This is a genomic window from Pseudomonas sp. GGS8, from assembly GCF_024168645.1.
GTDB lineage: Bacteria > Pseudomonadota > Gammaproteobacteria > Pseudomonadales > Pseudomonadaceae > Aquipseudomonas.
In genome coordinates, this window is sequence record NZ_JALJWF010000001.1 from 4,568,661 (window position 1) to 4,626,331 (window position 57,671).

At 60.0% G+C, this 57,671-nt stretch carries 43 protein-coding genes (1 of these 43 only partly in view); 23 read left to right on the forward strand and 20 right to left on the reverse strand.

Annotated elements, in window-relative coordinates; all coding sequences use genetic code 11:
* Window positions 1-161 carry the beginning of a LysR substrate-binding domain-containing protein gene (locus J3D54_RS20620; protein WP_138867784.1) on the reverse strand. 700 nt of this gene lie to the left of the window's left edge, so only the first 161 of its 861 coding nucleotides appear in the window; its start codon is at window positions 159-161; its stop codon lies off the left edge, out of view.
* A 251-nt stretch (window positions 162-412) separates the two neighbouring features.
* Between J3D54_RS20620 and J3D54_RS20625 the strand changes: the two genes are divergently transcribed.
* From J3D54_RS20625 to metC, 6 genes are all read left to right on the forward strand, one after another.
* Window positions 413-1,255, forward strand: a complete 843-nt coding sequence (locus J3D54_RS20625) for a transporter substrate-binding domain-containing protein (RefSeq protein WP_253422185.1) — start codon at window positions 413-415, stop codon at window positions 1,253-1,255.
* Between the two features lie 65 nt (window positions 1,256-1,320).
* Window positions 1,321-2,043: an amino acid ABC transporter permease gene (locus J3D54_RS20630; RefSeq protein ID WP_253422186.1), complete on the forward strand. Its 723-nt coding sequence runs from the start codon at window positions 1,321-1,323 to the stop codon at window positions 2,041-2,043.
* Complete coding sequence (locus J3D54_RS20635; RefSeq protein WP_253422188.1) at window positions 2,033-2,821, forward strand: amino acid ABC transporter permease; 789 nt, start codon at window positions 2,033-2,035, stop codon at window positions 2,819-2,821. The genes J3D54_RS20630 and J3D54_RS20635 overlap by 11 nt, the downstream gene beginning before the upstream one ends.
* Entirely contained in the window at window positions 2,808-3,644 is an 837-nt protein-coding gene (locus J3D54_RS20640; protein ID WP_253422190.1) for an amino acid ABC transporter ATP-binding protein, read from the forward strand. The genes J3D54_RS20635 and J3D54_RS20640 overlap by 14 nt, the downstream gene beginning before the upstream one ends.
* Before the next feature lie 17 nt (window positions 3,645-3,661).
* Entirely contained in the window at window positions 3,662-4,258 is a 597-nt protein-coding gene (locus tag J3D54_RS20645; RefSeq protein ID WP_253422192.1) for a cysteine dioxygenase, read from the forward strand.
* Complete coding sequence (metC, locus tag J3D54_RS20650) at window positions 4,255-7,014, forward strand: cystathionine beta-lyase (RefSeq protein ID WP_253422194.1); 2,760 nt, start codon at window positions 4,255-4,257, stop codon at window positions 7,012-7,014. The genes J3D54_RS20645 and metC overlap by 4 nt, the downstream gene beginning before the upstream one ends.
* On the opposite strand, the gene J3D54_RS20655 is transcribed toward metC, so the two are convergent.
* Window positions 7,011-8,207 carry an MFS transporter gene (locus J3D54_RS20655; protein WP_253422196.1) on the reverse strand — a complete coding sequence of 399 codons (1,197 nt, stop codon included), beginning with the start codon at window positions 8,205-8,207 and terminating at the stop codon, window positions 7,011-7,013. The two genes, metC and J3D54_RS20655, sit on opposite strands and share 4 nt — an antisense overlap.
* 170 nt (window positions 8,208-8,377) lie before the next feature.
* On the opposite strand from J3D54_RS20655, the gene J3D54_RS20660 reads away from it, so the two are divergent.
* The 5 genes from J3D54_RS20660 (at window position 8,378) to J3D54_RS20680 (ending at window position 14,811) form a co-directional block, all read left to right on the forward strand.
* Window positions 8,378-8,719, forward strand: a complete 342-nt coding sequence (locus J3D54_RS20660; protein WP_253422198.1) for a hypothetical protein — start codon at window positions 8,378-8,380, stop codon at window positions 8,717-8,719.
* A 95-nt stretch (window positions 8,720-8,814) separates the two neighbouring features.
* Complete coding sequence (locus J3D54_RS20665; RefSeq protein ID WP_253422200.1) at window positions 8,815-10,071, forward strand: TolC family protein; 1,257 nt, start codon at window positions 8,815-8,817, stop codon at window positions 10,069-10,071.
* Window positions 10,068-11,297: an efflux RND transporter periplasmic adaptor subunit gene (locus tag J3D54_RS20670; protein ID WP_253422202.1), complete on the forward strand. Its 1,230-nt coding sequence runs from the start codon at window positions 10,068-10,070 to the stop codon at window positions 11,295-11,297. Before J3D54_RS20665 ends, J3D54_RS20670 begins: the two co-directional genes overlap by 4 nt.
* Window positions 11,294-14,452 carry an efflux RND transporter permease subunit gene (locus tag J3D54_RS20675; RefSeq protein ID WP_253422204.1) on the forward strand — a complete coding sequence of 1,053 codons (3,159 nt, stop codon included), beginning with the start codon at window positions 11,294-11,296 and terminating at the stop codon, window positions 14,450-14,452. Before J3D54_RS20670 ends, J3D54_RS20675 begins: the two co-directional genes overlap by 4 nt.
* Complete coding sequence (locus J3D54_RS20680) at window positions 14,449-14,811, forward strand: copper-binding protein (protein WP_253422206.1); 363 nt, start codon at window positions 14,449-14,451, stop codon at window positions 14,809-14,811. The genes J3D54_RS20675 and J3D54_RS20680 overlap by 4 nt, the downstream gene beginning before the upstream one ends.
* Before the next feature lie 52 nt (window positions 14,812-14,863).
* Here the strand turns inward: J3D54_RS20680 and J3D54_RS20685 are convergent, their stop codons facing one another.
* Both J3D54_RS20685 and J3D54_RS20690 read right to left on the reverse strand, forming a co-directional pair.
* The gene (locus J3D54_RS20685) at window positions 14,864-15,562 is read right to left on the reverse strand and encodes a dienelactone hydrolase family protein (RefSeq protein ID WP_253422208.1); all 699 of its coding nucleotides are present in this window, start codon (window positions 15,560-15,562) and stop codon (window positions 14,864-14,866) included.
* Window positions 15,563-15,610: 48 nt separating this feature from the next.
* Window positions 15,611-16,126: a DoxX family protein gene (locus J3D54_RS20690; protein WP_253422210.1), complete on the reverse strand. Its 516-nt coding sequence runs from the start codon at window positions 16,124-16,126 to the stop codon at window positions 15,611-15,613.
* Window positions 16,127-16,356: 230 nt separating this feature from the next.
* Here J3D54_RS20690 and glsB point away from each other — a divergent pair, with 230 nt between their 5' ends.
* From glsB to J3D54_RS20710, 4 genes are all read left to right on the forward strand, one after another.
* Window positions 16,357-17,265 (forward strand): glutaminase B, encoded by a 909-nt coding sequence (glsB, locus tag J3D54_RS20695; RefSeq protein ID WP_253422212.1) that lies wholly within the window; start codon window positions 16,357-16,359, stop codon window positions 17,263-17,265.
* A 91-nt stretch (window positions 17,266-17,356) separates the two neighbouring features.
* Entirely contained in the window at window positions 17,357-18,472 is a 1,116-nt protein-coding gene (locus tag J3D54_RS20700) for a DUF3616 domain-containing protein (protein WP_253422214.1), read from the forward strand.
* 91 nt (window positions 18,473-18,563) lie between these two features.
* Window positions 18,564-20,066: an aldehyde dehydrogenase family protein gene (locus J3D54_RS20705; RefSeq protein WP_253422216.1), complete on the forward strand. Its 1,503-nt coding sequence runs from the start codon at window positions 18,564-18,566 to the stop codon at window positions 20,064-20,066.
* A gap of 246 nt (window positions 20,067-20,312) precedes the next feature.
* A complete protein-coding gene (locus tag J3D54_RS20710; RefSeq protein ID WP_253422219.1) occupies window positions 20,313-20,663 on the forward strand; it encodes a BON domain-containing protein in 351 nt (116 codons plus the stop codon).
* Window positions 20,664-20,781: 118 nt separating this feature from the next.
* Here the strand turns inward: J3D54_RS20710 and J3D54_RS20715 are convergent, their stop codons facing one another.
* Window positions 20,782-21,441 (reverse strand): carbonic anhydrase, encoded by a 660-nt coding sequence (locus tag J3D54_RS20715; protein WP_253422221.1) that lies wholly within the window; start codon window positions 21,439-21,441, stop codon window positions 20,782-20,784.
* A gap of 66 nt (window positions 21,442-21,507) precedes the next feature.
* The gene (gene cynS / locus J3D54_RS20720; RefSeq protein WP_253422223.1) at window positions 21,508-21,975 is read right to left on the reverse strand and encodes a cyanase; all 468 of its coding nucleotides are present in this window, start codon (window positions 21,973-21,975) and stop codon (window positions 21,508-21,510) included.
* A gap of 118 nt (window positions 21,976-22,093) precedes the next feature.
* Between cynS and cynR the strand changes: the two genes are divergently transcribed.
* A complete protein-coding gene (gene cynR / locus J3D54_RS20725; protein ID WP_253422225.1) occupies window positions 22,094-22,978 on the forward strand; it encodes a transcriptional regulator CynR in 885 nt (294 codons plus the stop codon).
* A 1-nt stretch (window position 22,979) separates the two neighbouring features.
* Here the strand turns inward: cynR and J3D54_RS20730 are convergent, their stop codons facing one another.
* From J3D54_RS20730 to J3D54_RS20745, 4 genes are all read right to left on the reverse strand, one after another.
* The gene (locus tag J3D54_RS20730) at window positions 22,980-23,282 is read right to left on the reverse strand and encodes a hypothetical protein (RefSeq protein WP_253422226.1); all 303 of its coding nucleotides are present in this window, start codon (window positions 23,280-23,282) and stop codon (window positions 22,980-22,982) included.
* 152 nt (window positions 23,283-23,434) lie between these two features.
* On the reverse strand, window positions 23,435-23,764 hold the full coding sequence (locus J3D54_RS20735; RefSeq protein WP_253422229.1) for a hypothetical protein: 330 nt from the start codon (window positions 23,762-23,764) through the stop codon (window positions 23,435-23,437).
* A gap of 537 nt (window positions 23,765-24,301) precedes the next feature.
* Window positions 24,302-24,841 (reverse strand): GNAT family N-acetyltransferase, encoded by a 540-nt coding sequence (locus tag J3D54_RS20740; RefSeq protein WP_253422231.1) that lies wholly within the window; start codon window positions 24,839-24,841, stop codon window positions 24,302-24,304.
* Window positions 24,842-24,903: 62 nt separating this feature from the next.
* A complete protein-coding gene (locus J3D54_RS20745) occupies window positions 24,904-26,853 on the reverse strand; it encodes a DNA topoisomerase III (RefSeq protein ID WP_253422233.1) in 1,950 nt (649 codons plus the stop codon).
* A 288-nt stretch (window positions 26,854-27,141) separates the two neighbouring features.
* On the opposite strand from J3D54_RS20745, the gene J3D54_RS20750 reads away from it, so the two are divergent.
* A complete protein-coding gene (locus J3D54_RS20750) occupies window positions 27,142-27,504 on the forward strand; it encodes a DUF427 domain-containing protein (RefSeq protein ID WP_253422235.1) in 363 nt (120 codons plus the stop codon).
* Between the two features lie 66 nt (window positions 27,505-27,570).
* On the opposite strand, the gene J3D54_RS20755 is transcribed toward J3D54_RS20750, so the two are convergent.
* Window positions 27,571-29,193, reverse strand: coding sequence for an MFS transporter (locus J3D54_RS20755; RefSeq protein ID WP_253422239.1), 1,623 nt, complete (start codon window positions 29,191-29,193; stop codon window positions 27,571-27,573).
* An 82-nt stretch (window positions 29,194-29,275) separates the two neighbouring features.
* Window positions 29,276-30,907, reverse strand: coding sequence for a GMC family oxidoreductase (locus J3D54_RS20760; protein WP_253422241.1), 1,632 nt, complete (start codon window positions 30,905-30,907; stop codon window positions 29,276-29,278).
* A gap of 133 nt (window positions 30,908-31,040) precedes the next feature.
* On the opposite strand from J3D54_RS20760, the gene J3D54_RS20765 reads away from it, so the two are divergent.
* Window positions 31,041-31,925 (forward strand): LysR family transcriptional regulator, encoded by an 885-nt coding sequence (locus J3D54_RS20765; protein ID WP_253422244.1) that lies wholly within the window; start codon window positions 31,041-31,043, stop codon window positions 31,923-31,925.
* Window positions 31,926-31,931: 6 nt separating this feature from the next.
* Here J3D54_RS20765 and J3D54_RS20770 read toward each other — a convergent pair whose 3' ends face one another.
* From J3D54_RS20770 to J3D54_RS20785, 4 genes are all read right to left on the reverse strand, one after another.
* Complete coding sequence (locus J3D54_RS20770; RefSeq protein ID WP_253422246.1) at window positions 31,932-33,662, reverse strand: hydrogenase maturation protein; 1,731 nt, start codon at window positions 33,660-33,662, stop codon at window positions 31,932-31,934.
* Between the two features lie 281 nt (window positions 33,663-33,943).
* The gene (locus J3D54_RS20775) at window positions 33,944-35,791 is read right to left on the reverse strand and encodes an amidohydrolase (RefSeq protein WP_253426686.1); all 1,848 of its coding nucleotides are present in this window, start codon (window positions 35,789-35,791) and stop codon (window positions 33,944-33,946) included.
* A 306-nt stretch (window positions 35,792-36,097) separates the two neighbouring features.
* Window positions 36,098-36,415, reverse strand: a complete 318-nt coding sequence (locus J3D54_RS20780; protein ID WP_253422248.1) for an SCP2 sterol-binding domain-containing protein — start codon at window positions 36,413-36,415, stop codon at window positions 36,098-36,100.
* A gap of 64 nt (window positions 36,416-36,479) precedes the next feature.
* Window positions 36,480-37,190, reverse strand: coding sequence for a histidine phosphatase family protein (locus tag J3D54_RS20785; RefSeq protein ID WP_253422250.1), 711 nt, complete (start codon window positions 37,188-37,190; stop codon window positions 36,480-36,482).
* Window positions 37,191-37,392: 202 nt separating this feature from the next.
* Here J3D54_RS20785 and sohB point away from each other — a divergent pair, with 202 nt between their 5' ends.
* From sohB to J3D54_RS20800, 3 genes are all read left to right on the forward strand, one after another.
* The gene (sohB, locus tag J3D54_RS20790) at window positions 37,393-38,415 is read left to right on the forward strand and encodes a protease SohB (RefSeq protein WP_253422252.1); all 1,023 of its coding nucleotides are present in this window, start codon (window positions 37,393-37,395) and stop codon (window positions 38,413-38,415) included.
* 131 nt (window positions 38,416-38,546) lie between these two features.
* A complete protein-coding gene (locus tag J3D54_RS20795) occupies window positions 38,547-43,418 on the forward strand; it encodes a DUF6543 domain-containing protein (RefSeq protein ID WP_253422254.1) in 4,872 nt (1,623 codons plus the stop codon).
* Window positions 43,415-47,284 (forward strand): DUF6543 domain-containing protein, encoded by a 3,870-nt coding sequence (locus J3D54_RS20800; RefSeq protein ID WP_253422256.1) that lies wholly within the window; start codon window positions 43,415-43,417, stop codon window positions 47,282-47,284. The genes J3D54_RS20795 and J3D54_RS20800 overlap by 4 nt, the downstream gene beginning before the upstream one ends.
* A gap of 42 nt (window positions 47,285-47,326) precedes the next feature.
* Here J3D54_RS20800 and J3D54_RS20805 read toward each other — a convergent pair whose 3' ends face one another.
* Both J3D54_RS20805 and J3D54_RS20810 read right to left on the reverse strand, forming a co-directional pair.
* Window positions 47,327-47,821: a DUF934 domain-containing protein gene (locus J3D54_RS20805; RefSeq protein ID WP_007941763.1), complete on the reverse strand. Its 495-nt coding sequence runs from the start codon at window positions 47,819-47,821 to the stop codon at window positions 47,327-47,329.
* On the reverse strand, window positions 47,805-49,463 hold the full coding sequence (locus tag J3D54_RS20810; RefSeq protein WP_253422258.1) for a nitrite/sulfite reductase: 1,659 nt from the start codon (window positions 49,461-49,463) through the stop codon (window positions 47,805-47,807). The genes J3D54_RS20805 and J3D54_RS20810 overlap by 17 nt, the downstream gene beginning before the upstream one ends.
* A gap of 522 nt (window positions 49,464-49,985) precedes the next feature.
* Between J3D54_RS20810 and J3D54_RS20815 the strand changes: the two genes are divergently transcribed.
* Window positions 49,986-51,071, forward strand: a complete 1,086-nt coding sequence (locus J3D54_RS20815) for an ABC transporter substrate-binding protein (RefSeq protein ID WP_253422260.1) — start codon at window positions 49,986-49,988, stop codon at window positions 51,069-51,071.
* Window positions 51,072-51,076: 5 nt separating this feature from the next.
* Here the strand turns inward: J3D54_RS20815 and J3D54_RS20820 are convergent, their stop codons facing one another.
* Both J3D54_RS20820 and metH read right to left on the reverse strand, forming a co-directional pair.
* The gene (locus J3D54_RS20820; RefSeq protein WP_018927642.1) at window positions 51,077-51,307 is read right to left on the reverse strand and encodes a DUF2970 domain-containing protein; all 231 of its coding nucleotides are present in this window, start codon (window positions 51,305-51,307) and stop codon (window positions 51,077-51,079) included.
* A gap of 186 nt (window positions 51,308-51,493) precedes the next feature.
* Entirely contained in the window at window positions 51,494-55,204 is a 3,711-nt protein-coding gene (gene metH, locus J3D54_RS20825) for a methionine synthase (RefSeq protein ID WP_253422263.1), read from the reverse strand.
* Between the two features lie 155 nt (window positions 55,205-55,359).
* On the opposite strand from metH, the gene J3D54_RS20830 reads away from it, so the two are divergent.
* On the forward strand, window positions 55,360-57,645 hold the full coding sequence (locus J3D54_RS20830) for a fatty acid cis/trans isomerase (protein ID WP_253422265.1): 2,286 nt from the start codon (window positions 55,360-55,362) through the stop codon (window positions 57,643-57,645).
* The last annotated feature ends 26 nt before the right edge of the window (window positions 57,646-57,671 follow it).

Consider the following 57,671-nt stretch of genomic DNA (forward strand, 5'->3'; position numbering starts at 1 on the left):
AACAGATTCACCCCCACTTGTTGTTCCAGACGTTGCATGTGCTGGGTGACCGACGATTGTGTGCGGGCCAGTTGCGCGCCGGCCTCGGCAAAACTGTGGTGATCGACCACGGCAATGAAGGTACGCAGTAATTCGAGATCGAGGGTAGGTGAAGTCGGCATGGCCATTTCCGGGGCGGTTTTTATATCAAGGCTGTAAACATAAACATTACATTTGTTTATGTTTTTTTGGCGATATTTTAGTGTTTAGGTCGAGAGTGTCAGTAAATGCGGGCGTCGTGAAGGTTGTTACTTAGAGCAAACACAGCAAGTTATAACGATATTAGATATTTGAATTTCCGTTACGCCAACGCTGTACCTAGGATGCCCTCACATCAGGTCGGGGTACTCCGATCAACCATTAGGGGAAGTCCATGCTGCTCAAGCGCAAGCCTGTTAAACAATTGTTGCCCGTGATGCTGGGCGGCCTGATCTCATTGGCCGCCAGTTCCGGGGCTCAAGCTGATGCCACCCTGGACAAGATCCAGCAACGCCATGTGCTGACGGTGGGGGTCGTACTGTCCGGCGGCCCCTTCGGCAGTATCGATCCGGGTACTCAGAAACCTCGGGGCTTGAACGTCGACCTCGCTCAGGAACTGGGTCGGCAGTTGGGCGCCGAGGTGCAGTTGGTGCCGGTATTGCCCGCCAACCGCGTGCAGTTTTTGCAGCAGGGCAAAGTGGATTTGTTGATCGCCAACATGGAATGGACCGCCGAGCGCGGTGAGATCCTCGGTTTTGTGCCGACGCCGTTCTACCGTGTCGGCGGTACCGCAGCGCTGCTCAAGGACAGCAAGATCACCCGCTGGGAAGACCTCAAGGGCCAGCCCGTCTGCACCTCCCAGGGCAGCAGTTACATCAAGCCGCTCACCGAGTTGGGCGCGGAGATCAAGGCGTTCAAGAGCTCGTCGGAATCCTTGCTCGCGCTGCGTGGCAACAACTGCGTCGCGGCGGTGCATGACGCCACGCTGATCAACCCGCTGATCGCCGACAACGCCGAATGGCAGGGCTATCGCGCGCTGAGTCCGGAACTCAACCCGGCCCCTTCGGTGATCTGGACCCGACCTGGCGAACGCGATACCCAGGCCCGACTCGACCCCATCGTCAAGGAACTGCACCGCAGTGGCTGGCTGATCGACGCCCAGACCCGCAACCGTATAACGCCCGCGTCACCGGCCCTGGTGGAGTTGCAGAAACAGTTCCAGGCCAACGGCGCCTGAGCGGTTCACCTTATCGTTTTCAACAGGCAGTCGAAGAACTCGGCGGTCGTTCAAGGAATCACCGGATGGAACTGTTCGTCCACTGGGCCGCCGGATTCGGCCTGAACTACGGCTTTCTGCTGGACGCTTATCAGCGCGGAACCCTGGAGCAGGGCGCGCTGACCACGGTGCTGCTGTGCCTGCTCACCATCGTCGGCAGCCTGCTGGCGGGCGTCGGTTTGGCGGCGATGTTGACCTCGGGCAAACCCTGGCTGGCAAAACCTGCGCGGGTGTTTGTCGAAGTCACCCGCAACACGCCGACGCTGGTGCAGCTGTATTGCGCATTTCTGGTGCTGAACATGCTGCTGACCCAGGCCGTCGGCGCGGCCAACCCGCTGACGCCGTTCGCCTGGGTGGTGATCGTGATTTCACTGCACAAAGGCGCGTTTCATGCCGAAGCCTTGCGCGCCGGGATCGAAGCCGTGCCGGCGGTGACGATGGAGGCGGCCAGTTCGTTGGCGTTCAGCAGCCGCCAGTTGTTGTGGAATGTGCAACTGCCGCTGGCCTTGCGCTTCGCCTTGCCGTCGCTGATCAACAACCTGATCGACCTGGTAAAAATGACCGCTATCGCCTCGGCCATTGCCGTCGGCGACATCACCTACGCGGCGATCATGATCTGGACCCAGAGCGATAACGTGCTGGAGCTGATGATTCTGATCCTGACGTTTTTTGGCCTGCTGAGTTTTACCGTCAATTGTGTGGGGCGCCTGCTCGAAGCGCGCCTGAGGATGCCCGGCTATGGCCATTGAATCGTCCGTCACTGCGCCGCTGACCTGGCCGCGTCGGCATGTCGGCAAGTTGTTGCTTTTGGCGGGGGCCGTGCTCTGGCTGGTGTATTTCGCGCCGCACAGCCCGGTACTCAAGGCATTGCTGCAATGGTCGCCGGCCTTGGTCGTCGGGTTTGGCCAGAACATTCTGATCAGTCTGGTGGCGATCGGGCTGGGCTCGTTGCTTGGGTTGTTGGTCGGTGCCCTGGCGTTGTCGCCGTTGTGGCTGCTGCGCTTGCTGGCGCGGATCTGGGTGCAGATTTTTCGCAACGCGCCGTGGCTGGTGCTGATCTATTTCACCACCTATGTGTTCCCGTTCGAGATCCACATCGGCAGCACTTATGTCTCGTTCCCGGACTGGGTCAAGGTCACGATTGGCCTGGCGTTGCCGGCGAGCGCCAACGTGGCGGAGATCTTCCGGGGGGCGGTTGCCTCGATCCCCAGTACCCAGTGGGAAGCGGCGCGATCCCTGGCCTTCACGCGCGGGCAGATTTTTCGCTCGATCATCCTGCCGCAGTGCTTCAAGCGCATGTTGCCGCCGTGGATGAACCTCTACGCGGTGATCACCATGGGCACCGCACTGGCGTCTTTGGTGGGCGTGCATGACGTGATCGACACCGCGCAAATCGCCAGCAACACGGTGAACCTCACCGGCTTCACCGTGGTGATTTACCTGAGCCTGCTGGTGCTGTTCTTTGCTTACTGCTACCCGATTTCCCGATTCACTCAACGCCTGGAGCGACGTTATGTCTTCTACTGAAACCGTCGCCGAGCCCTTGGTCAGCCTGCGCGACCTGCACCTGTCATTTGGCAGCAACCCGGTGCTCAAGGGCATAGACCTCGACGTGCATCGCGGCCAGGCCGTGTCGATCATAGGCCCCTCCGGCTCCGGCAAGTCGACGATCCTGCGCTGCATCACCGGCCTGTTGCAGCCCCAGCACGGGAGCATCCGCGTCGGCGCCACGGAGGTTCACACCCTGGCCCAGGAAAGCCAGCGTATCGAATTGCGCAAGCGTGTGGGGTTTGTGTTCCAGCAGTACAACCTGTTCCCGCATTTGTCGGTGCTGGAGAACCTGGTGATCGCCCCGCGCAAAGTGCTGGGGCGCAATCGCGCCGAAGCCGAGAAAGACGCCCGCGCCTTGCTGGCCAAGGTGCGCATGGAGCACAAGGCCGATGCTTATCCGGGGCAACTCTCCGGCGGTCAGCAACAGCGGGTGGCAATTGCCCGAGCGTTGGCGATGCGCCCGGAACTGATTCTGTTCGATGAGGTGACTTCTGCCCTCGACCCGGAAACCGTTGGCGAGGTGCTGACGGTGATTCGCGAGCTGACTGAAGAGGGCATGACCTGCGTGCTGGTGACCCACGAAATGCGCTTCGCCGAAGAGATCAGCGACATCGTCTACTTCACCGAAAACGGCGTGATCGTCGAACACGGCAGCGCCGAGCAGATTTTCCAGCACCCCACCAGCGAGCGGACCCAGGAGTTTCTGCGTCACGCCCTGGGCGATCCGGGACGCCGTCCCCGTGTCGCCAACGATCCGTATCTGTTGAGTAGCCTGAGCCGCTACAGCCTGTCCGTCTAATACCGAGGAGCCTGTTCATGAGTACCGATAACCGTGCCGCCGTCATCGAGGATTTCCTCAAGAAAGTCCGTGTCATCCATCAGCGGGGCGTCGACCGCGCCGCGTTGACGGAGATCGTCGCCTTGCTCGAAACCCTGGCCGAGCGCCGTGATCTGTTCAATTTCGACGCGTTCCCGGCGCCCGTGCCGGGGCAGGGCAGCACCGCGTTCCGCTACCGCCTCAACGACGATGGCGACACGCCGACGCTGTACCTCAACTCATTGCTGCCGGGTAAAAGTACGATCCCGCACAACCACGAAACCTGGGCGATCATCAGCGCCATCGAAGGCCAGGAAATCAACTACGTCTACGCCCGTGATGACGAGGGCCGCGAGCCTGGGTTCACCACGTTGCACCTGGAAAAGGAAGTGATCGTGCAACCCGGCACGTCGATCTCGTTTCTCGGTGAAGACCTGCATGGCATCCGTGTCGAAGGTGAGCAGCCGACCCTGCATTTCCACCTGTACGGCTTGCCGCTGGAATCGCTCAATGGCCGTTATGGGGTTGAGGCCGACGGGCGCATTCTCAATTACAACGCCTCGCAAATGGCGCCGTCGATCAAGGCCTACACATGAATCGGACCGTAACCCCAGGGCAACTGCAGCAATGGCTGTTCGACGGGCAGGAAATTGCCCTGTTTGACGTGCGTGAGCATGGCCAATATGGCGAAGCCCACCTGTTTCACGGGGTGAACCTGCCCTACAGTCGTCTGGAGCTGGAGGTCCGACGCCTGGCGCCGAACCCTCAGGTGCGGCTGGTGATTTATGACCAGAACGGCGGGGACGTCGCGGCGCGTTCTGCTCGGCGTTTGCAGGCGCTGGGGTACAGCCGCGTGCACATTCTCGACGGCGGTGCCGATGCCTGGCAGGCGGCAGGCCTGCAACTGTTCGCGGGTGTGCATGTGCCGTCCAAAGCGTTTGGCGAGTTGGTGGAAGAGGCCAGTGATACGCCGCATGTCACCGCCAGGCAGTTGGCTGAATGGCAAGCCCGGGGCGAACCGCTGGTGGTGCTGGACGGTCGGCCGTTCGACGAATACCGCAAGATGACCATCCCCGGTTCTGTCTGCTGCCCGAATGGCGAACTGGGCTATCGCCTACAGGATCTGGTGCCGGACGACAGCACGCCGATCGTGATCAATTGCGCCGGTCGAACCCGCAGCATTATCGGCGCCCAGACCCTGATCAATCTGGGGTTGAAGAACCCGGTCTACGCCTTGGAAAACGGTACGCAGGGCTGGTACCTGGAAGATTTTCAGCTGGAACATGGCAGCACCCGCCGCTATGCCGATGAGGTGTCATCGAAGACCTTGCCGCAACAACGCCTCGCCGCGGCACAACTGGCCGCACGGGCCGGGGTAAAAACCGTTACGGCGGCGCAGGTCGATCAGTGGGCCGGGGAGGCCGCACGCAGTTTGTTTCTGTGCGATGTGCGCACCGCCGAGGAATTTGTCGCCGGCAGTTTGCCCGGTGCGCAACACACGCCGGGCGGGCAGTTGATCCAGTCTACCGACCTGTATATCGGCGTGCGTCAGGCGCGGTTGGTGCTGATCGACAGCGATGGCATACGGGCGCCGATCGTTGCCAGTTGGCTTCGGCAGTTGGGGCATGAAGCTTATGTGCTGGAAGGTGGGGTGAGTAGCGGTCTGGCATTGCCCGCGCTTGAGGTATCCGTTCACGAAACATTGCCCGTGATCACCGCGCAGGCCCTGGCCGATGCGTTGAAGGACAGCGCGGTGGCATTGATTGACCTGCGCCCGAGCATCACCTTCCGCAAAGGCCATATCGCCGGCTCGCGCTGGTCGATCCGTTCGTTGCTGGCAAGTGAAGTGGCCGGTGAACAGCGACCTCTGGTGTTGCTGGCCGATGACCCGCAGCTGGCAGCGTTCGCGGCGCTGGAATTGCCCGATGTTCAGCGTGCGCAAACCCGGGTGTTGGACGGTGGTGTCGACGCCTGGCGTACCGCGGGGTTTGCCGTGCAGGAGGATGCCAACACGCCGCCCGATCAGCAGTGCATCGATTTTCTGTTCTTTACCCATGATCGCCACGCCGGCAACAAAGACGCGGCGCGTCAGTACCTGGCTTGGGAAATCGGCCTGTTGGCGCAAATGAGCGCAGACGAAATCGCCAGCCTGAAACCGCTGCGTGCGCCATCTCAAGCGACTCGTGATGCGCGGGTGCGTACCCGTCTGGTGCAGGCGGCGCGTACCGAAAAGGGCAGTGGCAGTCGAGGTGTCAACGTGCCCGTCACTCGTTTGAGCACGGTGCTGTTCGACAACCTGGCGCAGATGCGCGATGCCCGTGCTCGCCGTGACCGGGAGCGGGTGCTGAGCTATGGCGCCCGGGGCAATCCGACCGCTTTTGCCTTGGAAGACCTGGTGACGGAGCTGGAGGGCGGTTACCGCACCCGACTGTTCGGCACCGGACTGGCGGCGGTCGCGCAGACGTTCCTGGCCTACCTGCGGCCCGGCGATCATGTGCTGATCACCGACGCGGTGTATGCGCCCGTGCGGCGTCTGGCTCGGGAGCTGCTTGGGCCGTTCGGCATCCAGGTCAGCTACTTCGCGCCTGACGGCAGCGGCCTGCAAGCGCAACTGCAAGCCAACACCAAAATGGTCTACACCGAAGTGCCCGGTTCACTGCTGTATGAACTCTGCGACCTGCCGGCCATCGCCGCACTGTGCAAGCCACGGGGCATCCTGTTGGCCGTCGATAACACCTGGGGCTCGGGCTACTTGTACCGGCCGCTGACCCTGGGCGCGGACATCTCGATCATGGCGTTGACCAAGTACCTGTGTGGCCACAGCGATGTGGTCATGGGCAGCGTCTGTACCCGGCAAGACGTCTGGCAGCCGCTTGCATCCATGAGTGACACCTTTGGCATCGCCGTCAGCCCTGACGACGCCTATCTGGTGCTGCGTGGCACCCGAACCCTGGCGCCACGCCTGGAGGTGCACGAACGCCAGGCCCTGGAAATCGCTCATTGGCTACAAGCGCAACCGCAGGTGAAACGGGTGTTCCATCCGGCGTTGCCCGATCATCCCCATCACGCATTGTGGCGGCGGGACTTCACGGGCAGCAACGGTTTGCTGTCCTTCGAACTGCGCGATGCCGACGCTACGTACGTAGAGCGCTTCATCGATGCGTTGCAGGTGTTTGGTCTGGGCGCGTCCTGGGGCGGCTATGAAAGCCTGATCACTGTCGCCGACACCCAGGACCGCAACAGTGCGGCAGATCGCGCATTGAACCCTGTACTGCGCTTGCACATTGGCCTGGAAGATGTCGACGCGTTGATCGAAGATTTGCAACGCGGGTTCGCCGCGATCGCGGACTAGGGCTTGCGCAGCACAAGCAACAACAGCGCCGCGGCCGCCAGCACCGCCCCGGCGATGAAAGTGCTGGCGGAGCCCGAGGTTTCCCATAGCGCGCCAGCCAGTACGCTGGCGATCAACAGGCACACGCCGCTGATCAGATTGAACAGGCCGAACGCCGTGCCCCTGAGATGTTCGGGCGCGGTGTCGGCGATCAGCGTCGCGAGAATGCCCTGGCTGAAGCCCATGTGCAGGCCCCACAGGGCAACACCTGCCAGCATGGTCATGATTGAATCCGCTTGCGCCAGCAGCAGGTCCGCCAGGATCAGCAACCCCATGCCGACACACAGCAACTTGGTGCGACTGATACGGTCGGACAGCCAGCCCGCCGGGTAGGCGGACACCGCATACAACAGCGACATGACCACCATCACCATCACCATCGGCACCCAGGTGGCCGTCAAGCCTGTTTGCTGCGCTTTCAAGACCAGAAAGGCCTCGCTGAAACGGGCCAGCGTAAACAGCCCGCCGACGATTACCACCCACCAATAGCCGCGGGAAAACTCCCGTAGCACCTTCCAGTGGATGGGCGAGCGAAAGGCGCGTTCCGCAGCGACATCGGTCGGCTCGTTGACTCCACCGACAATCAGCGCCACCGATATCACCGCCGGGATCACCGCAAACCACAACACCAGATGAATCTGTCCGAGCCAGAGCATCAGTACGATCGCCAGAACCGGACCCAGAATCGCCCCCACGGTGTCCATCGATTGGCGCAAGCCAAAGCAGGCGCCACGGATTTCAGCCGGTGCGACATCGGCGACCAGCGCATCGCGCGGCGCGCCACGAATGCCTTTGCCGATGCGGTCCAGAAAGCGCGCGGTAAATACCACATCGACCGATTGCGCGAGGGGAAACAACGGTTTTGAAAGCGCCGCCAAACCGTAGCCCATCAACAACAGGCCTTTGCGCCGGCCAATAAAGTCGCTGATGGCGCCGGAGAATATCTTGACCAGCATCGCGGTCGCCTCGGCGATGCCCTCGATCACCCCGACGGTCAAGGCGCTGGCGCCTAGGGTGGTGACGAGAAACACCGGCAGCAGGCTATGCACCAGTTCGGAAGACAGGTCCATGAACAGGCTGACAAACCCCAGGGCCCAGACTGTTCGCGGAATGCGCAGTGGCGTGGATTGGGCGTTGGCGAGGTTTTTGTTCACATCAAGTCCTCATCTGAACACCGGGCGCTAGTCGGTCGGCCCATTCTGCGTGTGTTTGATTGTGGGCCAAAAGTCTGTCGATGTATCGCGAGGCTGTGCTTGCACCGTGCGATATGTTTTTCACCCAGCTGTCATTGTAAGCAACGATTCCTCTGGCTAGACTCCGGTCCATGAAACGTTATTTGCGGTGTTGTCTCATTTTCCTGATGTGCTTCGCGCTTCCGCTGAGTGGAATGGCGGGCATTCAGGCGCCTACAGAACCTTGCCCGATGAAAACCGCGGGCATGGCGATGATGGGCGACATGGACAAAGACTGCTGCCAAGACATGAGCACCCCCTCCGAGCACGGCAAAGCCTGTAAGCCCGGTCAGGAGTGCAAGACCGGTGGCATGCTGCAAGTCAGCATCGCCAAACCTCCAGTCACCTTGTTCAACCCCGTAGTAGCCACGTTTTTTGTAGACGCACTGCCTGTCCAGACCCCGTCCGGGGTATGGCGACCCCCTCGCACCTGATTCCTGCTCCACGCTGAGCCCCATTCCGTCTTCGCGGGATGGCGTTGCTGTGCGCCTTTGAAAGCGCGCAGTGGATCATCACAGGAATTGTGAACATGAACTCCATGTGCATTCGCACAGGGTGGCCGCTAGCGGCTGCCCTGGCGGCAAGCGTACTGGCTTTGCCGTGCGCTGCCGCCCCATTGACTCTCGACGAAGCCCTACGGCTGGCTGACGACAACGCACCGTCCCTTACAGCCCAGGCCGAAAAACTCCAGGCGGCCAGAAGCGCCGCGATTCCTGCCGGCGAGTTGCCCGACCCCAAGCTGGTGCTGGGGGTGCAGAACTTTCCGGTGGGCGGTCCCGATCGCGGGACGCTGGATCACGATTTCATGACCATGCAAACGGTCGGTGTGATGCAGGAAATGCCCAATGGTGACAAGCGTCGGGCGCGCACTGAAGTTGCCGAGGCCGCGGTTGAACTGGCCGCTGCGCAAGGGCGTGTCGAACGCCTGAATGTGCGGCAGGCCACGGCGCTGGCCTGGATCGGCAGCTATTCGGTGGAGCTGAAACAGACTCTGTTCCAGGCGTTTTACCGCGAGAATCGGTTGTTGGCCGACACCGTTCGTGCGCAGATCGCCAGCGGTCGGGCTCAGCCTGCCGATGCGGTGACACCGAAGCAGGAAGCGGCGCAACTGGAAGAGCAACAAGACCAATTACTGCTGCAACGCGCGCAAGCCCGCGCGGCACTCAAGCGCTGGATTGGTTCTGCCGCCAGCGAACAACCGGTCGGAAACTGGCCGCAATGGCCCATCGATACGTCGGGCTACGTCCACAAGCTTGAGCATCACCCCTCATTAGCGGCGTTTGCGCCAATGACCCGTGAGGCGCAGGCCAAAGTCCGTGAAGCCGAGGCTGACAAACGGTCCGACTGGAGTTGGGAAGTCGATTATCAGCGGCGCGGCCGGGAATTTGGCGACATGGTCAGCGTGCAATTCACCTTCGATCTGCCGCTGTTCCCCGACACCCGGCAGAACCCGAAGATCGCGGCGAAGCGTGCTGAGCTGAATCAACTGGAGGCCGAACGCGAAGCGCTGACCCGCGAGCACACCCAGCAACTGGAAGAACAACTGGCCGACTATCAACGGCTCGACCGTGCTGTGCGGCGTTATCAGGAGAGTCTGTTGCCGCTGGCCAAAGAAAAGGTCGAGTTGATCATGGCCAGTTACCGGGCGGGTAAAAGTGACTTGTCGGCCGTCGTCGCCGCCCGGCGTGAATTGATCGACGCTCGCCTGAAACAGATCGATGTCAACGAACAGAAAGCGCTGACCAGTGCTCGGCTGTATTTCGCTTATGGGGAGGCGGGTCAATGAGCATTCAGCGTTTCAAAGGTGTTCTGTGGGTCGGTGGTGCACTGGCGCTGGGCGGTGTCTGCGGTTACTGGCTTGCCCATAAAGCTGAGCCCGTCGTTCAAGGCACCATGACCCAGGACGAGCGCAAGGTCTTGTATTGGTACGACCCGATGTACCCGCAGCAAAAGTTCGACAAGCCCGGCAAGTCGCCTTTCATGGACATGGAACTGGTGCCGCGCTACGCCGACGCTGCCCAGGATGCAGCCACCGTACAGATCGACGCGAGCGTGACGCAGAACCTGGGCGTTCGTCTGGCTACCGTGACCCGTGGCGTCCAGGCTTCCAGCCTCGAAGCGGCGGGCGTGCTGACCTACAACGAACGGGATGTCGCGGTGATCCAGGCACGCACGCCGGGTTTTGTCGAACGGGTCTATGCCCGTGCGCCGGGCGATGTACTCAAGGCCGGCGCGCCATTGGCGGACATTTTGGTGCCTGAATGGGCCGCGGCCCAAGAAGAGTTCCTAGCACTCAAAAACGTGGGCGATGCCGGCCTGCTGGCGGCGGCCCGTCAACGCCTGCGTCTGACCGGAATGCCGGCGGCGTTGATCGCTCAGGTTGAGCGCAGCGGCAAGGTACAGGCAAACCAGACCATCACCACCCCCACTGCCGGCGTGTTGCAGGAGTTGAACGTACGTGCCGGCATGACCCTGGCCGTCGGCGAGACGCTGGCCCGGGTCAACGGCCTTGATCGTGTGTGGCTGGCGGTGGCCGTGCCGGAGTCGGCAGCCGGGGGAGTCCAGGTCGGTCAGACGGTAGAGGCCAGGCTGGCGACGTTCCCGGACGCAATCCTTCACGGTACGGTCAGTGCGATCTTGCCGCAAACCAGTCCGGACAGCCGAACCGTCAGCGTGCGGGTTGAATTGCCCAATCCTGACGGCCGCTTGCGCCCCGGCCTCACGGTGCAGGTGCGATTGAATCGGTCGACTGAGCAAAGCGTGCTGTGGGTGCCGAGCGAGGCATTGATTCGCACCGGTCGGCGCGTGTTGGTGATGCTTGCCGAAGACGGCGGGCGCTATCGCCCGGTAGAGGTGCGGGCAGGCCAGGAAAACGATGGGCAAACAGCGGTTCTGAGCGGTCTGGAGGAGGGGCAACAGGTGGTGAGTTCGGGCCAGTTCTTGCTCGACTCGGAGGCCAGTCTCAAAGGACTGACTGTTCAGCCCCTGGAGCAAACCGGAGCCCAGCCATGATTGCCGCGCTGATTCGCTGGTCCGTTGCCAATCGTTTCCTGGTGCTGCTGGCGACCTTATTTGTCACGGCCTGGGGCGTCTGGTCAGTTCAAAGTACCGCCATCGATGCACTGCCGGATCTCTCTGATGTTCAAGTAATCATCCGTACACCCTATGCAGGCCAGGCGCCGCAGATTGTCGAGAACCAGGTGACCTATCCACTGGCAACCACCATGTTGTCGGTACCCGGTGCGAAGACGGTTCGCGGCTATTCCTTTTTCGGCGACAGCTTTGTCTACGTGTTGTTCGAGGATGGAACCGATTTGTATTGGGCGCGCTCGCGGGTTCTGGAGTACCTGAGCCAAGCCCAGAGTCGCCTGCCGGCCAGCGCCAAATCGGCATTGGGGCCGGATGCCACCGGGGTTGGCTGGATCTATCAGTACGCCCTGGTGGATCGCAGCGGTGGGCATGACCTCGCACAACTGCGCGCCCTGCAGGACTGGTTCCTCAAGTTTGAACTCAAGACGCTGCCCAACGTTGCCGAAGTGGCCACCGTGGGCGGGATGGTCAAGCAATATCAGGTTCAGCTCGATCCGCTGAAAATGGCCAGCCTGGGGATCACACTGGCCCAGGTCACCGAGGCGATCGGCAAGGCCAATCAGGAAACCGGCGGTGCTGTGCTGGAGATGGCTGAAACCGAATTTATCGTGCGCGCTTCGGGTTATCTGAAGACCCTCGATGACTTCCGTGCCATCCCCCTCAAGCTCGGTGTGGGCAGCGTGCCCGTCACCCTTGGCGATGTGGCGACGATTCAACTGGGGCCGGAGATGCGTCGTGGTATCGCTGAGCTCGACGGCGAAGGCGAGACCGTGGGCGGCGTGGTGATTTTGCGCAGCGGCAAGAATGCTCGCGAAACCATTGCGGCGGTCAAAACGAAGCTCGATGAATTGAAACGCAGCTTGCCGCCCGGTGTGGAGATTGTCACCACCTACGACCGCAGCAAGTTGATCGATCGAGCCGTGGAGAACCTCAGCCACAAGTTGATCGAGGAGTTCATCGTCGTCGCGCTGGTCTGCGGGATTTTCCTCTGGCATCTACGCTCGGCGCTGGTGGCAATCATCTCTTTGCCGATTGGGGTGTTGATTGCGTTTATCGTCATGCGTCATCAGGGGATAAACGCCAACATCATGTCCCTGGGCGGGATCGCGATTGCCATCGGTGCCATGGTCGATGCCGCGGTGGTGATGATCGAGAACGCCCACAAGAAGATCGAGGCCTGGCACGTCACTCATCCGTCGGAAGAACTCAAAGGTGAACGTCACTGGCAAGTGATGATCGACGCAGCGGTGGAGGTAGGGCCGGCGCTGTTCTTTTGTCTGTTGATCATCACGCTGTCGTTTATTCCGGTGTTTACTCTGGAGGCTCAGGAAGGGCGTTTGTTCGGGCCACTGGCGTTCACCAAAACCTACGCCATGGCCGCAGCGGCAGGGCTGTCGGTGACTCTGGTGCCGGTGTTGATGGGCTACTGGATTCGCGGGCGGATCCCTGATGAACGACAGAACCCGCTGAATCGCTGGTTGATCAGGCTCTATCAACCGTTGCTGGACGCAGTGCTGCGCCGGCCGAAAATCACCTTATTGGCCGCGTTGCTGATCTTTGTCAGCGCGTTGTGGCCGATGTCTCGCTTAGGGGGCGAGTTCCTGCCGCCGCTGGATGAAGGTGATTTGCTTTACATGCCCTCGGCGCTGCCGGGTTTGTCTGCACAGAAGGCGGCGCAGTTGCTGCAACAGACGGACCGGCTGATCAAAACCGTGCCGGAAGTCGAACACGTTTTCGGCAAGGCCGGCCGTGCCGAAACCGCCACCGACCCGGCACCGCTGGAGATGTTCGAAACCACCATTGCATTCAAGCCACATGAACAATGGCGCCCAGGAATGACCCAGGAAAAGCTGGTGGAAGAACTGGATCGAGTGGTGCGTGTCCCGGGGCTGACCAATATCTGGATTCCGCCGATCCGCAACCGCATCGATATGCTCGCCACCGGTATCAAAAGTCCGATCGGGATCAAGGTTTCCGGTAGCGATCTGGCACAAATCGACACGGCCACGCAGGGTGTCGAGCGCGCTGCCAAAGGCGTACCGGGCGTCAGTTCCGCGCTGGCCGAACGTTTGACCGGTGGGCGTTATATCGATGTGGATATTGACCGTAAGGCTGCCGCTCGTTACGGACTCAATATTGCCGATGTGCAATCGATCGTGGCCGGTGCCATTGGCGGTGAAAACGTTGGCGAAACCATCGAGGGGCGCGCGCGTTTTCCGATCAATGTGCGTTATCCCCGCGAGTGGCGTGATTCGCTCGGCGCTCTGGAGCAACTGCCGATCTACACGCCGCTGGGAAGCCAGATCACTCTCGGCACGGTGGCCAAGATCAAGGTGACCGACGGGCCACCGATGCTCAAGAGTGAAAACGCCCGACCCTCCGGCTGGGTGTACATCGACGTACGTGGGCGGGACATTGCATCAGTGGTCGCTGACCTGCGTCGGGTGGTCAACGAGCAGGTCAAATTGCAGCCCGGCATGAGCCTGAGCTATTCCGGGCAGTTCGAGTTCCTCGAACGGGCCAATGCGCGACTCAAGCTGGTAGTGCCTGCCACGCTGCTGATCATCTTTGTGCTGCTTTACCTGACGTTCGCGCGTTTCGACGAAGCCTTGCTGATTATGGCAACACTGCCTTTTGCCCTTGCGGGCGGGGCGTGGTTTCTCTATTGGCTCGGCTTCAATCTGTCGGTGGCCACGGGTGTCGGCTTCATTGCGCTGGCCGGTGTGTCCGCCGAGTTTGGCGTGATCATGCTGCTCTATCTGAAGAACGCCTGGGCCGAGCGTGAAGACGCTGGCGATTGCACTGACCTCGGGCTGGTCGCCGCGATTCGCGAGGGGGCAGTACAGCGCGTCCGCCCCAAGGCCATGACGGTGGCGGTGATCATTGCAGGTCTGTTACCGATCCTGCTGGGTGGCGGCACCGGCAGTGAAGTCATGAGCCGCATCGCCGCGCCGATGGTCGGCGGAATGATCACTGCGCCCTTGCTTTCTCTGTTTGTCATCCCGGCGGCGTATCGCTTGATGCGCCGCCGTCAGCTCCAGCTAGAACCCAAACACACTCAAGGAAAAATCCAATGAAACTGACTCTGATCGCAACAGCAAGCACCTTGGTCGCGCTTGCTTTTCCTGCCCATGCAGCGCAGATGCCGGGTATGAACATGGACGATATGAATATGGACGGCACACCGATGAAGCAGCAGACAGCGCAGGCGCCGGCGGCTAAAGCGACGGGAACGGTCAAAGCCATCGACAATACGAAACACACACTGACCATTGCTCATGGTGCTGTGCCGGCAGTGCAATGGCCGCCGATGACTATGGGGTTTCGGGCCACAGAGGAACAGCTGGCCTCGGTGAAGGTCGGGGACCAGGTGAACTTCGAATTTCAGCTTGAGGGCGCGACCGCTACGATCACATCGATTGAAGCCGTGAAATAGCGCTCAGCGCTCCCGGCGGCACGAATGCGATTCGGCCGCCGGGTCGCTTGGTTCAAAGGTTCTGGCTGAGAAAGAGCAACGTATTGCCATGCGCCTCGGCCGCAGCCCGTTGGTTGTAGCTGTCACGGTGCGAGCAGTTGAAGCCATGTTCGGCTCCGGGATACACCTCGATATCGACGTCGTCGTTGAACTCGAAACGCTCGGCGATTTGCTTCACGGCGTCGATGGGGATATGGCGGTCCTGTTCGCCGAAGTGCATCAGCAGCGGCACCTTGATTTCACCGGCCCGATCCAGTTGGTTCTGAATGCCGCCGCCGTAATAGGCGATTGCCACGTCGACGAAACCGTTGGCTGCGGTGTTGTACGACAGCATGCCGCCGAAGCAGTAACCGATGGAGGCGATCCTGCCGTCGAGCCCGGTATGCGTCTTCAGGGTATCGATGGCCAGTTTGATGTCAGCCTGGGCTTTATAGCGGTCGGTGGCGTTCATCAATTCGACGGCGCGCTTCCAGCCGGCTTCGTCGTAGCCCAGTTCGATACGGTGGCCCTGGCGCCAGAACAGATCCGGCGCTATGACCAGATAGCCATCGGCCGCGTATTGCTCGGCGACTGAGCGGATGTGCTCGTTGACCCCGAAGATTTCCTGAATCAGCACGATCCCCGGCCCTTTACGGGTGTGGGGGATGGCCAGGTAAGCGCCGAAGGTGCCTTCGGCGCTGGAGATTTCGATCCATTGGCTGGTTACGCTCATGATGGCTCCTTTACACAAGTTGGATGGGAGTATCGAGACGCTGGCGTCTCAGCGGTGACTGCGCCGCCAGAAGAGTCGAGCCAACAACGCGTCCATGCTGAGTTTGCCGGCCCCCGAGAACAGCAATGGCATGAGGGCTACGAGGTAGATCAACGGCAGTTTGAAGTTGCCGTGCCCCTTGTTGCTGATGGCATAACCCTGGGCAAGTTCACTCAATGTAGACCAATCGGCCGGCCAGTGGACGGCGGCGGTCGCGACAACCGTGACCACCCCCAAAATAATCGCCGAGAGCCTTGTCCCAAGGCCTGCCAGCAAGGTGAGGGCACAGATCAGCTCGGCCCACATCGCCAGTTCCCAGTTCAGTACGGCGGGAACGTGGTTGAAGGGAAACGGGAAGCGATCCTGGATGTCGGCGAACCAGTTCTGGCCGTTCCATTTTTCCAGGCCTGACTCAAAAAACTCCCAGGCCAGAAACAGCCGCAGGGTGAGGGGCGCGATCCAGCTGCCGACGCGGTCGAGGTTCAGGTGCAGGTCTTTGACGGCTGATGAGAGAGAGGTGCTCATAGGTTTTGGTCTCCGGGCATTCATTGCGAGTGTCTAACGGTAGTCAGCGGACGGCAGAAGTGTTGCAATCAGCTGTATTGGCGATATGTCTGAAAGGTCGCCGGGTGCAAGTGGGTGTATCCCGGACCGCGACAGATACTTTCCCATACAAAACTGTGATTCAGCGCCGCCCAGCGGCGTCTAGCGACAGTGTCCCCGCAATCCCATGGGGCGAGACTTCGGAACCCGGCATGCAAGCGCTGTTGAACGAGATCCTTGACGCAGTCCGACCGTTGATCGGTCAGGGCAAAGTGGCTGACTACATTCCCGCCCTCGGCACGGTACCGGGCAATCAATTGGGCATTGCCGTGTATGGCAATGATGGCGAGTTGTTTTGCGCGGGGGACGCCGACACGGCGTTCTCGGTGCAGAGCATTTCCAAGGTGTTCAGCCTGGTGCAGGCCATCGAACACTCCGGGGAGGCGATTTGGGAACGCCTGGGCCATGAGCCGTCCGGCCAGCCGTTCAACTCGCTGGTGCAGCTGGAATTCGAGCGCGGGCGCCCACGCAATCCCTTCATCAATGCCGGTGCGCTGGTGATCTGCGACATCAATCAATCGCGCTTTGCCGCGCCGGCATTGTCGATGCGCGATTTTGTCCGGCGCTTGTCCGGCAACCCGAACATCATGGTGGACGGCAAGGTCGCCGAGTCCGAATACCAGCACCGTGCGCGCAATGCGGCCATGGCTTACCTGATGCAGTCGTTCGGCAACTTTCATAACGATGTCGAAGCGGTGCTGCGTAGCTACTTCAGCCATTGCGCGCTGCGCATGAGTTGCGTGGACCTGGCCCGGGCATTCTGCTTCCTGGCCAACGACGGTTTCTGCAAACACAGCGGCGCACAGATCCTCAGCGCCCGCCAGACCCAGCAAGTCAACTCGATCATGGCCACCAGCGGGCTGTATGACGAAGCGGGCAACTTTGCCTATCGCGTCGGTCTGCCGGGCAAGAGCGGCGTGGGCGGCGGCATTGTTGCGGTGGTGCCGGGGCAATTCACGGTGTGCGTCTGGTCCCCGGAATTGAACGCCGCCGGCAACTCGCTCGCTGGCATGGCGGCGCTGGAGTTGTTGAGCCAGCGGATTGGCTGGTCGGTGTTCTGATGGCGTTCCTTGACTTGCGCCTGATGGCCGCTAGCGTGAAGTAGACAATTTTTGGCTGCTCACCCGATCGGGTGGAGGCGCGGGTGATTCCATGATGAAATTCGGTTCCGCGCTTCTCGTCTTCAATGAGGCGGACGCTCATTTGCGCGACGGGTTGTCTGCCGTGGTGCAGATCGGCAATACCCTGTGGGTCGCCAATGATGAATCCTTGAGCCTTGAACGTTTCACCCAGCGTGAGCACGCCAGCCCGGGCGAATTTCTGTTTGATCAGCAGAAGCGGTTCCCGTTGGCATCCCTGTTGACGCTGCCGGTCATGCCGGACGTTGGCAAAGAAGACGTTGAAGCAGACCTGGAAGGCATGAGTTACGACCGCGACACAGGGTATCTCTGGATCCTGGGGTCTCACAGCCTGAAACGGAAAAAACCCGATAGCAGCAAGTCCCTGAAGAAGAACGCCGAGCGTCTGGCAACGGTCAGCCGCGATGGCAATCGTTTTCTCCTGGCGCGGATTCCGCTGGTCGAAGAAAGCGGGACGTTCACATTGCTGAAGAGCGCCGGCGATGATCGAGTCGCCGCCCAATTGGCCGGCAATCAACTGGGTAACGAATTGCTCGATGAACTCAAGGACGACGAGCATGTTGGGGCATTTCTGCACATTCCCAGCAAGGACAACGGGTTCGATACCGAAGGCCTCGAGGTTAACGGCAAGCGTGTTTTTATCGGGTTGCGAGGGCCGGTACTGCGGGGGTGGGCAATCATTCTGGAGGTTGAACCCGAAGACCATCCCGAGGTTGCTCACACACTGAGGCTGAAGAAAATCGGGCCGGGTGGGCGAAAGTACCGCAAGCATTTTTTCCAGCTGAATGGACTCGGCGTCAGGGACTTATGCCTCGACGGGGACGATATGTTGATCCTGGCGGGGCCGACGATGGACCTCGATGGGCCCGTCACTGTATTTCGATGGTGCGACGGCGCCAGGCCGACAGACGAAAGTTTTGTCTTCAGCGAACAATTGACGTCGGTCCTGGAGGTTCCTTACGGGCAAGGAGAGGATAAAGGCTGCGATCATGCCGAAGGGATGACCTTTATCAATACCGCGGGTGTAGAAGAGTCCTTGTTGCTGGTGGTTTATGACGTGAATTCGGTCAAGCGTAAACAGGGTAGTAATGAACTGGAGCAGGACGTGTTCAGGCTTGCGCAAAAGTAACTGTCAGGGCACGCGTGGGCGGTTGATTAATGACGCTCCACGGATTTTCCTATACATTTTCCGACCGCCCCCTGCATGGTGAAACCGCTTCATGTCTCTTGCGCTCGAACGTCTAGTCGCTGGTACGCCGATCCCTTTTGCCGGTAATCGTGTCACGGTCGTCAGCCCCGAACTGGCGGCGCGCTTTCAGCCCGGCGATCATCTGCTGGTGGAGCAGGTCAGCGGCGAATTGTTGCTGATCCCGGTGGCAGATCAGCGCGCGGCAGCGGTCGCCATCGAGCGCGCCGAGGCGGCGTTTGCCGCAATGTCCAGCGTTTCGGATCACGCCATCAGCGAGTTCTTCGATCGCTTCGCGCAACGCCTGGAAACCCCGGAATGCTGGGCCTTGATTGCGGCCGCCAACCTGGCCGACATCGAACGAGCCAAGGCGCGCGGGCGCTCCACCACGCGCTTGCTGGCCGATGAACGCATGCGCCGCGACATGATCGCAGGCCTGCGGGCCTGGCGCGATGCACCGGCCACCCGTGGCCAGGTCGTGAGCTGCGTCGAGCACGACGGCTGGAAAGTCGAACAAGTGGTCTCGCCGTTGGGCATCGTCGCGTTCGTGTTCGAAGGCCGGCCGAATGTCTTCGCCGACGCCGCCGGTGTGCTGCGTACCGGTAATACTGCGGTGCTGCGCATTGGCAGCGACGCGTTGGGCACCGCCCAGGCCATCGTCACCCATGCATTGAATCCGGCACTGGCCGATGCCGGGTTGCCGAGCGGTGCGGTGTCGCTGGTCGAAAGCGTCAACCATGCGGCTGGCTGGGCGATGTTCGCCGACCGGCGTTTGTCGCTGGCCGTGGCCCGTGGTTCGGGGCGTGCGGTCAGCCAGTTGGGCAGCATCGCGCAACAGGCCGGCACTGCCGTCAGCCTGCACGGCACCGGTGGCGCCTGGCTGATCGCGAACCAAGATGCCGATGCCCAGCGCTTCGCCGCCGTGGTGCGCAATTCGCTGGACCGCAAAGTCTGCAACACCCTGAACGTTTGCCTGATCCACCGCGACCGAGCTGCCGAACTGGTGCCGCTGTTTCTCGATGCACTGCAACAGGCCGGCACCGCGCGGGGCCAAGGCTGCAAACTGCACATTGTCGAGGGCAGCGAGCAGCATTTGCCGAGCGATTGGCGCACCGCGAGCGTCGAGGTGTACCGCGCCGAAGGCTATCAGACCGAAGCACAGGCCGAACCGCTGCCCGAGGATCAATTGGGTCGCGAGTGGGAATGGGAAGAAACCCCGGAAGTCAGTCTCAAGGTCGTCGACGATCTGGATCAGGCCATCGCCTTGTTCAACCGCTATAGCCCGCAATTCACCGTGTCGTTGATCAGTGAAGATACCCAGGCGCACGAGCGCTTCTACAACGCGGTCAACGCGCCTTTTGTCGGCAACGGGATTACCCGCTGGGTCGATGGGCAGTACGCGCTGAACAAGCCGGAGCTGGGGCTTTCGAACTGGGAGAGCGGGCGCCTGTTTGCGCGCAGTGCGATCCTTTCGGGCGATGGCGTGTTCACGATCCGCAGTCGCATGACCCAGACGAGTCTGTCGGTCAAACGCTGAGGCGCGCAAAACCTGTGGGAGCGTGGCTTGCCCGCGAAAGCGGTGTGTCAGGCGACATCAATGTTGACTGCCACTCCCTCTTCGCGGGCAAGCCACGCTCCCACAGGAATTTCGTCGCTCTTATTAACTTACCGGCATCAGGGACAGCCCTCCGACCGCAGGCAACGGTCCGCACTATACTTAATGTGTGTCCGTGCCTGCGTGGGGACGGACAGCGCATCTGATTACGTGTGAGAGGATTGCGCCATGAAACTTCATGACTTCCAACATTACTCCCATGGTCTGGAAACGGTCGTTCACGACACGTGGATTACCACCCGGGTAAAGTCGGCCCTGGCATTGGCCGAACCCAACCTTGGTCTGAATGTCCACGTCAAAACCCATGCGGGTACGGTGGCATTGAGCGGTCGCGTCAATACCCATAGACAGTGTGAGCAGGCTGTTGCTCTGGCCCGTTCGGTTCCTGGTGTCGTCAACATCGATGCCAGCGAATTGCTCACTCATGTGTTCACCCCAGGCAGTTTTCCAGAAGCGCCCAACGCTGAAGACACACCTGAACGTCGGCCACAATCGTCAGCCAAGACGGACGACAAATAACAAGGGCGATCATGTGAGTGTCACATCCCCGCTCGGGAACCGAGGACGGGCGCAGTAGCGCGCCTGTCCACTTCGTAACGCTGCGCCAAGCCCGGTGCAGCGTGTGCGGTCGACACCTTCAGGCGGCTTCGACCGTTTTGCCGTGCACGGCGCAAGTGCCCGGGTGTTCGGCCAGCGACACAAAGCTGTGACTGCCGGCATCCAGGGCATCGACCGCGCCGGTTTCGATGTCATAGACCCAGCCATGCAGGTTCAACAGGCCTTTTTCCTGGGCCAGGCGCACGCTCGGGTGGGTCTGGATATTCGCCAGTTGGGCGATGACGTTTTCCCGAACCATCGAACTGACTTTGGCCACATCGCTGGCATGAGGGCGGGATTCGTTGATCACCTTGGCCGATTCGGCGTGCTGCAACCAGCCGCTGACGGCGGGCAGGTGATCCATGCATTTGCACTGGGCAATGGCGGTCATGGCGCCACAGTCCGAATGCCCGCAGATCACGATGTCGGTCACGCCCAATACCGCGACCGCATATTCCACCGTGGCCGAGACACCGCCTGGATGCGGGCTGTAAGAGGGCACGATATTGCCGGCATTGCGTACCACGAACAGTTCGCCGGGCTCTTGCTGGGTCAGCAGTTCCGGCACCACGCGGCTGTCGGAACAGGTGATGAACAAGGTGCCGGGATGCTGGGTGGTGGCCAGGTGTTTGAACAGGTCGGTACGTTGCGGAAACGCTTCTTTCTGGAACTTCAATAAACCTTCGATGAGCGCTTTCATGGCGGACTTCCTTGCAATGAATGAGGGGGCAACTGAGCGGTTGAAATCCGCTCAGTGCAGGTTGTTTTAGAACGGACGCAGCGGCAGGAACTTGCCGTCAAGGGTAATCACGGCGCGGGAGCCGCCTTCCGGGTCTTCGACCTTTTTCAGGTCCAGCTTGAAGTTGATTGCGCTGATAATGCCGTCGCCGAATTGCTCGTGAACCAGGGCTTTGAGCGTGGTGCCGTAGATCTGGATCATTTCGTAGAAACGGTAGATGGTCGGGTCGGTCGGAACACCCGACAGGCTGCCGCGCAGCGGGATGATTTGCAGGCGGGCCACGGTGTCGGCGTCCAGCTCGAGTTTTGCGCCGATCACTTTGGCGGCGGCTTCCGGCAGTGGATGCTGGCCGAGCAGGGCGGCGGTGACGTAGGCCAGACCCAGGCCGGTGCCGTCGGTCAGGTCCTGCCAGGACAGATTCTTGCGCGCCTTGGCATCGAGGATCGAAGTGGTCAGGGCCAGACTTGGGTCCTGGTAAGCGTGGGACTGTTGCATGGTGTGACTCCTATCGGGTGTGGCTGGAAAGTGGAGTCATCTTCGGTTGATTGATCAATAGCGTCCAAGATCGATATACAATGCTTTGCATAAGTCCTGCCTATAGATGATGCGTCCCATGCTGCTCCGACATTTGCGCTACCTGCTGGCGGTCGCCGACCACGGCGGCTTCACCCGCGCCGCCGAGGCGTTACACGTCTCCCAACCGACGCTGTCCCAGCAGATCCGGCAACTGGAGGAAACCCTGGGCGTCAGCCTGTTCGACCGCACCTCACGCACGGTCAAACCGACCGACGCAGGGCAGGCCTATATCGAATGCGCCCGGCGGGTGCTGGTGGAGCTTGAAGCGGGCAAGCGCGCGCTGCATGACGTGAAGGACTTGTCTCGCGGCACGTTGCGACTGGCCATGACACCAACGTTCATGGCGTATCTGGTGGGGCCGCTGGTGCGCGATTACGCGGCGAAGTTTCCGAACATCCACCTGCAGATTTTCGAGTTGTCGATGGATGACATCGAGGCGGGGTTGCTCGATGACTCGCTGGACATTGCCATTGCCTTCACCCCGGTGAGGAGTCCCGATATTGAGTGTGTGCCGGCGTTTGTCGAGACCCTGGGCGTGATGGTCGGGCACCATCATCCGTTGTACGAGCGGCAGAACCCGCTATCACCAAAGGAGATGGCGCAACTGCAGTTCGCGTTGCTGACGCCGGGCTTCATCACCCGGTCCTCGATCGACGAGTATTTTCGGCAACAGAGCATCACGCCCAAGGTGGCGATCGAAGTGAACTCGGTGAGTACGTTGCTGGAGGTCATTCGCCACACGCCGATGGCCACCATCCTCCCGGAGCCCATCGCCACTGCGGAACGGGCATTGCGCCGGATTGAATTACAGAGCGAGGCACCCCGGCGCGACGCGGCATTGCTGCGCAGGAAGAACAACTATCACAGCGCCGCGTCGGTGGCGTTCGCGAACCTGGTGATGGCCGGCAGCACCAGCGTGTGAATCAATCATCCACCGACTGGCAGATATTATTGCCGCCTTTCTTGCTGGTATAGGTCACGCCTACCGAGTCGTCATTCGCGATGCTGATTGAGATCGTCACATCCGGCCCCTTGGCCTCGAAAAGACGATCATTGATCATTTTGGTCTGGGCTTCTTTGCTGTTGATCATCACCGGACCATCCTGGTCGGCGTGGACCATGATTTTCCCGGGGCAGTCCACATCGAAGGCGGGAACGCCGGGAACACTGTTCCCATAAGCTGCGCTCGCCAATGCCAGTAGCATGAATGTCAGGGTTGTTTTCATCGCAGACCTCCAGTAGATAAACCGATGTCCAGCGCTGTGTTAACCATAGTCCTGTTCTTTTGACCCGGTGCGAAGTTAGAGGTGCAGACGCAAGAAACAAAAAAAGGCCCCGCTCGATAAATCGAGCGGGGCCTTCTTGTATTTGGCAGAGATCAGTACAACCGATCAATCACCCGAACTTCATTCTGGTTCTGCAGCGAGGCCCACGTCTGTTTCAGCGTTTGCAGCACGTTGCCGATGAAGTCCTTGTCGGCTGCGGCTTTCTTGCCGACATAGCCCTGGCCGCGCCGGTACATCTTCAGGCGGGCCAGCAGGTTCTGGTTGTTCTTGTCGAACTCTTCTTCGTGGGCATGGGGCGACAGGCAGTCGATATGGACCTGGCCCGATTTGCTGATCCACAGAATATGGCTGTCATGGCTGTCTTTTTGCGCAGCGAACAAGCGAGCCAGTTCATCGATAGTAGGTTGATTGTTCAGATTCATTGTAAGCCCCTTGACCATTTGGTGATCTTTCAAAGTTGATTCGCTAATACAGGTAGCCCATCGGTTAGTTGATCCCTGGCACCGAAACCAGGACGTCAGCGGTCGACCGTCAATACGACGGGGGCGCGCGTCTGTTGCATGTAGTCGTGTTGAATAACTGCTACGCAATAGCGTCACAACGAAGAGAAGCAGCGAAAACCTGGAGGCCACTGCCGACGTTTTCAGGGTCGGCCACAAGCTTCATGAGGATTGATCGCCAGCGCTTCTCGTCTTTGTACTGGACGTTCAGGCCAGGTCAGCTTCTTCAATCTGCCTTGTGGGCAGCATGTATCCGGGAAAAACAGCTCGGCGGTCAGACGAGCTTGCTCAAACGTGTTGCCTGTACTCCCGATCGGGGAGACGTCTGCATCATGCAAGGGCAAATCGGAGGCGTCAACGCTTTTGTAGTGAATATTTTTGTTCACTACATATTGTCGGACAAAGTGGTTTTGGAATTAGAAAATCAGCGTGGCCAGCGCTTGGACTCTTCGGCAGCGCTTACCCCGGCCCCGTAGGCGTTGCCGAAGGCTGCGATCTTGTAAAGCGGTAAACGGTGCATGGATAACCGTCGATCGGCAGCTGATGCACGGTGAACTCGCCGCTTGTGAGGTTGGGTATCACCCTGGCCCAGAACAGCCGCGCAGGTTGGTTGGCATCGATGTGGAAAATCTGCCATTGACCGGGGAACCGGCTCAAGAGGGCAGAGACGACAAACTTCGCGACACCTTGGCCACGAAAGCGTCGACTGACAAAAAAGTAGCCGATGTTGTATTCGGCGCCGACGATATGAGTTTCGTCATCCACGGTCACGAACCCCGCCAGTTCGCCGTCGACCCTGATCAGAAACGGCTGGGTTGCCGGTTTGCGCCAGTAATCCAGTTTGGGCTGGATGTTGAAAAAACCCTGCTCCCCGAGCTTCAGCGGCAGCCATTCGCTGAAATCGTACATGTAGAACTGCATCAGGTTTTCGATGGTCTCCAGCTCGTCGCGCTGGGCGGCGTGCAGTTCTATCGAGGGCTGGCTCCTGATTGTCGCCATGGTCGTACCTTCCGTGTCTTAACTGACATTGAAGAACACTAGACCATTTCGATTCGCTGCCCTCAAACCTTGCTCGCCGGTTTCGCCGCGCGTTTGGCACCGGTCGAAGGCTTGCGTTTGGCAGGTTTGCGTTTGTTTTTCCATGGCGTGGCGCCACGCCCGGCCGGGCTTGCCGGCCCGCTGATGGCCAGGTTCAGGCCGGCGCAACGTGCCACTTGCTTGCTCATCCATGCAGCCTGTTTAGTGACGAATTCCTCAAGGCTCATTTCACCACTCTGCACCATGTCCAGCGCCTGTTCCCAGATTGCCGTGGTGCCGGGGTCGGCAATCGCTCGCGGCACAGCATCGATCAGGCTGAAAGCCGCCGGCGTCGCGGCCAGGGCCTTGCCGTTCTTGATCAGATAACCGCGATCCAGCAGGCCCTGGATGATCGAGGCGCGTGTGGCTTCGGTGCCGATGCCGGTGGTGTCCTTGAGCTTTTGCTTGAGCAGCGGATCTTCCACCAGCTTGGCGACGTTCTTCATTGCCTTGATCAGATCGCCTTCGGTGAACGGCTTGGGTGGTTGGGTCCAGAGGTCCTTGAGTTTCACGTCGGCCACCGCGCAGTCACGTCCTTCGGCCAGTGTTGGTAGTGTTTGCGGTGCCGGTATTTCGCGGCCCTTGGCAGGCGCAAGGGCCTCGGGCAGGGCGCGTTTCCAGCCGGGCTCGACAATCTGCTTGCCTACAGCGCGCAAGGCTTCACCGGCACAGTCGAAGTCGGCCTGGGTCCGGTCGTATTCATGGTTAGGCAGGAACTGCGCCAGGTAGCGCGCACGAATCAGGGTGTAGACCGCCCGTTGCTTGCCCACCAGGCGGTCGAGATTCTTCGCCGCAGCGGTCGGAATGATGCCGTGGTGCGCGCTGACCTTGGCATCGTTCCAGGCCCGCGAGCGGCGTTGCGGCTCCAGATAATCGTGCAAGGCGTTCAGCGCTGGGTCGGCTTGCCTGAGCGCGGCAAGGATACCCGGCGCTTCGCTGTGCTGGCTCAGGGGCAGGTAGCCGCAGTCGCTGCGCGGGTAGGTGATGACTTTATGGGTTTCATACAGGGCCTGGGCGATATCGAGGGTTTCCTGAGCGCCGAGCCCGAGTTTTTTCGAGCAGACTTCCTGCAAGGTGCCCAGGTCGAACGGCAGCGGCGCGACTTCGCGCATGCGCTCGGTGCGCAGTTTGATCACCCGAGCGCTCGTCGCGTTGCCAATGGCCGCAGCCGCCTGCTGGGCCAGCGCCTGATTCAGGCAGCGATCCTGATCGTCGCAGGCGTCCGATGCCGCACGCCATTGGGCCATGAACGCCGTGCCATCGTGCAGCAGTTGCACGTCGATGGCCCAGTAGGCCACCGGGACGAAATCGGCAATGCTGCGGTCGCGATCCACCACCAGCCGCAAAGTCGGCGTCTGCACCCGACCGACCGGCAACACACCCTGATAGCCGGACTGACGCCCCAGCAAGGTGAACAGGCGACTCATGTTCATCCCGATCAACCAGTCGGCCCGGGAGCGCCCCAACGCCGAATGATAGAGGCTGAACGTCTCGGCCCCAGGTTTGAGCGCCGCGAGAGCCTTGCGGATCGACGCATCGTCCAGTGCCGACAACCACAGCCGCCGAATCGGCCCGCGATAACGGCAATGTTCCACCAGTTCCCGGGCGATCATTTCGCCCTCACGGTCGGCGTCGGTGGCAATCACCAGTTCACTGGCCTCGCCGAGCAGGCGTTTGACCGCTTTGTACTGGCTGGCCGTGCGCGGCTTGACGGTCATTTTCCATTTTTCCGGAATGATCGGCAGATCTGCCAGCACCCAGCGTTTGTAACGCGCGTCGTAGGCATCCGGCGGCGCGGTTTCCAGTAGGTGGCCAATGCACCAGGTCACTGTGACGTCCGTTCCCAGCCAGCAGCCGTCGCCCCGGCGCCGGGCACCGAGCACGGCCGCGATGTCTTTGGCCTGGGAAGGTTTTTCACAGAGATACAGCCGCATAACCACCCTCGTCGATCAGTGTTTGAGAGGTGCACAGAATGGCGGGTGATGAGCGATGGAGCAATCTTTATCTGTATGGATGTACAGCTTAAGCTGTTGCGGTTGATGACAGCGGTCAATCCAGCGTCAATGGCAGTGGATGAACGATACGCTTGGGCATTGTCTGCGACCCGATAGCACAGCGACTGAAGCGGGCTCCGTTCGGCTGCGAAGTGCTCGCGATGCCGGAACATGGGGTATACCTGATGGGCACGGACACAGCACAACAGCAACAGAGGAACCGACCTCATGAAAGCCCCAGGTCCCGGTCAACCCATCACCATCAAGCCCCAGCCCGGCTGCGTGGTGGTGAAGTTTCATGGCATTCAGGTGGCGTCGTCCACTCGGGCGCTGGTCATGCATGAGACCAATTATCCTCCGGTGTACTACATCCCGCGGGAGGACATCGCCGAACAGTATTTCGCCCGCACCGACCACACCAGCTATTGCCCGTACAAGGGCGATGCCAGCTATTACAGCCTGCAGATCCCCGGGCATGAAAGTGCCAACGCGGTATGGAGTTATGAGCACCCCAAGGTGTCGGTTGCGCAGATTGGCGGGTATGTGGCGTTCTATCCTGAGGAAGTGACGTTTGAGGTGCTCAAAACCTGATGTGGAGAAAGCATTTTGTGGCGAGAGAGCTCACTCCCTCGCCACTAACCAACCTTCCGTTAGCGCTCAGTTTTTATCGAGGTCCACGTTTTTCGTCTCACGCAAACACATCATCCCCACCACCAGGCTCACCCCGGTAATCACCACCGGGTACCACAGTCCGTAGAAAATATCCCCGGTGTACACCACCAGGGCAAACGATACCGTCGGCAGGAAACCACCGAACCAGCCGTTACCGATGTGATAGGGCAGGGACATCGAGGTGTAGCGAATACGGGTCGGGAACAGTTCAACCATCAGCGCCGCCAGAGGGCCGTAGCACATGGCGGAGATGATGATCAGCGCGACAATCAGCGCCACGATCATCGGTTTGTTGATCAGCTGGATATCGGCTTTTGACGGATACCCGGCCAGGGTCACTGCACCGCGCAAGGCCGCTTCGTCAAAGCCGTCGAGCTTCACGTCACCGACGCTCACCTGCACGCCGCTGCCGGCCGGGGCCGCTTCGCTGTTGTAGGGCAGGCCCTGTTTGACCAGGAAGGTTTTGACCTTGTCGCACGGGCTATCAAATTTTGCCTTGCCCACCGGGTCGAACTGGAAGGTGCAGGTGGCCGGGTCGGCCAATACGGTGATCGGGGCCTGGCGGCTGGCCTGGTCGATGGCGGGGTTGGCGTAGTGGGCCAGGGTCTTGAAGATCGGGAAGTACAGCGCGGTGGCCAGCAGCAGGCCGATCATCAGCACCGGTTTGCGTCCGACCTTGTCCGACAGCCAGCCAAAAAAGATGAAGAACGGCGCGCCAATGATCACGCTGACAATCAGCAGGCTGTTGGCCAGGGCCGGGTCCATTTTCAGGAACTGCGTAAGGAAGAACAGCACGTAGAACTGCGCGGCATAGAAGGTCACCGCTTGCCCGGCGTTGATGCTGAACAGGGCAATCAGCACCACTTTAAGGTTGTCCCATTTGCCGAAGGAATCGCGTAGCGGCGACTTGCAGAGTTTGCCTTCCTCTTTCATTTTCACGAACGCAGGCGACTCGTGCAGGCTCAGGCGAATCCAGGTGGAAATGCCCAACAGCACGATCGAAAACAGAAACGGAATACGCCAGCCCCAGACTTCAAACTGGTCGCCGGTGAAGTAGCGGCAGCCGAGTACCACCAGTAGCGACAGCAGCAAGCCGAGGGTGGCGGTGGATTGAATCCAGCTGGTGTGGAAGCCGCGTTTGCCGATCGGTGCGTGTTCGGCGACGTAAGTGGCAGCGCCGCCATACTCACCGCCCAGCGCCAGGCCCTGGAGCATGCGCAGCACCACGAGGATGATCGGCGCGGCGATGCCGATGCTTGCGTAAGTCGGCAGCAAGCCGACGCAGAAGGTCGCCAGGCCCATGAGAACGATAGTCGCGAGGAACGTGTATTTACGCCCGATCATGTCCCCCAACCGTCCGAACACCAACGCACCGAACGGCCGCACGATGAAGCCGGCGGCGAAGGCCATCAGTGCGAAGATGAACGCCGTGGTGTCGTTGACCCCGGCAAAGAACTGTTTGCTGATGACCGCCGCGAGGGCGCCATAGAGGAAAAAGTCGTACCACTCGAACACCGTCCCCAGGGACGAGGCGAAGATGACTTTCTGGGTTTCCTGACTGGTGCCCGCGCTGCGGACGGCTTCCAGAGGCTGAACATGTTCTGACATATCGGTACCCCTCACAGTGATTGTTTTTGTTGTTCCACTGGTGTTGCGTAGTCCTTGCAGCGGTATTTCAACGTCCTTAAATCTAGTGCGATCCCACAGAGGGGCTGTCTACAGTAGTGGCAAGGATCAGCTGCGCAGCTTTCTCGGCAATCATCAGCGTCGGCGAGCAGGTGTTGCCCGAGGTGATGCGCGGCATGATCGAGGCGTCGGCGATGCGCAGGCCGGGGACGCCATGCACGCGCAGCTCGGCGTCGACCACTGCATCCGCGTCGTTGCCCATCCGGCAGGTGCCCACCGGGTGGAAAATGGTGGTGCCGATCCGGGCGGCGGCTTCGTGCAATTGTTCTTCGCTCTGCAAGCTGTCGCCGGGCAGGTATTCCACCGGTTTGAACGCTTGCAGGGCCGGTGCAGCAACGATGCGGCGGGTCAGGCGGATTGCGTCGGCGGCTACTCGCAAGTCTTGCGGATGGCTCAGGTAGTTGGGCTGGATCAGCGGCGCTTCCCGCGGGTCGGCGGAGCGAATGTCTATTCGGCCACGGCTTTGCGGACGCAGATCGCAGACCGATGCGGTGAAGGCGGGGAAGGCGTGCAGCGGTTCGCCGAAACGCTCCAGCGACAGGGGTTGCACGTGGTATTCGAGGTTCGCCGAGGTCTGCTCCGGTCCCGAACGGGCGAAGGCGCCGAGTTGGCTCGGGGCCATGGACAGCGGGCCGCTGCGGTCATACAGATAACGCAGGCCCATGCCCATCTTGCCCCACAGCGTGCCGGCGATCTGGTTCAGGGTGCGGGCGTTTTCCAGTTTGTAGATCAGCCGCAGTTGCAGGTGGTCCTGCAGGTTGCCACCCACGCCGGGCAGCTCATGGGCAACACCAATGCCGAGTTTTTGCAGCAACGGGCGAGGGCCGATGCCGGAACGCTGCAGGATGCCCGGTGAACCGACGGAGCCGGCACACAGAACAATTTCCTTGCGTGCCTTGAAGGTCTTCGCCTGGCCTTGCCAGTGCGCGCTGATCGCCGAGGCGCGGCTGTTTTCCAGCAGCACACGGTCCACTTCAACATCGGTCAGCACCGTGAGATTGGTGCGGTGGCGGACCGGTTTGAGAAACGCTTTGGCCGCGTTCCAGCGCACACCGGCCTTCTGATTGACCTGGAAGTAGCCGCAGCCTTCGTTATCGCCCTGGTTGAAGTCATCGATGCTGGCGATGCCGCTTTGTTCGGCAGCGGTGCGGAAGGCATCGAGAATTGGCCATGACAGACGTTGCCGCTCGATCCGCCATTCGCCGGCGGCACCGTGAAACTCCGAATCGCCGGCAAAATGGTTTTCGCTTTGTTTGAACAGCGGCAGCACGTCTTGCCAGCCCCAGCCGGGATTGCCCTCGGCCGCCCAGCCATCGTAATCGCCGGCCTGGCCGCGCATGTAGATCATGCCGTTGATCGAGGAACAGCCGCCAAGCACCTTGCCACGCGGGTAGCTCAGGGCGCGGCCTTGCAGGCCCGGTTGCGTTTCGGTCTTGAAGCACCAGTCGGTGCGCGGGTTGCCGATGCAGAACAGGTAACCCACCGGGATGTGAATCCACGGGTAGTTGTCGCGGCCACCGGCTTCGAGCAGCAGTACGCGATGTTGCGGGTTGGCCGACAGTCGATTGGCCAGCAAACACCCGGCCGGCCCGGCGCCGACCACGATGTAATCGTATTCATCAAGGGAAGTCTGCATCCCTGACCTCGTATTGTTGTTCTTGTTGTCGGTCATCCTAGTTGTTAGCTTTCGTTAAAAGAATGTTAGTTTTTACGCAGCCGCTGTGCGTTTTTAAACAGCGTGGTTAACGGCATCGCCTCTAGGATGGTTCATGTTCGACTGGAATGACCTGCGGTTTTTTCTCGAATTGCAGCGCAGCGGCCGTTTGCTGACCGCCGCCCGCCGCTTGAACACCACCCACGCCACCGTGGCCCGGCACATCGAGGCGATCGAAAAAAGCCTCGGCACCGCGCTGTTCGTCCAGCATGCCCAAGGCTACGAACTGACCCCGGCCGGCGAAGCGCTGCTCAAGCACGCCGAGGCCATGGAAAACGTCGCGTTGCTGGCTCAGGAAGAAATCACCCAATCCACCGCGCCGCTGGGCAAGATCCGCGTCGGGGTGACGGAGGGGCTGGGCATCATGTTTCTCGCCAGCCGCATGAACGGGTTATTCGAACGCTACCCGGGGCTGGAAGTGGAACTGGTGGCGGTCCCGCGCTTCGTCAGCATCCTCAACCGTGAAGCAGAGATCAGCATTCACCTGGAACGCCCGGCCGCCGACATGCTGGTCACCCGCAAACTCACCGATTATCGGCTGGCGCTCTATGCCAGCCAGGCCTATCTGGACCGCTCGCCACCCCTGCGCAGTCGCGAAGACCTCGGCCGCCATGCGTGGATCGGCTACGTCGACGACTTGCTGTTCAGCCAGGAACTGATGTTCCTCAACAGCTTCTGCCGCAACCCCCAAGTGGTGTTTCACAGCACCAGCGTCATCGCCCAGCAACAGGCCGCGCGCTCGGGCCTCGGCATCGCGGTGCTGCCGTGCTACATGGCCAGCGCCGATCCTGAACTGGTGCCATTACTGCCGGACGAAAGCATTCAGCGCAGCTACTGGATCAGCACTCGTCGCGAGCTGCACAAATCGGTGCGGCTGCGGGTGTTGTGGGATTACGTGGTGGAGTTGTGCGAGCGTGAGCAGGGGTTGCTGCTGGGATAACGAACATCAAAAGATCGCAGCTTTCGCGAACTCAACCTCCTTCACCACCGCCCAATCGGCCACCAACCGTTGCGGCGTGCCACACGCCTTGCGCTTAAGCACAAAATTACGGCACTTCTCGGCGAACTGTTTGCGGTTCTGCACCATGTCCTGGTGCATTTCTTCCAGCTCGGCGTTGCGGCAGTGTTGCATCAATTGAGTATCGAACCCGCTTTTACGCTCGCGCACCGCCTGATACGCCGGATCACTTAACGCTCCATTGGCCCGCTGCAACAGCCACAGACTAAACTCGTCCGGACAGCGTGGGCCGATTTCCTGGACCATGCCCAGCTGCAAGGCCTGGACGGCGCTGATCGGCAGACAGTCTTCGGTGAGTTTTTCCGCCATCGCCGGGCCGACGGCGCGGGGCAGGCTGTAGGTCCAGTATTCGGAGCCGTACAGGCCCATGGTTTTGTAATGGGGGTTGAGCACGATGTCGGAGCGGGCGAAGACAATATCGGCAGCCAGCGCCAGCATCACGCCACCCGCCCCGGCATTGCCGGTCAGTCCGCTGACCACCAGTTGCCGGGCGCTGAGCAGTTCCTGGCAGACGTCATCGATCGCCTGAATATTGGCCCAGGCTTCCAGCCCCGGAACCGCTGCGGCCTGGATCACATTGAGGTGTACGCCGTTGGAGAAACTGCCACGCCCACCCTTGATCAGCAGCACTTGGGTGTCCCGGGACTTGGCCCAGCGCAGGGCCTCCACCAGTCGCTGGCACTGTTCGGTGCTCATGGCTCCGTTGTAAAACTCGAAGGTCAACTCGCCGACGTGGCCTGATTCGCGATAGCGGATCGGTTGATAGCTTTCGTCGTTAAACGGCTGAGAGGCGATCGACCAATCAAGGGTCGGGACTTGCGCAAGCTGTTCGGCGAGCACATGTCGGGCCGGACGCTTGAAGGTTTCTTCGCCGGGCTGGGGTTTGCGTCGCAGCGAACCAATCCACAGACTGCGATCGCCGGTGGCCACCAGCACCGCATCGTCGTGCACCGCGAGAATCTCTCCCGGCGTGCCGCAGCGCGAATCCAGATGAGCGTCATACAGGTAATACTGACCGCCGGCCAGGCTGGCCAATACGCCGGGCTGACCGTCGGCGGCGTCAATGCGGCGTTTGACGAGGTGTGCGCTGTCGTGCCAGCTGAAGACCCGGTCGACTTGCTTCATGTTCGGCTGCAAGCGGCCAATCACATGGCGTTGGCTGTAGTCCAAAGGCACTGGATCGAAACCGTCGATAAATTTTTCCACGACTTCGCGAATGCAGGAAATAGCTGCGTCGCTAACGCGCCCGTTGTACAACTCGGATTTGCGCAGACCCTGGGGCAGGTTGAATTCACAGGTGGCCCAGACCGGCCCGGCATCCATTTCCTCCACCGCTTGTAACGCGGTCACGCCCCAGCGGCTGAGCTCACGGGTGATCGCCCAGTCCAGCGCACTGGCGCCACGGTCGCCGACGATGCCCGGATGAATGATCACTACCGGACGCTGGAGGTTGCTCCACAGTTGCTGCGGTACTCGGTCCTTGAGAAACGGGCAGATCACCAGGTCGGCGCCGGAGTGTTCAATCTGCTCGCACACCGCGTCTTCATCGGTGAACAGCACCACACTGGGCGAGTGGCCGGCCTGACGCAAATCCAGCCAGGCTCGTTGGGTCAGGCCGTTGAACGCCGATGCCAGCAGAATGATCTTCAATGACCGCATGATTGACTCTTCCTTGAGAATGATGGACCGCAGGCTCCCAATGAGCCGTCCTTGGCCTTCGATGGAAGCGCGATAGTAGAGAGTGCGGGGGAGAGAACAACTGATCGAGATCAAGCTTGCGTGAGCGAGTGTTTCGGTACAGAAGGTTGAGCAGCGATTTAATGTGGTAGCGAGCCTGCTCGCGATAGCGGACTGACAGCCAACATCACTGTTGAGTGTTAACCCTCCATCGCGAGCAGGCTCGCTCCCAGATTAGGTCGGTGGCACTTGGGGGCTGTGGTTTAGAACGCAAAACACGAACACCCAAACGCCCCCCAAAACCCTTGAAAGTCACTGACCGGCGCCGATGACAACCGCGCCCGTTCATGGCTGTGGGCATGCACCGCGCACGCGCCCACACACTGATGCACTTGCGCGGTCAGTGGCGCCAGGGGTTTCCAGTGCCCCGGTACATTCACCACCGGCGACCACTCTGGCACCACCGGGATTGGCGGTGGCCCCAGTTTTTCGAACTCGACGCTACCGTGAACGATCTTGCCGTCGACAATGGTCAGCACCGATTCGATCCATTTGATGGCTTCGTCTTCGATGTGAAAGTAATCCGCCGACAGCGCAATCAGGTCCGCCAGTTGCCCGACCTTGATCTGGCCTTTCTTGCCTTGTTCGGAGGAAAACCAGGCGCTGCCGTGGGTGAACAGTTCCAGCGCGGTATCGCGGCTCAAGCCTTGCGGGTAGAGCGCCAGCCCGCCGACGGTGCGGCCGCTGACCAGCCAGTACAGCGATGTCCAGGGGTTGTAGCTGGAGACGCGCGTGGCATCGGTGCCGGCACCCACCGGTACGCCCTCGGCGAGCATGCGCGTGATGGGTGGTGTTGCTTCAGCCGCTTTTGCTCCGTAACGGTCGACGAAGTATTCGCCCTGGAACGCCATGCGGTCCTGAATGGCGATGCCGCCGCCCAGGGCCTTGACCCGTTCGATGTTCCGCGGGGTGATGGTTTCGGCGTGATCGAAGAACCACGGCAAACCGTTGAACGGAATATCCCGGTCGACTTTCTCGAACACGTCGAGCATGCGGCTGATGGATTCGTTGTAGGTGGCGTGCAGGCGGAAGGGCCAGCGCTGCTCCACCAGATGCCGCACCACCGGTTCCAGTTCCTGCTCCATGGTTTGCGGCAGGTCGGGGCGTGGCTCGAGGAAGTCTTCGAAATCCGCAGCCGAAAACACCAGCATTTCCCCAGCGCCGTTGTGCCGCAGGAAGTCATTGCCTTGGCCGTAATGGGAGGTGCTGGTCCAGTTTTTGAAATCGCTCAGCTCTTCCTTGGGTTTCTGGGTGAACAGGTTGTAGGCAATGCGCACCGTGAGCTGTTGGTCTTTGGCCAGTTGCTGAATGACTTGATAGTCGTCCGGGTAATTCTGATAACCGCCGCCGGCATCGATGGCGCTGGTGACACCCAGTCGATTGAGTTCGCGCATGAACTGGCGGGTGGAGTTGACCTGATATTCCAGTGGCAGCTTCGGCCCCTTGGCCAGGGTCGAGTAGAGGATCATCGCGTTCGGGCGGGCGATCAGCATGCCGGTGGGGTCGCCATTGGCATCGCGCTGGATCTCGCCACCCGGCGGGTTCGGCGTGTCGCGGGTGTAGCCGACTACTTTCAGCGCGGCGCGGTTGAGCAGGGCACGGTCGTAGAGGTGCAGGACGAACACCGGGGTGTCCGGTGCGGCTTTGTTCAGTTCTTCAAGGGTCGGCATGCGTTTTTCGGCAAACTGGAACTCGTTCCAGCCACCGACCACCCGCACCCATTGCGGCGTGGGGGTGCGGTCGGCCTGATCCTTGAGCATACGCAGCGCATCAGCCAGGGACGGCACGCCTTCCCAGCGCAGTTCGAGGTTGTAATTGAGGCCGCCACGAATCAGGTGCAGATGGGAGTCGTTGAGACCGGGAATCACCGTGCGCCCATGCAGGTCAATGATCTGCGTGCCGGGGCCTTGCAGGGCCATGGCCTGGGCATCGCTGCCGACCACTACGAAGTGCCCGTCCTTGATCGCGACGGCGCTGGCCTGGGGTTTCTTGCGGTCGACGGTGTGCAGGCGTCCGTTGTACAGAATCAGGTCGGCGGGGGCATCGGGCATGGTTTTACTCCCTGCGGTTAGCGGACTGATCCAGGCGCCAATGGCGCCTGCCGAAAGACCTTGCAGTACACGGCGGCGACTGTAGTCATTGTGCTCGTCAGGTGGGCTCATGGCAGTGTTCTCCACACAGTCCTTTACAAAAGAAGCGAGGGCAAACAGCCGATGTCTGACGCATGCGGCCAGAAGGAATATAGACGGCATCTGCGCAGATAGCCGTTTTCCGAGGGCGAAAAACGACGAATCCCGCCACGAGGGGCGGGATTCGCTTGCTGCCAGACGTGCTCCCTGCGGAGGGGAGCGGCGTGCTTACGCCGGGAACAGCTCGGACAGTTTCATCGACAACATCATGTCGCCTTCCACTCGTAGCTTGCCACCCATGAAGGCTTGCATGCCGTCGGTTTCGCCACTGACGATGCCTTTCAGGGTTTCGCTGTCCATGATCAGCGTCACGTTGGCGTCAGCATTTTCGCCTTCTTGCAGTTCGCAGGTGCCATCTTTTACGATCAGCGAGTAATGCTTGTCTTCGTCGGTGATGTTGAAACCGAATACCAGGTCCAGACCGGCTGCAGCGGCTGGGTTGAACTTGGCTTTCATTTTTTGTACGGCATCAGCTACGGAGGTCATGGTTCGATCCTTTCTTGGGTAATAAGAGCTGGGTAATTACAGACAGGGTCACAATAGTCCGGAATCAGCGAAACGTGATGAGTTCCGGGGCCTTCAGCAGTTGCAGGTGCGTATGACTGTTGAAGGAAGCCAGGGTCACCTCGCGACCACGAAACTTGAGCAGGTTGAGCGAGGTGTTGACGATTTGCCAGTTCAGTTCAAAGGCCTGCCGGGCAGGCATTTGCGTAATGAGATGGAGCAGGGCAGTGATGGTGCCACCGGAGGTGAATACGGCGATTTTCTGGGTGTTGTCGGCATTTTCGAGCAGCCGCTGCAGGCCAGCCTGCACACGATCGACGAAGCCCAGCCAGCTTTCCAGGCCCGGTGTGTCATAGGTGCCGGCGAGCCAGCGCTCGATGATCAGGGCGAAGATACGCTGGAACTCGGCACGGTTTTGCGCGGCGTTGCGCAGGATCTCCAGCGCCTCGGGCTCGTCCTCCAGCATGGCCGGCAGCAGGGCACGGATCACCGCGTCGGCGTCGAATTCGTTGAAGGCGCAATCGATTTCCAGCGTTGGTACCGGCAAGCCCACCGCGGCGAACTGTTCCAGCGCGCTGGTGGCCGTGTGTTGCTGACGGCGCAGGTCGCCCGACAGGCAGCGATCGAAGCTGACACCGAGTTCGGCCAGGTGCCGGCCGAGGACTTCTGCCTGGCGAATACCGGTCGGCGACAGAACGTCATAGTCGTCTGCACCAAAGGAGGCCTGGCCATGTCGAATCAAATAGATGCTGCCCACGTCCGCGTCATCCCGGTACGTTGAAGGTTTGGCGAGGTTATGGGGATGGCGGTGAGCTGTCAATGAAAAAACATACGCTTGTTTGAAATGCCCGTTACAGGCCTGTTGCCAGAGGTTTCACAGCTGGTCGTCGAGCCGGCGGATGGGTATGCTGGAGGTATCCCGCGCGTGTTTAACCCGCGCATTGATTGAAGGAGTCCTTGTGGAGCTTTTGTTCGAGTACGCCATTTTTCTGGCCAAGACCGTGACTCTGGTGATCGCCATTCTGGTGGTCCTGGCCAGTTTCGCGGCGCTGCGCAGCAAAGGTCGGCGCAAGGCGGTCGGCCAGTTGCAAGTCAGCAAACTGAATGATTTCTACAAAGGCCTGCGCGAACGCCTGGAGCAAACCTTGCTCGACAAGGACCAGCTCAAGGCCCTGCGCAAGTCCCAGGCTAAAACCGAGAAAAAGCAAAAAAAGAAACCCGAGGCCAAGCCGCGGGTATTCGTGCTGGATTTCGATGGTGACATCAAGGCCTCGGCCACCGAAAGCCTGCGCCACGAAATCACCGCGTTGCTGACCCTCGCCACGCCAAAGGATGAAGTGGTGCTGCGGCTGGAGAGCGGCGGCGGCATGGTTCACAGCTATGGCCTGGCGTCTTCGCAACTGGCGCGCATTCGCGAGGCCGGCGTGCCGTTGACGGTGTGCATCGACAAGGTCGCGGCCAGCGGCGGCTACATGATGGCGTGCATCGGCGAGAAAATTATCAGCGCACCGTTCGCGATTCTCGGCTCGATCGGCGTGGTGGCGCAGTTGCCCAACGTCAATCGCCTGCTGAAAAAGCACGACATCGATTTCGAAGTGCTGACGGCCGGTGAGTACAAGCGCACCCTGACAGTGTTTGGCGAAAACACCGAGAAGGGCCGGGAGAAGTTCCAGGAAGAGCTGGACATCACCCACCAGCTGTTCAAAAACTTCGTTTCCCGTTATCGCCCGCAACTGTCTATCGACGAAGTGGCCACCGGGGAAATCTGGCTGGGCGTCTCGGCCCTGGACAAGCGACTGGTGGATGAACTCAAGACCAGCGATGAATACCTTGCCGAACGGGCTAAACAGTCTGAGCTTTATCATTTGCATTACGCCGAACGTAAAACGCTACAGGAGCGCATCGGCATGGCAGCCAGCGGTTCGATCGATCGCGTATTGCTGAGCTGGTGGAGTCGGTTGACCCAGCAACGCTTCTGGTAACACTCTTTAAAAGCGAGCCCTTTCATTGCCTGGCAATGGAAGGGCTTTTTTTTGTGGCGGTATATAGATAGCACCTGAAAAAAAAGAGGCTCGATAGGCTGGAGATTCTTGTCAGCTACGAGTGATCAGCAATGTCTCCTCTGCCCACCCATCAACACATTCCTGCCTTAACGCCAGAGCAACAGAGCATTTTTTTTGATCTGGTTAAAAGTAATACCCCTGCCTGGCTTCTGGCTGCATCAGCCCCATTGCGAGGTGAGCTGTATGAAAGCCTCAATGCCAGCCATCGCTCACGAAGTGAGGTGTCCAGCCTTCTCAAAACCCTTCAATCCCCTGAAGACTTCTGTGCTCCGTTACTGGCCAAAGCCATGACCGACAAGCTGGGCACGCCGCTGGAGGTGGCGGGTGTGGTCTTTCAGCATGTACGGTCAACCTCCAGCCTGCTGGGCCTTCGCCGAAAGCTTGTCTTGCCGATCGACCGGGATTTACTGACCGCAGCCTGTGAAAATTTTGAACTCAACGAAACACTGCCGGGAAACTACAACGACACTTCGTTGCTATATATTCCTGAAAAAATCACCGGACACGCCGCCAAAACACTGTCGATAAAACCCCACGAATTTGCCGGATTGTGCCGGACACTGGATTTAGGAAAGCAATACCAGTCCCACCTTAAGCGCCTGTTTGAACCGGTATCCGAGAGCCACGAACTACGCGACAAATACATTGCACATGCCCGGAACAGTTTTGAAGTCAGCAGGTATGTGGCGTTCATGAAGAAACATATCAGCGCGCAAGTTCATCAAATGTTGAAGGCGGTGAAGAACCGGCAATCTGTCACGCTGGGTAATAACACGCTGGGATATCAGACGTTGAAGATGTTTGGTGTGACGCTCAATGGCGCGATGTTCATCGGCCCCGTCAAAGAGCATGACGATGACGATAACCGTTGCGTCGTCTATCTGCCGGGTGACCCGCTGCATCCGCTGAAAGAATACGCATCGTTCACCGATTTCGAGGTGGAGTTGAGTCGGCGATTGCGACACGACGACTATCGCCGATGGTTCATGCGCTACATCAAGCTTGCCGACCGTTCGACTTTCCTGAAAGCCCTTGATGAAAAGTTACTGTCGTCAAACACCTCGCCGCTTCCTCGTCATACGGTGTATGTGTCGTTATCCGGTGACGACATTACGGGCGATATATTCCAGCAGACCTTTCGCCAGTATTCGGACCAGGTCATGGCGGATGCCAGAATTCTGGTTGTTCCAACGGACGATGAAGACGAAAAGTCCCGTCTCGGCAGGCTTCAGACCTATACGTCCATCGGTATCAACCTGGTGTTGTTTGGCGCGTCTTTTTTGCCTGTCGTAGGCGAGGTCCTGTTGGCGGTGAGCGCCGTGCAACTGCTGTCGCAGGTGTATGAAGGTATTGCCAGCTGGTCGAGGGGTGAGCTGGAGCAGGCCACGGATTATCTGTTCGATACCGTCGAGAACCTGATTTTGATGGCGGCATTTGCGGCAGGTACGGCCGCCGTCGCAAGTACATACAAAACCATCCGGGCGTCTGTTTTTATCGAGGGCCTGAGAAAGGTCTCCTGCTCTGACTCGCGTAGCCGCTTGTGGAAGCCTGATCTGTCGCCTTATCAACAGCGCCGGACGCTGTCGCAAGGGGCAGTACCTGATACCAGAGGGCTGCACTGGGCGGACGGGCAAGCTTATCTTCCAATCGACACCGCCCTTTATGCTGTGCGCCCCAAAACCGGAACGGATCTGTGGGAGGTACTTGCGCCGCAGGGTGCCGGGGAGACCTATTACCCCGTGCTTGAAACCAACGATGTGGGGGCCTGGCGCCACGACTCGGAGCTGCCACAGGAATGGGATCGGCTGAAACTGTTTCGCCGGTTCGGTTACTCCCGTGATGACGTGCCTGATAACGCGGTTACGCAGATTGTTGCCGTCTGCGGGATCGAAGATGCTGTGCTGCGCCAGGCTCACATATCCCGAAGCCATCCACCGGCATTACTGGTCGATACAGTGCATCGGTTTCGGGCAGACGCTGCGGTCACGCGTTTTATCGAGCAAATGAAGGAGCCCTCGTCAGCTTCCTTGGCGGACCCTGACCTGCAATTGCATCTGCTGACAACCTCTGACAGGTGGCCTGGCACCGCCGCCGTCAAGGTTGTCAATGCTGCAGGTGGGCGCATCAGCTTCCATGGCGCTGCCGACGCGCAGGCGGGGGAGACCCTCAGCCTCAATCAGGACGCGCTGGATAAAGGGCGGTTGCATACCTCGTTATTGTCAGCCTTGAGCAGTGGTCAGCGTGAGCATCTGTTGAATACGAAAACCACGGACGCGGCCGCTCAGACCAAGGCCCTGACAACGATCATTGCCGAACAAGCCGAACGCAACAGGCCTGGGCTGTTTACGCGGATCTATCAACGCACCGAAGTCCCGAGCAATGCCCGTGTAGCCGTATTGATGAAAAGGTTTGACGGTTTGCCTGCGGCTGTCGCCGACGAGCTGGTCAGGCATGCCGAATCCGGGGAAGGGGACGAGCTCGATGATGACAAAATACCCCTGAGGCTGGCGGAGGAGGCCAGTCGCTTCATGCAGCAGGTGCGTGTCAGCCGGGCATACGAAGGGTTGTATCTCAATGCTGCGGGAGGTTCCTATACTGACCGTTTGGTACTCGACACCCTTGAGCAACTGCCAGGCTGGACGGGCAATGTATGGGTTCAGATACGGGAGTCATCAGGTAACCACAACACGTCGACCAGTATCGGATTGGCGCACGATCCGGAGAAAGTGCAAGTCAACGTCCACGCCGATCGATACAGCGTATTTGTCGACACCACAACACCCTCGACCACATTCGCCCAACGTACACGTGATCATTATTTCCAGGCCCTTTGGCATGGGCTCTCGGCCAGGCGCAAGACCTTGCTGGGCGTACACGCGGATGATGCCGGGGTTGTATTGCGAGAGAAAATCACGGAGCTTGCCCTGCAGCGACGAAAAGCTATAGCGCAGCTCATTGATGATCAGCCATCGCGGCCGGGCTACACCTCGCCCATGAGGCTGGCAGACAGGCCGTTGGCGATGCCTTCGACAGGGCACTCCAACAGCCTTGCCATCACCACTAGCCATGACGTGCTGGTGCGTCGTGCGCTGGAGCTATATCCATTGCATTCTCCCAGGCAAATCCACGCCCTGCTTAACGTTACGGGGACGACCGTGATTTTGTCGCTGAAGAAGTTGGAGGCAATGAGGCAGGAGTTCATGGCAATCAGGGAAGACTTGAGTCGCTGGGTGAGCCGCCAAACCTGGCATCAAGCTCCCGATGGCCCAAGGCTGGAGGTGCCGAGGCTCAGCAAGTCTAGCGCGGCTCAGGCGATCATTCGCAGCTGGCGCAAGGAGCCAGAGGTCATCCAATCAGGCGAGCACCCTCTCGGCACACTCACGTTTTCCGCCCAGCCTTTGGGAGAGCTGCCGGTCATTATCGGAGATTTCAGGCATATAGGCAGGCTGGTGATGGACGGCGTGGGCGTCAGTGCCGGATTGAACAACTTTCTGAAAAACTTCAGCAATCTTCGAAGCCTGTCCCTGCGGGGCAACCACCTCACAAGGTTGCCGCTGGCGCTGACCACCATGTCCCGATTGGTTGATCTGGATCTGAGCAACAACCTGATTCAACTGACCCCGGCCTCGCAATCTCAGTTGGCCGGGATGACCGGTCTGCAATCGATGAACCTGGCTTTTAATCCGAGCCTGACTCGGGCCCCCGATGTCAGCCGGATGCAACACTTGGAGAGGCTGAGCCTGCAGGGTGCGGGGATAAATCAATGGCCTGCGGGCGCCTTGGATCTGCCGAGGTTGCGTGAGCTTGATTTGCGTGACAATCGGATAGATACACTTCCAGAGGAGGTACTCAGGGGCAATCCGTTGCCTAACAAGGGAACCAATCTTCATGGCAACCCATTATCGCCCGACACCTTCAAGGGGGTATCTTCGTATCAGAAAAGGACCGGTGTCAGTCTTGGGGTCATCGCCTCAGAGTATCGTCGGCCTACCACGCGTTCCGTGGCTGACGCGACTCAGAGCGGACTATGGCTGACCGGGCTCGACGTCGCCGAGGCTCAGACCCGACGTGCCCTGTGGGAGTCTTTGCAGGCTTATCCGGATTCGAGGGGCTTTTTCAATGTGATCGCGCGTTTGTCCGACATTGCCGATTACAAGCGACTGTATTCCGACTTCAGTCAGCGAATCTGGAACGTTCTGGAGGCCGCGGGCGAAGATGATCGCTTGCGACGTGCATTGTTTCGGCTGGCTCGTCTCGGGCGGGTCAGCGCCGATGGCTATTCGGCCTCATTCAGCGAAATGGAAGTGCTGGTGTTGTGCTACCAGGCCAATACCGCCGCCACCGCCACCGGAGCTGGGTTCCTGGAGCAGCAATTCATTGGGCTGCTCAGGGGCTTGTTTCGCCTGCAGGAGGTCGAGGGCTTTGCGCTGGCTGACATCAACACCCGTACCGGTCCCCAACAGCAAAGCTACGAGCATGCACTGGAGATCAGTCTGGCGTATCGCGTCGGGCTGTCAGAACGCCTGGGCTTGCCGTCCCAGCCACGGACAATGACATCGCCCTGGAATGTCGTGGTCACACCAGCGATGCTGGAGCGGGTTTATCAGGCAGTCCTGACGACTGAACGCAGCAGTGCATTGCTGGAGTGGATCATCGGTCAAAGGTTTTGGGTGGAGTATCTGGAGGCGGCCCATCAAGACCAGTTCTTCGCTATCTCGGATCGGTCAGCGCGGGCGTTTGCGCAACTCGAGGAACAGGTCGAACTCACCCGCGAAGTCGCCAGCGAGCGAATGAATGCCCTCATCGACAACTTCAAGAATGAGCGTCGGGACTTGCTCAGACAACTGTCTTCCCTGGCATTGGCGCGCCATCGCGCCCCTGAAGTCCCGAGTACCAGTTCCCGCTCGGGGGCATCCCGATGAACGAATACACTCACGATGATGTAGCCGGGCCGATTCCATCGCCGATGCCAAAAATGCACGAGAAACTGAAAAGGGTGGTGGACATCGCGCTGCCGCAAACCCCTGGCCAGTTTGGCGAGCACTTGATCAAGGAAAAATGGGGGCAGGGCATCGACCCGCAGACCGCCATTCTGGTCACGCTCGATTACAGCTATAAAGGCCATCCTGCACAGGATGGTGTCGAGCTGGGACGGGTGGCGAGCGCTCGTTCGCTGCTGCAAGCGCTGCTGTGCAACTACCAGACTGTTGGCGACGGGCGCTTTGCGGAAACCGCGTTCGGTTTGTACACGCCGCCGGATGTCGGGCCAACGGTGCGGATAGTCGATAACGTCGACGAATTCGCCGATCACGGCAGCGGTAACCACCACACGTATGAAGGCATTTATCGCCAAACCTCACCGCAAACGTATGGACCGCTGACACAGATTGAGCTGAGACCTGACGATTTCAAGAAATGGGCCTGGGAATTGAATTTGAAGGGCTTGTACAAAGCGTATCTCGATCAGGCCTGGCCGACCGATGACGTGCTCCTTGCACCCAAGCCCTACGCGTTGAGAACGTCGGTCAAAGCCGCGTTTGTCATGGCGGCCTGGTTGCAATTGCATGAGCAGCGCCTGACTCAAAAGGGTCTGGAACTGGCGATGCAGGCGGCTGGCCTGCCAGCCGAGCAGTCATGGGAAACCTTGACCATCGAGCAGTTGCAAACACCCGCTCGTGTTCCTTCGACCGTCAGGTTCGGCTTGCTGAAACTTTATCGCTACACCGCGACGGATATCTGGGCCTGGCGTGATACCGCCAGTCCTCGCGTGCTGCTGTACATCCCGGGTAACTCATCCCCGTTGCACGAATTCGCCGATGCCACTCAATTGCAGCAATGGGTGGTCGCGCAGGGCCGCTCCACCGCGACAAAAGAGGCGTTGGCCGCGCATTTTGCCGAAGACGATCGCGAGGACGGTACGTTCCACGCCGGCGTCCTGACCGCGTTGGACGGCATGGCGCTTTATCCTGCCAAGCACCGGCTGAACCCCAACGCCGGCTTCTTCAACGACGATGGCTACTGGGACCCTGCCGAGTACATCGGCTTTGACGATCCGGTGGTCGCCACCGATCCCTTTGCCCGGTTGGTGCTGGCGATGAAGCAAGGCGCGGTGGCAGGCATCAAGACCATTCGCGACGATGCGCAGGTCAACCGAGATCAGTTGAGTGCCGTCGTCGAACCGATGGTGCAATGGATCAACCGGTTTGGCCCGCTCGCCGTGTTCGTCCCCGGAGGCGAGGGACTGCTGGCGCTGGCCGGGCTGATTGACGCCGGTTATGGCTTGAATCAGGTGGTCAACGGCAAAACGCCCAGTCAACGCTCCGAGGGCCTGACGCGCACGGTGTTTGGCTTGCTTAACGCGCTGCCGATGATCGGTGGCGCGTCGGTGCTCAAGGGTGACACCGCGCAAGCCGAGCACCTGGCGGAGCCCGGCCCGGAGCTCGACGTTAATCCGCAAGCGTTGGAGGTGCGGTCGGTGCCGAGAGTTGCGCCGATGCCCGGTCCATTACTCAGCCGGACTGGACTCCTGCGCGGAATCGGCCCCTCGGTAGCTTCCTTCAGCGATGAAGTACTGGCGCAGATCGGCACCGTCAGTGCAGTGGACGACGACATGCTGCGGTTGATGCAGGCGGGTCGAGCGCCGACGCCGTTGTTGGCGGACACGATCAGTCGCTTCAGGATCGATCAGGATCTCGGTCCGGCAGGGGACCTCGCGCTCTTTAACCAGCGTTATCAGGCGCTTCAACAGTCGGAGCATGAGTGGGTTCAACTTTTTCAACGCCAATACCCAGGCCTGCCCAAAAGCGCCATCGAGCAAATGCTCGAGCGCTATGGCGTCGACCTCCAGGCATTGCCTGACGCTACCGAGGTCGGCCAGGTGCTCGCGCGCCTGGGCAGCAAGGCGCGGCAATACCAGCAACATGTACGGCTCAATCGAGCCTATGAAGGTCTTTACCTGCGCTCGGTGGTGAACCCCGAGTCGGATGCACTGGCCTTGCACTCGCTCGCCCGGCAGCCAGGCTGGCCCAGACATCTTCGCATCGATGTGCTGGATCAGACCGTAGTCGGTCGGGTACTGGACCGCAGCGGTCCACTCGATGCGAGCGAAGTTCGGCGCCTGATCAAGGAAGGTCAAGGTTACCGGCATCAGGACCGGCAAGCGGACTTCTACACAGCGCTTCTGGGCCTGTTGTCAGACGACGAGCGTTTAGCGCTGCACCTTCATTCAGTTGATCCGGCAGGTGAGTTGCGGCTGAACATCGGCAGTCAGGCGTTACCTCGCCCCGAGTTCATGCACGGGCTTCAGAGAATGGATGCCGGATTGCCTTTCGAAGCCCCGGGACTCAGAGGCGGCGGTTTTCCGGCAACGCCCCAGGCCGAGGCGCTGACGCATCAGATGATGCGGTTGCAACTCAAAGAGATCTATCCAGAATTCACCGATGCCCAGGCTGATGCGCTCCTACAACGTGAAGGTGTAAATGCACAGGCGCACATTGAGTGGTTGAAGCAACAGCTGCAGCAACTCGACACCGACCTGACCGCCTGGGTAGATCAGGTGGCGGATGACGTCCATGACATGGATATCGATTTGCTGAGCCCGGATGATCCCGCAGCGGCAGGACTGAGCGCTGCACAAATCGAAGCCTATAACACTCAGCTCATGCAGACTGAAATGCAACACGAGCGAGCGATTCGAAATGAGTTGGCCGAGGAGCTGGTCGGCATTTGGCAGCAGCGCAGACCGCAGCAGGAGCTTCTCCCGGCAGGTGATCAGATACGCGGCGTCAGGCTTGGTCTCGACTTTGAGGATTACCACCGGTTACCCGCATTGAATGTCCGGCTCAACAATGTTCTCGAATTATCAATGCGCGGCTTCCACTTGACCGAACAGGAAAGCCTGAACGGATTTCTTGAGAGTTTTCCAAATCTGGAAGTCCTGAGCCTGGAAAATGTCGATCTGAGTCACTTCAACAGCAACGGCGAAGCTGGACGTGCATTACCTCATGCGATCAGCCAGCTGCGGCAGCTCACTTCGCTGAACCTGAGGTCGACAAGTCTGACTTTCAGTCAGCGCAGCGCTTCACAGCTGACTGATCTGACGCGCTTGCAAACGTTGGACCTGAGCAACAATCCGTTGGATGTCCCTCCCTTGGTTCTGGGAATGAACGACTTGCGTCGGCTCAACTTGAATAACACAAGGATCGGTACATGCCCAGTTGGAATCATGGAGCAGCCTTATCTGACGACCCTGGATTTGCGCAATAACCGGATAACCCGGGTTCCGCAGGGGGTGCTGAACCAGGCCATTGCCAGGGATCGTGTGATGCTGCAGGGCAATCCGTTGACGGACGAGGACACCTTGTTGCGCCTTGTCGATCATCGGCGGCGAACGGGTATCAACCTGTGGTTAAGCGAGCCTGGAGCCGACTACGGGAATGTCACCGAGTGGTTGCGTGAAGGCGATGAAGGGCTGCAAGAGGCGCGACAATTGATCTGGCAGAGGATTGCAGCCAGGCCCCTTGGCGGCAGGTTCTTGAGAATTATGGATGGCATGAGTCTGACGGCGGACTTTCGAGTCGACTATCTGGCGCTGCAGGCGAGGGTGTGGCGGCTTCTCGGTGATGCCGATGCTTCAGAGCCGCTGTGGACACAGCTGGTTCAGGATATCGGAGGGGCCGAGGTCGATCCTGAAAATCCGTTTACGCTGTTCACGGCACTTGAGGATCGTGCCCGGTTTTATCGGAGCTGGGAGGCTATGGGACGACCGTTTCCGATCAGCTCACAGTAAAGGGAGAACCTTGAACCCCGAAAGGGGTTCAAGGCTTGACGATCAGCGGCGACGGAACAGCGGCAGCGGTTCGTCAGTGGCGGCCTGATACGTCACCGAGAAGTCCTTGAGACCTTCCAGGGCTTCGTACGGGTCTTTATCGGCGCGAATGGCGAACGCGTCGAAGCCGCAACGGTGCATGTAGAACAGTTGGTCGCGCAGCACATCGCCAATCGCCCGTAGTTCGCCTTTGAAACCATAGCGGTCACGCAGCAGACGGGCGTTGGAGTAATTGCGACCATCGGTGAAGGCCGGGAAGTTCAGGGCGATGACCTGGAAGTTCGCCACGTCATCACCGATTTCTTCAGCTTCTTCGTCGGCATCCAGCCACACACCCAGGCCGCCATCGCGGGCCTTGAGCATACGGCTGTGTTCGCGCCACAGTTGCAGCGGGACGATCAGGTCGTCGCAGTTGCTGATCTCGTCGATGTTGAAATCTTTCGGCAGCAAGTGCCAGGTTTCGTCGACGACTTCGTTGTTCTTAATTATTCGCTGCATAGACGCGCTCCTTGAAGAGGTCGATGCCGATACGTTGATAAGTGTCGATGAAGCGCTCGTCTTCGGTACGTTGTTCGATGTACACGTCGATCAGCTTTTCGATCACATCAGGCATGGCTTCCTGGGCGAAGGACGGGCCGAGGATCTTGCCCAGGCTCGCATCGCGACTCGCGCTGCCACCCAGGGACACCTGGTAGAACTCTTCGCCTTTCTTGTCCACTCCGAGAATACCGATGTGGCCCACGTGGTGGTGACCGCAAGCATTCATGCAGCCGGAGATGTTCAGGTCCAGCTCACCGATGTCGAACAGGTAGTCCAGGTCGTCGAAACGGCGCTGGATCGACTCGGCAATCGGGATCGACTTGGCGTTGGCCAGCGAGCAGAAATCACCGCCCGGGCAGCAGATGATGTCGGTCAGCAAACCGATGTTCGGTGTGGCGAAACCTTTGTCGCGCAACTCGCCCCACATCGCGAACAGTTGGGACTGCTCGACGTCGGCCAGAATGATGTTCTGTTCGTGGGAGGTGCGCAGTTGGCCGAAGCTGTAACGATCGGCCAGGTCGGCTACCGCGTCGAGCTGCTTGTCGGTGATGTCGCCCGGCGCTACGCCGGTCGGCTTCAGGGACAGGGTCACAGCCACGTAACCCGGCTTTTTGTGGGCCAGGGTGTTGCGGGTGCGCCAGCGCGCGAAGCCCGGGTGTTGCTTGTCGAACTCGGCCAGTTCGGCGGTCTGGTTGTCCAGCGCCTTATATTCCGGATCGACGAAGTGTTTGGCGACGCGATGCACTTCGGCTTCGGTCAATGTGGTCTGGCCACCGCGAAGGTGTTCCATTTCCGCATCGACTTTTTGCGCGAAGACTTCAGGCGTCAGGGCCTTGACCAGAATCTTGATCCGCGCCTTGTACTTGTTGTCGCGACGGCCATAGCGGTTGTAGACCCGCAGGATGGCGTCGAGGTAGCTCAACAGGTCCTGCCATGGCAGGAATTCGTTGATGAACGCGCCCACCACGGGCGTACGGCCCAGGCCGCCACCGACCAGCACACGGAAGCCCAGTTCGCCCGCGGCGTTGTGCACCGGCTCGAGGCCGATGTCATGGACTTCGATGGCCGCACGGTCGGACGTCGAACCGTTGATGGCGATTTTGAATTTACGCGGCAGGTAGGCGAATTCCGGGTGGAACGTGGTCCACTGACGGACGATCTCGCACCATGGCCGCGGGTCGATCAACTCGTCGGCGGCGACACCGGCGAACTGGTCGGTGGTGACGTTGCGCAGGCAGTTGCCGCTGGTCTGGATCGCGTGCATCTGCACGGTCGCCAGTTCCGCCAGGATGTCCGGGATGTCTTCCACGGCCGGCCAGTTGAACTGCACGTTCTGCCGGGTACTGATGTGGGCGTAGCCCTTGTCATAGTCACGGGCAATCTTGGCCATCATTCGCGTCTGGCGCGAAGTGAGTTGGCCATAAGGCACCGCCACCCGCAGCATCGGGGCAAAGCGCTGGATATAAAGGCCATTTTGCAGGCGCAGGGGGCGGAATTCTTCTTCGCTCAGCTCGCCTGCCAGATAGCGTCGGGTCTGATCACGGAACTGCTTGACGCGGTCCTCGATGATCCGCTGATCGTACTCGTCGTATACGTACATATAAGTCCTGTTCTCAGGCTTGGGCCGGTCGGATGCAGCTGCGTTTTCGCAAGCTTTCATCCGATTCTGCCTCGGCAATTCTGCGCGCACGGCCGCGCACTCCCAACGGAGCCGACGCAAGATACCAGTTTGCAGTTATGCGCAAAAGTGATGTTTGAGTATATGCAAAGAACCAAAACGACTAATGAAATTCGTAGTGGTAAAACCCTCATTTGTGGTGCGGGCAATCATCGTCTTAACTGTGCTCGAGTCTTTATGCAATCACCGATAAAACCGACAAGAGGCGATGCAATGAGCAACCCAACCAAAGCAAGGAAAAGCGATAGCACGGTCGATGCTTGGGCGATTTTGTTCCTGATCATCCTGGTCGTGGGTACGGCGGTATTCTGGGTCAGCCATCAATAAACGACCCCGTCCGGGCCCGGCGCCGACGATTGTCGGACTAAAAGCCGGAATAAGCGCCGTTTCAAGGGACTTCGCTGGCTATAATGCGCGGCGGATTTTCGGGGGCTCGGACGATCAATGTTGAAGTTCTTCTGTGGTGTAGTGCTGGCGTTTGGCGCGGCCCTGGGATCCTGTGCCCAGGCGGCGTCTGTATTGTTTCTCAATCCCGGGACCTCTCAAGAGACATTCTGGGTCAGTTACTCGCAGTTCATGCAGGCCGCAGCCAAGGACCTGGGCATGGATTTGCATATCCAATATGCCGAGCGAAACGCCGAGACCACACTCAAACAGGCCCGCGAAGCGTTGCAAGGGCCGAGTCGGCCGGACTATCTGGTGTTCTCCAACGAACTGTATGTCGCCCCCGAAATCCTGCGCCTGGCGCAAGGCAGCGGCGTGAAGCTGTTTTTGGTCAACAACGGCCTGACCGCCGACCAGATGCGCCTGCTCGGCGCCCAGCCGGACAAGTATCCCGACTGGCTGGGTAGCCTGGTGCCCAACAATGAGGAGGGCGGCTACCTGATGCTCAAGGAGCTGATTCGCCTGCATCGCCCGGTCGCACCCGGTGAGGTCATCGAACTGGTGGCCTTTTCCGGCCTGAAAATCACGCCGGCCGCGCAACAGCGTGAGCAGGGCATGATGCGGGCATTGGCCGAACACCCCGAAGTGCGGTTGCGCCAGTTGGTGTATGGCGGCTGGACCCGCGAGCGCGCCTATGAACAGGCCAGGTTATTGTTCAAGCGTTACCCGCAAACATCGCTGGTCTGGTCGGCTAACGATGAAATGGCTTTCGGCGCCATGCAGGCGTACGCCGAAACGGGAGGTCAGCCGGGTAAGGGTATGCTGTTCAGCGCCATCAACAATTCACCGGACGCGTTGCAGGCGCTGTTGGAGGGGCGGCTAAGCGTGTTGTTGGGCGGGCACTTCACTCTGGGCGGTTGGGCGCTTGTGCAGTTGCATGACTACGACCAAGGGGTGGATGTCAGCCAGTACGGCGGGCGCGACCGGCAGATTCCGTCATTGCAACTGATCGACCACGCGCAAGCCCGGCGACTGCTGGCCATGGGGGCCACTCAGGATTACAACGTGGATTTTAAAAAGCTCTCGGCCAAAGGGCGACCGACGTCGTATCGCTACCCGTTCAACTTGCAAACCCTGATGCACTAGCCGGCTCAGATCCCGGCCAGGTGCAGCACCAGTTTGACGATGCCGAACAGCGTCAGGGCGAACACCACCGTGAACAGAATCCCCAGAATCACGAAATGACTGGGCTTGCCGTGGGTGAAATCCCGGGCCCGGTTTTTCCCGCTCTGTACCCCGAACGCCGCCGCCATGACGCTGTGCAGCATCTGCCAGAAGGTCGGTGGTTTGTTGTGGTTATTGTTGTCGACTGGATCGTCCATAAATCCCCCGTCACGAATGTGTATAAGGCAAGCATAGACAACAGACTCGAACTCTGTGGGAGCCTTTGTGGCGAGGGAGCTTGCTCCCGCTGGGTCGCGAAGCGGCCTCAAAAAATGGGACTGCTACGCAGTCCAACGGGAGCAAGCTCCCTCGCCACAAAGGCTCGCTCCCACAGGGGATGGGGGTTAGTTGTCGTAACCCAGGTTAGGCGCCAGCCAACGCTCGGTCACGCTCAACTCCTGGCCTTTGCGCGAGGTGTAGCTCTGCACCTGATCCTTGTCGATCTTGCCCACGGCGAAATACTGCGCCTGCGGATGAGCGAAGTACCAGCCACTGACTGCCGCTGCCGGGAACATCGCATAGTGCTCGGTGAGGAACACGCCGCTGCGGCCGGCCTTGAGCTCTTGCGCTTGCGGATCCAGCAGCTTGAACAGCGTGGCTTTCTCGGTGTGATCCGGGCACGCCGGGTAGCCGGGAGCCGGGCGGATGCCGGTGTATTGCTCTTTGATCAGCGCCTCGTTGTCCAGCGTCTCGTCCTTGGCATAGCCCCAATAGTCTTTACGCACTTGTTGGTGCAGCCACTCGGCGCACGCCTCAGCCAAACGGTCGGCCAAGGCCTTGACCATGATCGAGTTGTAATCGTCGCCAGCCTCTTGATAGGCCTTGGCCACTTCTTCGGCGCCGATCCCGGCGGTGGTGATGAAACCACCCACGTAGTCGGTCACGCCGCTGTCCTTCGGCGCGACGAAGTCAGCCAGTGAGAAGTTCGGCTTGCCGTCGGTCTTGATGATCTGCTGGCGCAAGTGATGCAGCTTGGCCAATGGCTTGCCGTCATCGCCGTAGACTTCGATGTCATCGTCGCGCACCTGGTTGGCGGGCCAGAAACCGAACACGGCACGGGCGCTGATCAGCTTCTCGTCGATCAGCTTGGCCAGCATTTCCTGGGCATCGGCGTACAGCGCGGTGGCGGCTTCACCGACCACTTCATCCTGCAGGATGCGCGGGAATTTGCCGGCCAGGTCCCAGGAGATGAAGAACGGTGTCCAGTCGATGTATTCGGCCAAAACCTTCAGGTCGATGTTGTCCAGCACCTTGGCGCCGGTGAACGTCGGTTTGACCGGCTCATAGCTGGCCCAGTCGAACTGCGGTTTCTTGGCGATGGCCGCCGGGTAGCTCAGGCGCTCGGTGCGGGCGCTGCGGTTGGCGGTGCGCTCGCGAACGTCGATGTATTCCAGGCGGGTCTTCTCGACGAAGCCGGCCTTCAGTTCCTTGGACAACAACTGCGTCGCCACGCCCACGGCGCGGGAGGCGTCGGTGACGTAGATCACCGCGTCGTTGCTGTACTTGGGCTCGATCTTCACCGCCGTGTGCGCCTTGGACGTGGTAGCACCACCGATCATCAACGGCAGGTGGAAGTCCTGACGCTGCATCTCGCGGGCCACGTGAACCATTTCGTCCAGCGAAGGCGTGATCAGGCCGGACAGGCCGATGATGTCGCATTTCTCGTCTTTGGCGACTTGCAGGATCTTCTCTGCCGGCACCATCACGCCAAGGTCGACGATGTCGTAGCCGTTACAGCCCAGCACCACGCCGACGATGTTCTTGCCGATGTCGTGCACGTCACCCTTGACCGTGGCCATGAGGATCTTGCCCTTGGCTTCCGGCTTGTCGCCTTTTTCCAGTTCGATGAACGGGATCAAGTGAGCCACGGCCTGCTTCATTACGCGGGCGGACTTCACCACTTGCGGCAGGAACATTTTGCCGGCACCGAACAGGTCGCCGACGATGTTCATGCCGGCCATCAACGGGCCTTCGATGACTTCGATCGGGCGCGCGAACGACAGGCGCGACTCTTCGGTGTCTTCCACGATGTGGGTGGTAATGCCCTTGACCAGTGCGTGCTCCAGACGCTTGTTGACGTCCCAGTTGCGCCACTCTTCGGTCTCGGCTTCCTTGACGCTGCCGTCGCCCTTGTACTTGTCGGCGATGGCGAGGAGGGCGTCGGTGCCGTCCGGGGTGCGGTTGAGGATCACGTCTTCGACGGCGTCACGCAGTTCCACCGGGATCTGGTCGTAGATCTCCAGTTGGCCGGCGTTGACGATGCCCATGGTCAGGCCGTTGCGGATCGCATACAGCAGGAACACCGAGTGAATCGCCTCGCGCACCGGGTTGTTGCCACGGAACGAGAACGACACGTTGGACACGCCGCCGGAGGTCAGGGCGTACGGCAGTTCGTCACGGATGTAGGCACAGGCGTTGATGAAGTCCACAGCGTAGTTGTTGTGTTCTTCGATACCGGTGGCCACGGCGAAGATGTTCGGGTCGAAGATGATGTCTTCCGGCGGGAAGCCGACTTCATTGACCAGAATGTCGTAAGAGCGTTTGCAGATTTCTTTCTTGCGCGCTTCAGTGTCGGCCTGACCGGCTTCATCGAAGGCCATCACCACCACCGCGGCGCCGTAACGCTTGCACAGTTTGGCGTGGTGAATGAACTGCTCGACACCTTCCTTCATGCTGATGGAGTTGACGATGCCCTTGCCCTGGATGCACTTGAGGCCGGCTTCGATCACTTCCCACTTGGAGGAGTCGATCATGATCGGGACGCGGGAGATGTCCGGTTCGCCGGCAATCAGATTGAGGAAGGTCACCATGGCCTTCTTCGAATCGAGCATCCCTTCGTCCATGTTGATGTCGATCACCTGGGCGCCGGCTTCGACCTGCTGCAGGGCGACTTCCAGGGCTTCGGTGTAGTTGTCTTCACGGATCAGGCGGGCGAACTTGGCGGAACCGGTGATGTTGGTTCGTTCGCCGACGTTGACGAACAACGAGCTGCGATCGATGGTAAACGGTTCCAGACCCGACAGGCGGCAGGCCTTGGGAATGTCCGGGATTTCACGCGGAGCGTAACCGGCTACCGCTTTGGCGATGGCTTCGATGTGGCCTGGCGTGGTGCCGCAGCAGCCGCCGACGATGTTAAGGAAGCCGCTTTGGGCGAATTCTTCGATGACCTTGGCAGTTTCCGCCGGCAGCTCGTCGTACTCGCCGAATTCGTTCGGCAGGCCGGCGTTCGGGTGCGCCGACACGTGGGTGCTGGCTTTGTTCGACAGCTCTTCCAGGTACGGGCGCAGTTCACGGGCGCCGAGGGCGCAGTTCAGGCCGACGGAAATCGGCTTGGCGTGGGCCACGGAATTCCAGAACGCTTCGGTGGTCTGGCCGGAGAGGGTGCGGCCAGAGGCATCGGTGATGGTGCCGGAAATCATGATCGGTAACTCGACGCCCAGTTCTTCATAAACCCCTTGCACGGCGAAGATCGCGGCTTTGGCGTTGAGGGTGTCGAAAATGGTTTCGATCAGGATCAGGTCGGCGCCGCCTTCGATCAGGCCTTTGGTGGCCTCGGTGTAGTTTTCTACCAGTTCATCGAAGGTCACGTTGCGGTAGCCAGGGTTATTCACATCTGGCGACAGCGAGCAGGTGCGACTTGTAGGACCGAGCACACCGGCGACGAAACGCGGCTTGTCTGGGGTTTCCAGGGTCTTGGCGTCCGCCACCTTGCGCGCCAGGCGTGCACCTTCTACGTTGAGTTCGTATGCCAGGCCTTGCATGCCGTAGTCGGCCTGGGACACTTGGGTGGCGTTGAAGGTGTTGGTTTCCAGAATGTCGGCGCCGGCATCCAGGTAGGCTTTTTCAATGGAGCCAATCACATCCGGGCGGGTCAGCACCAACAGGTCGTTGTTGCCTTTGACATCGCTCGGCCAGTCGGCGAAGCGTTTGCCACGGTAATCCTGTTCCTCGAGCTTGTAGCTCTGGATCATTGTCCCCATGCCGCCGTCGAGAATCAGGATGCGCTCTTTGAGGGCGTGCTTGAGAGCTTGAAGGCGAACGCTGCGATCGGACATTTGGACTACTCGGTAAGGCCATGACGAAGGGCCGGGATAATAACAAACCTGTGTGCTTTTGGAGCATGTGCCGGTTTTGCATGAATATCGTTCATGTTGGTGCGCAGGCCAGACCGGTAGAATCGCGGCGTTTTCTCATGATCAGGACCAGGGATATGTCGTATCGCGTCGTCACCAGCCTATTGATGCTGTTTTTAAGCGGGGGCGCCGCTGCGCAAGGTCCGGATATTTCCTACGTTCGCGACATTCAACCGATCTTCACCGAAAAGTGCGTGGCCTGCCATGCCTGCTACGACTCCGCCTGTCAGCTCAACCTGGGCAGCGGCGAAGGGGCGACCCGAGGTGCAACGAAGGCGCCGGTCTATGACGGCGAACGCAGCAAGGCCGCCGCGCCGACCCGGTTGTTTTATGACGCCTTCGGCAAACGTGCCTGGCAGCAAAAGGGCTTCTATTCGGTGCTCGACGCCCAAGGCAGTCAGGCGGCACTGATGGCGCGCATGCTTGAGCTGGGCCACAGCACGCCGTTGCAACCCAACGCCAAGCTACCGGAAGACATCGTCCTGGGCCTGAACCGGGAAAACATGTGTGCCATGCCGGCAGAGTTCAGCGGCTACGCCAGTTCCCACCCGAAAGAGGGCATGCCGCTGGCAGTGACCGGCCTGACCGATCAGCAATACCAGACGTTGCAACGCTGGCTGGCCTCCGGCGCGCCGATCGACCAGCAGGGCCTGGTGCCCAGCGCCAAGGAAGCCTTGCAGGTGGTGCAGTGGGAAAACCTGCTCAATGCGCCAGGCGCCCGGGAGAGTCTGGTCGGGCGCTGGTTGTTCGAGCACTGGTTCTTGGCCCATATCTATTTCAAGGACGGCGAACCGGGGCATTTCTTTCAGTGGGTACGTTCGCGAACGCCGACGGGGCAGCCCATCGACCTGATCAACACCCGTCGGCCGAATGACGATCCGGGCACTCAGATCTACTACCGTCTGTGGCCGGTGCAAGGCGTGATCGTGCACAAGACCCACATCACCTACCCGCTGAGCGCGGCGAAGATGGCACGGATCAAGAGCCTGTTTTACAACGGTAACTGGCAGGTCCACGCATTGCCGGGCTACGGGCCGGAGCGGCGGGCCAATCCGTTTGCCACGTTCGAAGCGATCCCGGCTCAGGCGCGTTACCAATTCATGCTCGATAACGCCGAATACTTCGTGCGTACCTTTATTCGCGGCCCGGTCTGCCGGGGCCAGATCGCCACCGACGTGATTCGCGACAACTTCTGGGCACTGTTCCAGGCCCCGGAACATGACCTTTACATCACCGACCCGAAATATCGCGGCAAGGCTACGCCGTTGCTGGCGATGCCGGGGCAGAACGATGACGTCGGCAGCGTCCTGAGTCTGTGGCGCGACTACCGCAACAAGCGCAACGAATATGAGGCCCTGCGCCGGGATAGCTATGCCGACTTGCCGGCGCCGAGCTGGTCGACCCTGTGGGCCGGTAATGACAATGCGTTGCTGAGTATCTTCCGGCATTTCGACAGCGCCTCGGTGACCAAGGGCCTGATCGGTGATGTGCCGCAAACAATGTGGCTGTTCGATTTTCCGTTACTGGAGCGCACGTATTACCAGTTGGCGGTCAACTTCGATGTGTTCGGCAACGTGTCCCATCAGGCTCAGACCCGGCTGTACTTCGACCTGATCCGCAATGGCGCCGAGCAGAACTTCCTGCGCCTGATGCCGGCCAACTCACGGGACGGCTACCTCGACGATTGGTACCAGAACAGCGGCAAGTTCAAGATGTGGCTGGATTACGAGGACATCGACAACGACAAGCCGACGGCGCTGACGCTGGACGAAAGCGATCCGAAGCGCGACTTCGCCATGCAGTTGCTGTCCCGTTACGGCGAGCTCAATGCCAGGCCTGATCCGATCAACCGTTGCGACGGCGCTTACTGCTCGCGGCCGAACATCGATCCGGCGTTGCAGAACGCCGAGCAGGCTCTGAGCCGCCTGACGTCGCGCCCGGCCGCCGGTTTGAAAGTCATCGATCAGTTGCCGGAAGCCACGATGTTGCGGATCGAGGCCCCAAGCGGCAAGCGCGAGGTTTATAGCCTGCTGCGTAACCGAGCCCACAGCAACGTGGCGTTCCTGCTCGGGGAGTCGCTGCGTTATCAGTCGGGGCTCGACACGTTGACGATCTATCCCGGTGTTCTAAGCAGCTACCCGAACTTCATGTTCAACATCCCGGCCGGGGAAGTGCCAGCGTTCGTCGACGAGATGGAAAATGCGAGAGATGCTGCCAGCTTCGAGAAAATCGTCGAACGTTGGGGCATTCGTCGCAGTCATCCGCAGTTCTGGCAGTATTTCCATGATCTGAGCCGCTACATCCACGACACCGACCCGGTGGAAGAGGGCGTGCTGGACATGAATCGCTACGAGAATCTCTGATTGAGGGCCTGAACACGCACCGCTGC

What these genes read in the sequence shown, in the direction of transcription:
- cynS (WP_253422223.1), bottom strand. Translation starts at nt 21,975, where the DNA reads ATGCAACAGTCCCACGCTTACCAGGACCCAAGTCTGGCCCTGACCACT.
- J3D54_RS20810 (WP_253422258.1), bottom strand. Translation starts at nt 49,463, where the DNA reads ATGTACGTATACGACGAGTACGATCAGCGGATCATCGAGGACCGCGTC.
- J3D54_RS20735 (WP_253422229.1), bottom strand. Translation starts at nt 23,764, where the DNA reads ATGAATCTGAACAATCAACCTACTATCGATGAACTGGCTCGCTTGTTC.
- J3D54_RS20675 (WP_253422204.1), top strand. Translation starts at nt 11,294, where the DNA reads ATGATTGCCGCGCTGATTCGCTGGTCCGTTGCCAATCGTTTCCTGGTG.
- J3D54_RS20715 (WP_253422221.1), bottom strand. Translation starts at nt 21,441, where the DNA reads ATGAAAGCGCTCATCGAAGGTTTATTGAAGTTCCAGAAAGAAGCGTTT.
- J3D54_RS20730 (WP_253422226.1), bottom strand. Translation starts at nt 23,282, where the DNA reads ATGAAAACAACCCTGACATTCATGCTACTGGCATTGGCGAGCGCAGCT.
- J3D54_RS20805 (WP_007941763.1), bottom strand. Translation starts at nt 47,821, where the DNA reads ATGCAGCGAATAATTAAGAACAACGAAGTCGTCGACGAAACCTGGCAC.
- J3D54_RS20700 (WP_253422214.1), top strand. Translation starts at nt 17,357, where the DNA reads ATGATGAAATTCGGTTCCGCGCTTCTCGTCTTCAATGAGGCGGACGCT.
- J3D54_RS20690 (WP_253422210.1), bottom strand. Translation starts at nt 16,126, where the DNA reads ATGAGCACCTCTCTCTCATCAGCCGTCAAAGACCTGCACCTGAACCTC.
- J3D54_RS20765 (WP_253422244.1), top strand. Translation starts at nt 31,041, where the DNA reads ATGTTCGACTGGAATGACCTGCGGTTTTTTCTCGAATTGCAGCGCAGC.
- metC (WP_253422194.1), top strand. Translation starts at nt 4,255, where the DNA reads ATGAATCGGACCGTAACCCCAGGGCAACTGCAGCAATGGCTGTTCGAC.
- J3D54_RS20665 (WP_253422200.1), top strand. Translation starts at nt 8,815, where the DNA reads ATGAACTCCATGTGCATTCGCACAGGGTGGCCGCTAGCGGCTGCCCTG.
- metH (WP_253422263.1), bottom strand. Translation starts at nt 55,204, where the DNA reads ATGTCCGATCGCAGCGTTCGCCTTCAAGCTCTCAAGCACGCCCTCAAA.
- J3D54_RS20640 (WP_253422190.1), top strand. Translation starts at nt 2,808, where the DNA reads ATGTCTTCTACTGAAACCGTCGCCGAGCCCTTGGTCAGCCTGCGCGAC.
- glsB (WP_253422212.1), top strand. Translation starts at nt 16,357, where the DNA reads ATGCAAGCGCTGTTGAACGAGATCCTTGACGCAGTCCGACCGTTGATC.
- J3D54_RS20635 (WP_253422188.1), top strand. Translation starts at nt 2,033, where the DNA reads ATGGCCATTGAATCGTCCGTCACTGCGCCGCTGACCTGGCCGCGTCGG.
- J3D54_RS20745 (WP_253422233.1), bottom strand. Translation starts at nt 26,853, where the DNA reads ATGCGGCTGTATCTCTGTGAAAAACCTTCCCAGGCCAAAGACATCGCG.
- J3D54_RS20770 (WP_253422246.1), bottom strand. Translation starts at nt 33,662, where the DNA reads ATGCGGTCATTGAAGATCATTCTGCTGGCATCGGCGTTCAACGGCCTG.
- J3D54_RS20780 (WP_253422248.1), bottom strand. Translation starts at nt 36,415, where the DNA reads ATGACCTCCGTAGCTGATGCCGTACAAAAAATGAAAGCCAAGTTCAAC.
- J3D54_RS20625 (WP_253422185.1), top strand. Translation starts at nt 413, where the DNA reads ATGCTGCTCAAGCGCAAGCCTGTTAAACAATTGTTGCCCGTGATGCTG.
- J3D54_RS20755 (WP_253422239.1), bottom strand. Translation starts at nt 29,193, where the DNA reads ATGTCAGAACATGTTCAGCCTCTGGAAGCCGTCCGCAGCGCGGGCACC.
- J3D54_RS20680 (WP_253422206.1), top strand. Translation starts at nt 14,449, where the DNA reads ATGAAACTGACTCTGATCGCAACAGCAAGCACCTTGGTCGCGCTTGCT.
- J3D54_RS20800 (WP_253422256.1), top strand. Translation starts at nt 43,415, where the DNA reads ATGAACGAATACACTCACGATGATGTAGCCGGGCCGATTCCATCGCCG.
- J3D54_RS20820 (WP_018927642.1), bottom strand. Translation starts at nt 51,307, where the DNA reads ATGGACGATCCAGTCGACAACAATAACCACAACAAACCACCGACCTTC.
- J3D54_RS20760 (WP_253422241.1), bottom strand. Translation starts at nt 30,907, where the DNA reads ATGCAGACTTCCCTTGATGAATACGATTACATCGTGGTCGGCGCCGGG.
- J3D54_RS20685 (WP_253422208.1), bottom strand. Translation starts at nt 15,562, where the DNA reads ATGAGCGTAACCAGCCAATGGATCGAAATCTCCAGCGCCGAAGGCACC.
- J3D54_RS20660 (WP_253422198.1), top strand. Translation starts at nt 8,378, where the DNA reads ATGAAACGTTATTTGCGGTGTTGTCTCATTTTCCTGATGTGCTTCGCG.
- J3D54_RS20630 (WP_253422186.1), top strand. Translation starts at nt 1,321, where the DNA reads ATGGAACTGTTCGTCCACTGGGCCGCCGGATTCGGCCTGAACTACGGC.
- J3D54_RS20775 (WP_253426686.1), bottom strand. Translation starts at nt 35,791, where the DNA reads ATGCCCGATGCCCCCGCCGACCTGATTCTGTACAACGGACGCCTGCAC.
- J3D54_RS20750 (WP_253422235.1), top strand. Translation starts at nt 27,142, where the DNA reads ATGAAAGCCCCAGGTCCCGGTCAACCCATCACCATCAAGCCCCAGCCC.
- J3D54_RS20710 (WP_253422219.1), top strand. Translation starts at nt 20,313, where the DNA reads ATGAAACTTCATGACTTCCAACATTACTCCCATGGTCTGGAAACGGTC.
- J3D54_RS20830 (WP_253422265.1), top strand. Translation starts at nt 55,360, where the DNA reads ATGTCGTATCGCGTCGTCACCAGCCTATTGATGCTGTTTTTAAGCGGG.
- cynR (WP_253422225.1), top strand. Translation starts at nt 22,094, where the DNA reads ATGCTGCTCCGACATTTGCGCTACCTGCTGGCGGTCGCCGACCACGGC.
- J3D54_RS20815 (WP_253422260.1), top strand. Translation starts at nt 49,986, where the DNA reads ATGTTGAAGTTCTTCTGTGGTGTAGTGCTGGCGTTTGGCGCGGCCCTG.
- J3D54_RS20705 (WP_253422216.1), top strand. Translation starts at nt 18,564, where the DNA reads ATGTCTCTTGCGCTCGAACGTCTAGTCGCTGGTACGCCGATCCCTTTT.
- J3D54_RS20645 (WP_253422192.1), top strand. Translation starts at nt 3,662, where the DNA reads ATGAGTACCGATAACCGTGCCGCCGTCATCGAGGATTTCCTCAAGAAA.
- J3D54_RS20670 (WP_253422202.1), top strand. Translation starts at nt 10,068, where the DNA reads ATGAGCATTCAGCGTTTCAAAGGTGTTCTGTGGGTCGGTGGTGCACTG.
- J3D54_RS20740 (WP_253422231.1), bottom strand. Translation starts at nt 24,841, where the DNA reads ATGGCGACAATCAGGAGCCAGCCCTCGATAGAACTGCACGCCGCCCAG.
- J3D54_RS20795 (WP_253422254.1), top strand. Translation starts at nt 38,547, where the DNA reads ATGTCTCCTCTGCCCACCCATCAACACATTCCTGCCTTAACGCCAGAG.